Annotated in this window: 53 protein-coding genes and 1 tRNA gene (2 of these 54 only partly in view); 32 read left to right on the forward strand and 22 right to left on the reverse strand. The window is 69.5% G+C overall.

Annotated elements, in window-relative coordinates:
* From AB0M73_RS15080 to AB0M73_RS15120, 9 genes are all read left to right on the forward strand, one after another.
* On the forward strand, window positions 1-341 hold the final stretch of the coding sequence (locus tag AB0M73_RS15080; protein WP_363891190.1) for a type 1 glutamine amidotransferase domain-containing protein. Its footprint begins 484 nt before the window's first position; 341 of the gene's 825 nt are visible here — the last part of the coding sequence; its start codon lies off the left edge, out of view; it ends in the stop codon at window positions 339-341.
* A 7-nt stretch (window positions 342-348) separates the two neighbouring features.
* Complete coding sequence (locus tag AB0M73_RS15085) at window positions 349-1,953, forward strand: thiamine pyrophosphate-binding protein (protein WP_363891191.1); 1,605 nt, start codon at window positions 349-351, stop codon at window positions 1,951-1,953.
* Window positions 1,954-1,964: 11 nt separating this feature from the next.
* A complete protein-coding gene (locus tag AB0M73_RS15090) occupies window positions 1,965-2,630 on the forward strand; it encodes a DJ-1/PfpI family protein (protein ID WP_363891192.1) in 666 nt (221 codons plus the stop codon).
* Window positions 2,620-4,437 carry an AGE family epimerase/isomerase gene (locus AB0M73_RS15095; RefSeq protein ID WP_363891193.1) on the forward strand — a complete coding sequence of 606 codons (1,818 nt, stop codon included), beginning with the start codon at window positions 2,620-2,622 and terminating at the stop codon, window positions 4,435-4,437. The genes AB0M73_RS15090 and AB0M73_RS15095 overlap by 11 nt, the downstream gene beginning before the upstream one ends.
* 23 nt (window positions 4,438-4,460) lie before the next feature.
* Window positions 4,461-4,796, forward strand: a complete 336-nt coding sequence (locus AB0M73_RS15100; RefSeq protein ID WP_363891194.1) for an STAS domain-containing protein — start codon at window positions 4,461-4,463, stop codon at window positions 4,794-4,796.
* 73 nt (window positions 4,797-4,869) lie between these two features.
* Entirely contained in the window at window positions 4,870-6,972 is a 2,103-nt protein-coding gene (glgX, locus tag AB0M73_RS15105; protein WP_363891195.1) for a glycogen debranching protein GlgX, read from the forward strand.
* Between the two features lie 6 nt (window positions 6,973-6,978).
* Window positions 6,979-7,299, forward strand: coding sequence for an STAS domain-containing protein (locus tag AB0M73_RS15110; protein WP_043718231.1), 321 nt, complete (start codon window positions 6,979-6,981; stop codon window positions 7,297-7,299).
* Window positions 7,299-7,784 (forward strand): ATP-binding protein, encoded by a 486-nt coding sequence (locus tag AB0M73_RS15115; protein WP_363891196.1) that lies wholly within the window; start codon window positions 7,299-7,301, stop codon window positions 7,782-7,784. Before AB0M73_RS15110 ends, AB0M73_RS15115 begins: the two co-directional genes overlap by 1 nt.
* Window positions 7,750-8,985, forward strand: a complete 1,236-nt coding sequence (locus tag AB0M73_RS15120; protein WP_363891197.1) for a SpoIIE family protein phosphatase — start codon at window positions 7,750-7,752, stop codon at window positions 8,983-8,985. Before AB0M73_RS15115 ends, AB0M73_RS15120 begins: the two co-directional genes overlap by 35 nt.
* Before the next feature lie 60 nt (window positions 8,986-9,045).
* Here the strand turns inward: AB0M73_RS15120 and AB0M73_RS15125 are convergent, their stop codons facing one another.
* The 3 genes from AB0M73_RS15125 to AB0M73_RS15135 form a co-directional block, all read right to left on the reverse strand.
* On the reverse strand, window positions 9,046-10,773 hold the full coding sequence (locus AB0M73_RS15125) for a beta-ketoacyl synthase N-terminal-like domain-containing protein (RefSeq protein ID WP_363891198.1): 1,728 nt from the start codon (window positions 10,771-10,773) through the stop codon (window positions 9,046-9,048).
* Between the two features lie 9 nt (window positions 10,774-10,782).
* Entirely contained in the window at window positions 10,783-12,204 is a 1,422-nt protein-coding gene (locus AB0M73_RS15130) for an AAA family ATPase (protein ID WP_363891199.1), read from the reverse strand.
* 178 nt (window positions 12,205-12,382) lie between these two features.
* Window positions 12,383-13,252: a helix-turn-helix transcriptional regulator gene (locus tag AB0M73_RS15135; RefSeq protein ID WP_363891200.1), complete on the reverse strand. Its 870-nt coding sequence runs from the start codon at window positions 13,250-13,252 to the stop codon at window positions 12,383-12,385.
* A 371-nt stretch (window positions 13,253-13,623) separates the two neighbouring features.
* Between AB0M73_RS15135 and AB0M73_RS15140 the strand changes: the two genes are divergently transcribed.
* The 4 genes from AB0M73_RS15140 (at window position 13,624) to AB0M73_RS15155 (ending at window position 18,727) form a co-directional block, all read left to right on the forward strand.
* Window positions 13,624-14,619, forward strand: coding sequence for a hypothetical protein (locus tag AB0M73_RS15140; RefSeq protein ID WP_363891201.1), 996 nt, complete (start codon window positions 13,624-13,626; stop codon window positions 14,617-14,619).
* Window positions 14,620-14,649: 30 nt separating this feature from the next.
* A complete protein-coding gene (locus AB0M73_RS15145; RefSeq protein WP_363891202.1) occupies window positions 14,650-15,846 on the forward strand; it encodes an IS701 family transposase in 1,197 nt (398 codons plus the stop codon).
* A 14-nt stretch (window positions 15,847-15,860) separates the two neighbouring features.
* Window positions 15,861-17,192, forward strand: coding sequence for a phosphotransferase (locus tag AB0M73_RS15150; RefSeq protein WP_363891203.1), 1,332 nt, complete (start codon window positions 15,861-15,863; stop codon window positions 17,190-17,192).
* Between the two features lie 89 nt (window positions 17,193-17,281).
* Complete coding sequence (locus AB0M73_RS15155) at window positions 17,282-18,727, forward strand: ATP-binding protein (protein WP_363891204.1); 1,446 nt, start codon at window positions 17,282-17,284, stop codon at window positions 18,725-18,727.
* 132 nt (window positions 18,728-18,859) lie between these two features.
* Here AB0M73_RS15155 and AB0M73_RS15160 read toward each other — a convergent pair.
* Both AB0M73_RS15160 and orn read right to left on the reverse strand, forming a co-directional pair.
* A tRNA-His gene (locus AB0M73_RS15160) sits at window positions 18,860-18,932 on the reverse strand.
* A 71-nt stretch (window positions 18,933-19,003) separates the two neighbouring features.
* Window positions 19,004-19,615 carry an oligoribonuclease gene (gene orn / locus AB0M73_RS15165; protein ID WP_363891205.1) on the reverse strand — a complete coding sequence of 204 codons (612 nt, stop codon included), beginning with the start codon at window positions 19,613-19,615 and terminating at the stop codon, window positions 19,004-19,006.
* A gap of 109 nt (window positions 19,616-19,724) precedes the next feature.
* Between orn and AB0M73_RS15170 the strand changes: the two genes are divergently transcribed.
* Window positions 19,725-21,254, forward strand: coding sequence for a helicase HerA-like domain-containing protein (locus AB0M73_RS15170; RefSeq protein WP_363891206.1), 1,530 nt, complete (start codon window positions 19,725-19,727; stop codon window positions 21,252-21,254).
* A gap of 646 nt (window positions 21,255-21,900) precedes the next feature.
* Here the strand turns inward: AB0M73_RS15170 and AB0M73_RS15175 are convergent.
* Entirely contained in the window at window positions 21,901-22,095 is a 195-nt protein-coding gene (locus AB0M73_RS15175; protein ID WP_363891207.1) for a hypothetical protein, read from the reverse strand.
* Window positions 22,096-22,121: 26 nt separating this feature from the next.
* The gene (locus AB0M73_RS15180; RefSeq protein WP_363891208.1) at window positions 22,122-22,910 is read right to left on the reverse strand and encodes an SDR family NAD(P)-dependent oxidoreductase; all 789 of its coding nucleotides are present in this window, start codon (window positions 22,908-22,910) and stop codon (window positions 22,122-22,124) included.
* Between the two features lie 60 nt (window positions 22,911-22,970).
* On the opposite strand from AB0M73_RS15180, the gene AB0M73_RS15185 reads away from it, so the two are divergent.
* Entirely contained in the window at window positions 22,971-23,177 is a 207-nt protein-coding gene (locus AB0M73_RS15185) for a hypothetical protein (protein WP_363891209.1), read from the forward strand.
* On the opposite strand, the gene AB0M73_RS15190 is transcribed toward AB0M73_RS15185, so the two are convergent.
* The 5 genes from AB0M73_RS15190 to AB0M73_RS15210 form a co-directional block, all read right to left on the reverse strand.
* Window positions 23,150-23,647, reverse strand: coding sequence for a GNAT family N-acetyltransferase (locus AB0M73_RS15190; protein ID WP_363891210.1), 498 nt, complete (start codon window positions 23,645-23,647; stop codon window positions 23,150-23,152). The two genes, AB0M73_RS15185 and AB0M73_RS15190, sit on opposite strands and share 28 nt — an antisense overlap.
* On the reverse strand, window positions 23,644-23,841 hold the full coding sequence (locus AB0M73_RS15195; protein WP_043718205.1) for a hypothetical protein: 198 nt from the start codon (window positions 23,839-23,841) through the stop codon (window positions 23,644-23,646). Before AB0M73_RS15195 ends, AB0M73_RS15190 begins: the two co-directional genes overlap by 4 nt.
* Before the next feature lie 481 nt (window positions 23,842-24,322).
* The gene (locus tag AB0M73_RS15200) at window positions 24,323-26,143 is read right to left on the reverse strand and encodes an MDR family MFS transporter (protein ID WP_363891211.1); all 1,821 of its coding nucleotides are present in this window, start codon (window positions 26,141-26,143) and stop codon (window positions 24,323-24,325) included.
* A 112-nt stretch (window positions 26,144-26,255) separates the two neighbouring features.
* A complete protein-coding gene (locus AB0M73_RS15205) occupies window positions 26,256-26,681 on the reverse strand; it encodes an SsgA family sporulation/cell division regulator (RefSeq protein ID WP_363891212.1) in 426 nt (141 codons plus the stop codon).
* A gap of 405 nt (window positions 26,682-27,086) precedes the next feature.
* Window positions 27,087-27,155: a hypothetical protein gene (locus AB0M73_RS15210; protein WP_363891281.1), complete on the reverse strand. Its 69-nt coding sequence runs from the start codon at window positions 27,153-27,155 to the stop codon at window positions 27,087-27,089.
* 510 nt (window positions 27,156-27,665) lie between these two features.
* Between AB0M73_RS15210 and AB0M73_RS15215 the strand changes: the two genes are divergently transcribed.
* Entirely contained in the window at window positions 27,666-29,252 is a 1,587-nt protein-coding gene (locus tag AB0M73_RS15215) for a tetratricopeptide repeat protein (RefSeq protein ID WP_363891213.1), read from the forward strand.
* Window positions 29,253-29,390: 138 nt separating this feature from the next.
* Window positions 29,391-30,347 (forward strand): helix-turn-helix transcriptional regulator, encoded by a 957-nt coding sequence (locus tag AB0M73_RS15220; RefSeq protein WP_363891214.1) that lies wholly within the window; start codon window positions 29,391-29,393, stop codon window positions 30,345-30,347.
* 24 nt (window positions 30,348-30,371) lie between these two features.
* On the opposite strand, the gene AB0M73_RS15225 is transcribed toward AB0M73_RS15220, so the two are convergent.
* Window positions 30,372-30,902: a 2'-5' RNA ligase family protein gene (locus tag AB0M73_RS15225; protein ID WP_363891215.1), complete on the reverse strand. Its 531-nt coding sequence runs from the start codon at window positions 30,900-30,902 to the stop codon at window positions 30,372-30,374.
* Window positions 30,903-30,920: 18 nt separating this feature from the next.
* Between AB0M73_RS15225 and AB0M73_RS15230 the strand changes: the two genes are divergently transcribed.
* Window positions 30,921-32,246, forward strand: a complete 1,326-nt coding sequence (locus AB0M73_RS15230) for a tetratricopeptide repeat protein (protein WP_363891216.1) — start codon at window positions 30,921-30,923, stop codon at window positions 32,244-32,246.
* On the opposite strand, the gene AB0M73_RS15235 is transcribed toward AB0M73_RS15230, so the two are convergent.
* Window positions 32,218-32,562: a cupin domain-containing protein gene (locus tag AB0M73_RS15235; protein ID WP_363891217.1), complete on the reverse strand. Its 345-nt coding sequence runs from the start codon at window positions 32,560-32,562 to the stop codon at window positions 32,218-32,220. The genes AB0M73_RS15230 and AB0M73_RS15235 overlap by 29 nt on opposite strands.
* Before the next feature lie 412 nt (window positions 32,563-32,974).
* On the reverse strand, window positions 32,975-34,078 hold the full coding sequence (locus tag AB0M73_RS15240; protein ID WP_363891218.1) for a 3-deoxy-7-phosphoheptulonate synthase: 1,104 nt from the start codon (window positions 34,076-34,078) through the stop codon (window positions 32,975-32,977).
* A 266-nt stretch (window positions 34,079-34,344) separates the two neighbouring features.
* On the opposite strand from AB0M73_RS15240, the gene AB0M73_RS15245 reads away from it, so the two are divergent.
* From AB0M73_RS15245 to ssuE, 8 genes are all read left to right on the forward strand, one after another.
* Window positions 34,345-35,691, forward strand: a complete 1,347-nt coding sequence (locus AB0M73_RS15245) for a glutamine synthetase family protein (protein WP_363891219.1) — start codon at window positions 34,345-34,347, stop codon at window positions 35,689-35,691.
* Window positions 35,672-36,382, forward strand: a complete 711-nt coding sequence (locus AB0M73_RS15250) for a gamma-glutamyl-gamma-aminobutyrate hydrolase family protein (protein ID WP_363891220.1) — start codon at window positions 35,672-35,674, stop codon at window positions 36,380-36,382. Before AB0M73_RS15245 ends, AB0M73_RS15250 begins: the two co-directional genes overlap by 20 nt.
* Window positions 36,379-37,743, forward strand: coding sequence for an aldehyde dehydrogenase family protein (locus AB0M73_RS15255; RefSeq protein ID WP_363891221.1), 1,365 nt, complete (start codon window positions 36,379-36,381; stop codon window positions 37,741-37,743). The genes AB0M73_RS15250 and AB0M73_RS15255 overlap by 4 nt, the downstream gene beginning before the upstream one ends.
* Before the next feature lie 3 nt (window positions 37,744-37,746).
* Window positions 37,747-38,514 carry a 3-oxoacyl-ACP reductase gene (locus tag AB0M73_RS15260; protein ID WP_363891222.1) on the forward strand — a complete coding sequence of 256 codons (768 nt, stop codon included), beginning with the start codon at window positions 37,747-37,749 and terminating at the stop codon, window positions 38,512-38,514.
* A gap of 16 nt (window positions 38,515-38,530) precedes the next feature.
* A complete protein-coding gene (locus tag AB0M73_RS15265; RefSeq protein WP_363891223.1) occupies window positions 38,531-39,232 on the forward strand; it encodes an FCD domain-containing protein in 702 nt (233 codons plus the stop codon).
* 471 nt (window positions 39,233-39,703) lie between these two features.
* On the forward strand, window positions 39,704-40,714 hold the full coding sequence (locus AB0M73_RS15270) for a carbohydrate-binding protein (protein ID WP_363891224.1): 1,011 nt from the start codon (window positions 39,704-39,706) through the stop codon (window positions 40,712-40,714).
* Between the two features lie 45 nt (window positions 40,715-40,759).
* Window positions 40,760-41,626, forward strand: coding sequence for an oxygenase MpaB family protein (locus AB0M73_RS15275; protein ID WP_363891225.1), 867 nt, complete (start codon window positions 40,760-40,762; stop codon window positions 41,624-41,626).
* 758 nt (window positions 41,627-42,384) lie between these two features.
* Complete coding sequence (gene ssuE, locus AB0M73_RS15280; protein ID WP_363891226.1) at window positions 42,385-42,939, forward strand: NADPH-dependent FMN reductase; 555 nt, start codon at window positions 42,385-42,387, stop codon at window positions 42,937-42,939.
* Here ssuE and AB0M73_RS15285 read toward each other — a convergent pair.
* A complete protein-coding gene (locus AB0M73_RS15285) occupies window positions 42,936-44,327 on the reverse strand; it encodes a PLP-dependent aminotransferase family protein (RefSeq protein WP_363891227.1) in 1,392 nt (463 codons plus the stop codon). The two genes, ssuE and AB0M73_RS15285, sit on opposite strands and share 4 nt — an antisense overlap.
* A 47-nt stretch (window positions 44,328-44,374) precedes the next feature.
* Here AB0M73_RS15285 and AB0M73_RS15290 point away from each other — a divergent pair, with 47 nt between their 5' ends.
* Both AB0M73_RS15290 and AB0M73_RS15295 read left to right on the forward strand, forming a co-directional pair.
* A complete protein-coding gene (locus AB0M73_RS15290) occupies window positions 44,375-44,851 on the forward strand; it encodes a carboxymuconolactone decarboxylase family protein (protein WP_363891228.1) in 477 nt (158 codons plus the stop codon).
* Window positions 44,848-45,606, forward strand: a complete 759-nt coding sequence (locus AB0M73_RS15295) for an isocitrate lyase/phosphoenolpyruvate mutase family protein (protein ID WP_363891229.1) — start codon at window positions 44,848-44,850, stop codon at window positions 45,604-45,606. The genes AB0M73_RS15290 and AB0M73_RS15295 overlap by 4 nt, the downstream gene beginning before the upstream one ends.
* Here AB0M73_RS15295 and AB0M73_RS15300 read toward each other — a convergent pair.
* Entirely contained in the window at window positions 45,603-47,633 is a 2,031-nt protein-coding gene (locus AB0M73_RS15300) for a PIG-L family deacetylase (protein ID WP_363891230.1), read from the reverse strand. The genes AB0M73_RS15295 and AB0M73_RS15300 overlap by 4 nt on opposite strands.
* Before the next feature lie 180 nt (window positions 47,634-47,813).
* Between AB0M73_RS15300 and AB0M73_RS15305 the strand changes: the two genes are divergently transcribed.
* Complete coding sequence (locus AB0M73_RS15305) at window positions 47,814-50,789, forward strand: glycine--tRNA ligase (protein WP_363891282.1); 2,976 nt, start codon at window positions 47,814-47,816, stop codon at window positions 50,787-50,789.
* A 54-nt stretch (window positions 50,790-50,843) separates the two neighbouring features.
* Here the strand turns inward: AB0M73_RS15305 and AB0M73_RS15310 are convergent, their stop codons facing one another.
* Complete coding sequence (locus AB0M73_RS15310) at window positions 50,844-51,440, reverse strand: TetR/AcrR family transcriptional regulator (protein WP_363891231.1); 597 nt, start codon at window positions 51,438-51,440, stop codon at window positions 50,844-50,846.
* Window positions 51,441-51,516: 76 nt separating this feature from the next.
* Here AB0M73_RS15310 and AB0M73_RS15315 point away from each other — a divergent pair, with 76 nt between their 5' ends.
* Window positions 51,517-52,695 carry a cytochrome P450 gene (locus AB0M73_RS15315; RefSeq protein WP_363891232.1) on the forward strand — a complete coding sequence of 393 codons (1,179 nt, stop codon included), beginning with the start codon at window positions 51,517-51,519 and terminating at the stop codon, window positions 52,693-52,695.
* A 308-nt stretch (window positions 52,696-53,003) separates the two neighbouring features.
* Here the strand turns inward: AB0M73_RS15315 and AB0M73_RS15320 are convergent, their stop codons facing one another.
* The 3 genes from AB0M73_RS15320 to AB0M73_RS15330 all read right to left on the reverse strand — a co-directional run bounded on the left by AB0M73_RS15320 (window position 53,004) and on the right by AB0M73_RS15330 (window position 54,673).
* The gene (locus tag AB0M73_RS15320; protein ID WP_043718169.1) at window positions 53,004-53,363 is read right to left on the reverse strand and encodes a GntR family transcriptional regulator; all 360 of its coding nucleotides are present in this window, start codon (window positions 53,361-53,363) and stop codon (window positions 53,004-53,006) included.
* Complete coding sequence (locus AB0M73_RS15325) at window positions 53,360-54,070, reverse strand: hypothetical protein (RefSeq protein ID WP_363891233.1); 711 nt, start codon at window positions 54,068-54,070, stop codon at window positions 53,360-53,362. The genes AB0M73_RS15320 and AB0M73_RS15325 overlap by 4 nt, the downstream gene beginning before the upstream one ends.
* 132 nt (window positions 54,071-54,202) lie before the next feature.
* Window positions 54,203-54,673 carry an Lrp/AsnC family transcriptional regulator gene (locus AB0M73_RS15330; RefSeq protein ID WP_232240837.1) on the reverse strand — a complete coding sequence of 157 codons (471 nt, stop codon included), beginning with the start codon at window positions 54,671-54,673 and terminating at the stop codon, window positions 54,203-54,205.
* Window positions 54,674-54,766: 93 nt separating this feature from the next.
* Here AB0M73_RS15330 and AB0M73_RS15335 point away from each other — a divergent pair, with 93 nt between their 5' ends.
* Both AB0M73_RS15335 and AB0M73_RS15340 read left to right on the forward strand, forming a co-directional pair.
* Window positions 54,767-55,579 (forward strand): hypothetical protein, encoded by an 813-nt coding sequence (locus tag AB0M73_RS15335; protein ID WP_363891234.1) that lies wholly within the window; start codon window positions 54,767-54,769, stop codon window positions 55,577-55,579.
* Entirely contained in the window at window positions 55,576-56,802 is a 1,227-nt protein-coding gene (locus AB0M73_RS15340; RefSeq protein ID WP_363891235.1) for an MFS transporter, read from the forward strand. The genes AB0M73_RS15335 and AB0M73_RS15340 overlap by 4 nt, the downstream gene beginning before the upstream one ends.
* On the opposite strand, the gene AB0M73_RS15345 is transcribed toward AB0M73_RS15340, so the two are convergent.
* Window positions 56,792-57,265 carry the 3' end of an EAL domain-containing protein gene (locus tag AB0M73_RS15345; protein WP_363891236.1) on the reverse strand. The gene runs 1,635 nt beyond the window's last position, so the window shows 474 of its 2,109 coding nt (coding positions 1,636-2,109); the start codon falls outside the window, past its right edge; it ends in the stop codon at window positions 56,792-56,794. The two genes, AB0M73_RS15340 and AB0M73_RS15345, sit on opposite strands and share 11 nt — an antisense overlap.

Raw genomic sequence — 57,265 nt, forward strand, 5'->3', positions numbered from 1 at the left:
GCTACGGCGTGGCCTGCCTGGCGTTCGCCCGCGACTGGGAGGACCGGACCAGCATCATCGACGGCAAGCACGTCACCGGGCACTGCAAGGAGTACGACTACAAGGACGGCACCGGCTTCGTCGGCGTGGAGTTCAACATGGGCCCGCCGCCGTACCCGCTGGAGTACATCCTGCGCGACGCCACCGGCCCGACCGGCCGCTACCACGGCAACGTCGGGCACGAGACCTCGGTGCTGGTGGACTTCCCGTTCATCACGGCGCGATCGACCCCGGACTCCTTCCTGGCCGGCCAGAAGCTGGTCGAGGTGCTGGAGTCGGGGCTTCGCCGGTACGGCTGGTGACGCGGCGATGACTCCACGGCCCGGCAAGGCCGCCGTCTTCGAGCAGTTCCTCGCGGACGGCATCAGCACCATGTTCGGCAATCCCGGCACGGTCGAGCAGGGCTTTCTCGACGCGCTGGAGTCGGTGCCGGACTTCGACTACGTGCTGGCGCTGCAGGAGACCGTCGCGATCGGCATCGCGGACGGCTTCGCCCGCGCCGGCGCCCGCCCCGCCCTGGTGCAGCTGCACTCGGGTGTGGGGCTGGGCAACGGGATCGGCATGCTCTACCAGGCCAAGCGGGGGCACTCGCCGCTCGTCGTGGTGGCCGGCGAGTCCGGTGTCCGCTACGACGCGATGGACGCCCAGATGGCCGCCGACCTGGTCGCGATGGCCCGGCCGGTGACCAAGTACGCGACGCGGGTGATCGACCCCTCGTCGGTGCTGCGGGTGCTGCGCCGGGCCGTGAAGATGGCGATGACGCCGCCGCGCGGGCCGGTTTTCGTGGCGCTGCCGATGGATGTCCTCGACGAGCTCACGGCCGAGGCGGCGGTGCCGACCGTCATTCCCAACCGGGTGGTCGCGCCGGAGGCGCGGGACATCGCCGAGGCGGTGGAACTCCTTGCCGCCGCGCGCAATCCCCTCGTGCTCATGGGCGACGGGGTGTCGGTCTCCGGCGCGCAGGAGGAGCTCACGGCGGTGGCGGAGCTGTTGGACGCCCCGGTCTACGGCGTGGACAACTCCGAGCTGAACATGGATCCCCGGCACCCGCTGTACCGCGGCAACACCGGTCACATGTTCGGCGGCGACAGCGCGCGTCGACTGTCCGATGTGGACGCGGTGCTGATCGTCGGCACGTACGTGTTCCCGGAGGTCTTCCCGGCACTGGACAACCCGTTCCCGGAGCACGCCAAGATCGTGCACATCGATCTGGACGACTACGAGATCGCCAAGAACCACCCGGTGGACATCGCGCTGGTGGCCGACCCCAAGCCGACGCTGTCGTACCTGGCCACCGGCCTGCGCAACAAGGGCCGGGCGCGTGGCGAGTTCGAGCTGTTGCCGCTGCCCGAGGTGTCGGCGGACAGCCCGCTGATGGCGGTGTTCGCGGCGGAGATCGCCGCGCACACCGGCGATGACCTGATCGTCTTCGACGAGGCCCTGACGGCGTCCCCCCACCTGACCGCGCACCTGCCGAGGCGCCTCCCCGGCACCTACTTCGCCACCCGCGGCGGCTCCCTGGGCATCGGCATTCCCGGCGCCATCGGGGCGAAGCTGGCCCGCCCGGACGCGCCGGTGATCGGCTTCACCGGCGACGGCGGCAGCATGTACACGATCCAGGCCCTGTGGACCGCCGCACGGCACAACGTGGCGGCCAAGTTCGTGATCTGTGACAACCACCGGTACCAGCTGCTGGACGACAACATCGACCGCTACTTCGCGGAGCGGGACATCGGCCAGCACGTGCACCCCCGCGGCTTCGACCTCGGCCACCCCGAGATCGGCTTCGTCGGACTGGCGGAGAGCCTGGGTGTGCCGGCGATGCGGGTGGACAAGCCGGAGCAGGCGCCGGCCGCGGTCGAGCGGATGCTCGCCCACGACGGCCCGTTCCTCATCGACCTCGTGACGGGATAGGAGGCGGACAAGTGACGATCTCGGTACCCGTCGCCGACACCGGGCGGCTGGTCGGCCGGAATGTCGCCATCCTGATGGAGAGCGACTACGTGGAGCCGGAAATCGCGTACTACGAACGGCGGTTCGCGGAGGAGGGCGCACGGGTCGACCTGCTGACCCGGCTGTGGGGGCAGGAGTCGATCACCTTCTACGGCCACGAGTACCAGGTGCCGATGGCCGTCAACGGCGATCTTGAAGCCGTCGACGACGACCGGCTGGCCGGCTACGACGCCCTGATCGTGCCGGGCGGCATGGTGTCCGACCGGTTGCGCTACACCGAGGACGTCAAGGAGCTGGCCCCCGCGGTGCAGCTGCTGCGCCGGGCCTTCGCGGTCCCGAGCATCCTCAAGGGCGTGATCTGCCACGGCATGTGGCTGGTGTCGCCGATCCCGGAGGTGGTCAGGGACCGCCGGGTCACCTGCCACAACAACCTGATCGGCGACGTCCGCAACATGGGCGCCCGCTACACCGACCAGGACGTCGTCGTGGACGACGACCTGATCACCGGCCGCAGCGCCGGCCACTGCCACCTGTTCGCCCGCACGCTCATCGACCTCGTGGTGGCGCGGACCGACCACCGCCGGACGTGGGACCGCCCGTCCTTCCCGGCCCGGCAAGGAGTTCGCCATGTCCGCTGAGCTGGATTTCACCTTCTCCGACACGGTCGCCGGCTACGTCACGGCCTACCACCAGGACCGGCAGCTGCTGGACTTCAGGACCAGCGACGGGCGGGAACTGCGGGCGGACGTCGGCTCCCTGACCAACGCCGAGTTCCTGCGCAACCTGGGCGGCCCCGCGATCGACGCCACGGCCCACGTGCCGGATCTCCTGGTGCCGGGCCGGCATGTGCACCTGTACGGCGTGTTCTACCCGGGCGGGCGGTTCGAGGCCAAGCACATCACGTTCCTCGGCCGCCGCCCCGGCGAGTACAACTTCGAGGAGCAGGGCTGGTGGGCCGAGCAGTTGGAGGAGCTGGCCCAGTTCTACCGGCGCGCCCAGTTCGGCAAGAAGGACCCCGTCGACTACGCCGACTACCGCACCATGCTGCGGCTGGGCGGTGACAAGAGCGACCACCACGTGCAGGAGACCGACACCATCTCGCGGCTGATCTACGGCATGGCGTCGGCCTACATGCTCACGGGCAACGAGGACTTCCTCGGTGTGGCCGAGAAGGGCACCGAGTACCTGCGGGCGCACATGAGGTTCGTGGACCGGGACGAGGATGTCGTCTACTGGTACCACGGCATCGACGTGCGCGACGGCGTGGAGACGAAGCTGTTCACGTCCGAGTTCGGCGACGACTACGACGCCCTGCCGGCGTACGAGCAGATCTATGCGCTGGTCGGCCCGACCCAGACCTACCGGGTCACCGGCGACCCGCGCATCGCCGAGGACATCGACGGCACGCTGCGGCTGTTCCAGAAGTTCTTCCACGACCCCGAGCGCGGCGGCTACTTCTCCCACGTGGACCCGATCCTGCTCAGCCCGCACCACCAGTCGCTGCGTCACAACAGGTCCCGCAAGAACTGGAACTCGGTCGGCGACCACGCCCCGGCGTACCTGATCAACCTGTTCCTGGCCACCGGGGACAAGCGGCACGCCGACATGCTCGAAGAGACCTTCGACCTGATCACCGAGCACTTCCCCGATCCGGACAGCCCCTTCGTGCAGGAGCGGTTCCACGCCGACTGGTCGCCGGACCGGGAGTGGGGCTGGCAGCAGAACCGCGCCGTGGTCGGGCACAACCTCAAGATCGCCTGGAACCTGATGCGGATGAACGCCATCCGCCCCAAGGAGTCCTACCGCCGGCTGGCCGAGCAGATCGGCCGGAGCATGCCGGCCGTCGGCAGCGACACCCGCCGCGGCGGCTGGTACGACGTGGTCGAGCGGAACATCCTTGAGGGCGAGGGGATCCCACGCTTCACCTGGCACGACCGCAAGGCCTGGTGGCAGCAGGAGCAGGCGATCCTGGCCTACCTCGTCCTGGCCGGCAACACCGGCGACAAGGAGTTCCTGCGCCACGCCCGGGAAGCGTCGTCCTTCTACAACAACTACTTCCTCGACCACGACGAGGGCGGCGTGTACTTCAACGTGCTGGCCAACGGGACGCCGTACCTGCTGGGCACCGAGCGGCTCAAGGGGAGCCACTCGATGAGCATGTACCACGCCTCGGAGCTGTGCTTCCTGGCCACGGTCTACGGCCGGCTGCTGCTGCACGACCAGCCGCTGACGCTGTGGTTCCGGCCGCGGCCGGACGGCTTCTCCGACCGGGTCCTGCGGGTGGCCCCGGACGCCCTGCCGCCGGGCCGGGTGCGGCTGGAGTGGGTCGAGGTGGACGGCCGCCCGTACGGCGACTTCGACCCGGTGGCGATGACCGTGTCGCTGCCCGACAGCACCGAGGAAGTTGTTGTGAGGGCTCATTTATCTCCATTGGAGAACCAATAGCGGCTGCGGCTGGAGTGGTGGACATGGAACTGGAGAAGCAGATGCGTGGCCCGGTCACCGTGATCGCGCTGAACGGGGAGCTGGACAGCACGACCGCGCCGAAGGTCCAGCAGGGCCTCGACGAGCTGGTGCCGGTGCACGGCATGGTGCTGCTCGACCTGAGCCGCACCACGTACATGTCCAGCGCCGGCCTGCGGGTGCTGTTGCTGGTGTACCGGCTGTGCCAGCAGATGGGCACGAGGGTGATGGTGTCCGGCCTGTCCGAGGAGGTGCGGGCCGTGATGGCCGCGACCGGGTTCCTGGCCTTCTTCTCCGTGGCCGGTTCCGTCGACGAAGGTGTGGAGGTCCTGGCGGCGTGAGCGAGCTTGCGAGCGAACCATTCAGCGCAGCGCGTCCGCGAACGCGGACACCGAGCGCTAGCGAGGTGCCGCAGTGAGCCGGTCCCCGGAGCGCCTGGACGCGTTCCCGACCCATCGCATCGCCGGCTTCGGGGTGCGCGCCGGACGGCCCCTGCCGTTCGGCGCGTCCCGCGTGCCCGGCGGCGTGAACTTCTCCGTGTACTCCGCGGGCGCCACCGGCATGACGCTGGTGCTGTACCGGCGGGACGAGGTAGAACCCTGGGCGGAGCTGGACTTCCCGCCGGAGTTCGTGGTCGGCGCGGTGTACTCGATGACGGTGTTCGGCATCGACGCCGAGACCGTCGAGTACGGCTACCGCGCCGACGGCCCGTTCGAGCCGGAGCGGGGGCATCGCTTCGACCGCGGCCAGGTGCTGCTGGACCCGTATGCGACGCTGGTGCACGGCAGGGATTCCTGGGGCGGGCAACGACGGCCGCTGCGTTCCGGTGTGGCGCTGGACGACTTCGACTGGGAAGAGGACCGCCAACTGCGGATCCCCAGCGAGGACCTCGTGATCTACGAGGCCCACGTGCGGGGCTTCACCCGGCACAGCTCGTCCGGTGTGGACCAGCCCGGCACCTTCGCCGGCCTGGTGGAGAAGATCCCGTACCTGAAGTCGTTGGGGGTCAACGCGGTCGAGCTGATGCCGGTCTTCGAGTTCGACGAGCTGGACAACGAGCGCCGCGATCCGAGGTCCGGGGCGCCGCTGCACAACTACTGGGGCTACAGCACGATCGGCTTCTTCGCGCCCAAGGCCGGCCTGGCCGCCACCGGGCGGCTGGGCATGCAGGCCGACGAGTTCAAGAACATGGTCAAGCAACTGCACCGGGCCGGCATCGAGGTCATCCTGGACGTGGTGTTCAACCACACCGCGGAGGGCAACGAGCTCGGACCCACGCTGTCCTTCCGCGGGCTGGACAACAGCGTCTACTACATGCTCACGCCGGACGGTTACTACTACAACTTCAGCGGCACCGGCAACACCCTGAACTGCAACCACCCCATCGTGCGCGGCTTTGTGCTGGACTGCCTGCGGCACTGGGCCTCGCAGTTCCATGTGGACGGTTTCCGCTTCGACCTCGCGGCGATCCTGGTGCGAGCGCCCAACGGTGCGCCCATCCCCAATCCGCCGCTGCTGGAGAGCCTGGCCGCCGACCCGGTCCTGCGTGACTGCAAGCTGATCGCCGAGGCCTGGGACGCCGGCGGGCTCTACCAGGTCGGGACCTTCCCGAACTACCACCGGTTCTCGGAGTGGAACGGCAAGTTCCGGGACACCGTGCGCAGGTTCGTCAAGGGCGACGCCGGGCTGGCCGGCGAGCTGGCCACCCGGCTGCTCGGCTCGCCCGACCTCTATCGCGACCGCGCGCCCACGGCGTCGGTCAACTTCATCACCGCGCACGACGGCTTCACCCTGCGCGATCTCGTTTCGTACAACGAAAAACACAACGATGCAAACGGCGAGGGCGGCCGCGACGGCGACAACGACAACAACTCCTGGAACTGCGGGGCCGAGGGTGACACCGAGGACAAACGGGTACTCGCCCTGCGGGACCGGCAGATCCGCAACCTGTTGCTGCTCCTGCTGACCAGTCACGGAATCCCGATGCTGGTGGCCGGCGACGAGTTCGGCCGCACCCAGCACGGCAACAACAACGCCTACTGCCAGGACAACGAACTGTCCTGGGTGGACTGGAGCCTGGCCGAGACCAACGCCGGGTTGCTGCGCTTCACCAAGGCGGCCATCGCCTTCCGTCGCGCTCACCCGGCGCTGCGCCGGCCGTGGCACCTGCGCGGCCACCAGGGCGACGGCCTGTTCCCCGAGATCAGTTGGCACGGGGAGCGGGCCTGGACGCCGGACTGGTCGCCGGGCCAGCGCCTGTTGGCGGCCTTGCTCTACTGCCACAACGAAATCGGGCACGACTGCGTGTACCTCGCGGCCAACGCGCACTGGGACAGCCGGGAGTTGGAGCTGCCGGCGCTGCCCGACGGCATGCGGTGGCACCTGTTCGCCGACACCGCCCGCGCGTGTGGGCAGGACGTACACCAGCCGGGCGAGGAACCGCCGCTGGCGGACGACCACGTCCGGGTCGAGCCCCGCTCGACGGTCGTGCTGGTGGCCAGAAACACAGAGGAGTGAGCGGTTATGAGCTTCACCACGAAGGTGCACACCGACGACGGCGTGGTCACGATCCGGCTCACCGGCGAGCTGGACTCGCGGTCGGCCCCGTCGCTCAACGAGATCATCGTCGAGGCCACCGAGAGCACGGTGCGGCGGCTGGTGCTGCTGGCCGAGGACCTGACCTACATGTCGTCGGCCGGCCTGCGCTGCCTGGTGTTCGCGCACCAGAAGCTGGGCCGTGGCGTGGACATCGTGCTGGTCGGGGCCACACCGGAGGTGGCCGAGACGATCAGGCTGACCGGCTTCGACCGCAGCCTGGTCATGCAGGGCGCCACGGAGCGGTGATGGCGGGCCACCACCGGCTGACGCTGCGCGGTGGCGAGGCGGGCGCGGGGCGGCGGCTGGCCGACCTCGTCGCCGCCCTCGCCGGAACCGGGGGTCTCGACGCCCGCCGCTCGTACTGGCTGCGGCTGGCCGTCGACGAGATCACCACCAACATTGGCCAACACGGTTACCGGGGCCAGGGTGGACTGGTCGAGATCGAGGGCGCGGTCGAGTCCGACCGGGTCTGGGTGCGCATCACCGACGAGGCGCCGCCGTTCGACCCCCATTCCCACGACCCGGGGCCACGCCTGGCCGACGGCGTGGCGCACGACGGCGAGGGCGGCCTCGGGCTGTACCTCGCCCTGAACGGTCTGGACCGACTCGATCACACCTATGTGGACGGCCGCAACGTCAACACCTTGGTGATGGAGCGGCACGCGGGGGAGGTCCAGGACACGGACGGAGGAACGCATGGCGGCGACGATCGCGCTGGTGGTGGCGGATGAGCACGCGACGACGCGTGACCTGGACCAGGCCCTGAGAGCGGCCGATTTCGAGGTGCGCCACGCGGTTGCGGGTCAGGAGCACACGGTGGCGGCCTCGACGGAGCCGCCGGACATCGTGCTGGTCTCGGCCTCGCTGGGGCTGCACAAGCTGGCCACGCTCGGGCAGCGGTTCGCCGCCGACGGGCTGTCCCCGACGATCGTGGTGTTCCCCCAGGACGACTTCACCGCGCTGGAGGAGTGCGTCGGGGCCGGCTTCGACTGGGTGATGCCGCCGTTCTTGCCGACGTTGCTGCGCAGTCGGCTGTCAACCTGTTGGGAGCGCTCACAACTGGCGATTGCCGTCGAGGACATGGCGGCAGTGGCCAATCTCCGCGAGTACGAGCGGGATATGAGTATCGCTCGGGAGATCCAGGCCGGCTTCCTGCCCGAGCAGCTGCCGTCCGCGCACGGCTGGGACTTCGCGGTCCGCTTCCGGCCGGCCAAGGAGGTCGCCGGCGACTTCTACGACGGGTTCGAGCTGGTCAACGGCCGACGGCTGGGCTTTCTCGTGGCCGACGTGTGCGACAAGGGCGTGGGGGCGGCGCTGTTCATGGCGCTGATCCGCACGCTGCTCCGGCACACCGCCGAGCACACGGGCAGCTGGTGGCAGGACGACGTCGTGCACGATGTGTTGGTGGACAGCGAGGTCGAGGCCGGCGGCGCCCTGCCGGCGCTGGTGTCCGTCGGCGCCGGGCCGCTGGTGCAGTCGGTGGTCGGCACCAATCGCTACATGGCCCGCAACCACCTCAGGCAGGGCTACTTCGCCACGCTGTTCTTCGGCGTGCTGGACCCGATCTCCGGGGCTCTGCTGTACATCAACGGTGGACACAACCCGCCGGTGCTGGTCCGCGCCGACGGCGAGATCACCACGCTGCGGCCGACCGGGCCGGCCGTCGGCATACTGGCCGACAGCACGTACACACTGGGGCACACGACTCTCGGCCCGGGCGACTCCCTCTTTGTCTACACCGACGGTGTGGTCGACGCCCGCAACGCCGACGGCGGCCTGTTCGGCTACGAGCGCATGCTCGACGCCGTGCGAACGCCGTGCGAGACACCGGAACAGCTGCTCAACATCATGGAGACGCAGCTGGGCCTGCACGTCGGCCAGGCCGATCAGTTCGACGACATCACCATGCTCGCCGTCCGCCGGTCCGACTGACTCTCGCGAACACGAGAAAGGGGCCGCTCCCACCGGGAGCGGCCCCTTCGTCGTTCGCGTCTACGCGGCCGGCACCGAGTCCAGCCAGTGCCGACGGCGCTGCCACGGATAGCTCGGCAGCTCATGGAACTGGCCGCCGGCGTACAGCGCCTCCCAGCCGGCGTCCTCGCCGCGCAGGAACGCGTCGCGGGTCGGGCTGAGCAGCGGGTGACAGCCGCCGAGGGCCTCGCCCGCCGTCACGGACCGCAGGTTGGCCGCGAGCTCCGCCGCGGACGAACCCGCCACCACCGCGCGCACGCCGTGGTGGCTGCGCCGGCTGCTGGCCGAGAAACACACGTCGTACAGCTCAACGGGATCGACGACCCGCTCCACAACGTCGGCGTACGCCAGGCTGAGCTCACGCAGTGCGTCCGGACAACGCGCCGAGATGGGCAACAAGAAGCCTGGCACCGCACGGTCGCGCCGCTGCGCGGTCGGCACGGCCGGCGCCTCTTCGAGCACGACGTGCGCGTTCACGCCGCTGAGCCCGAAGCTGCTGACCCCCGCCATGCGCGGCCGCCCGCGGTCGGCCCACGGCGTCGCCGCGGTGGCGAGGCCGAGGACGTCGGTGAAGTCGGCCAGCACGGGATTGGGGCGGGTCACGTGCAGCGTCGGCGGGATGCGGCGGTGCTTCAACGCCAACGCCGTCTTGATCAGCCCGACCAGACCGGCGGCCACCTCCGTGTGGCCGATGTTGGTCTTGGCCGACCCGACCAGACACGGATCCCCACCGCGCCGCTGACCCAGAACTTCGGCCAGCGCGGTCAGTTCGGCCGCGTCACCGGCCGGCGTGCCGGGACCGTGCGCCTCCACGTAGTCGATTTCGGCAGCATCGACGCCGGCGTCCCGGTGCGCGGCCAGAAGCATGGCCCGCTGCCCCTCCACGGACGGCGCGACCATCGGCCCACCGCTGGACCCGTTCGACGTCACGGAAGTTCCGCGCACGAGGGCGTGGATCCGGTCCCCGTCGGCCAGCGCGTCGGACATGCGCTTGAGCACCACCACGGCCGCGCCTTCGCTGCGCACGTAGCCGTTGGCGTCCGCGTCGCCGAACCGGCAGCGGCCGTCCGGCGACAACACGCCCGCCTGAGACAGGCCCAGGTAGAGATTGGGCGACAGCAACAGGTTCACGCCGCCGACGATCGCCTTGTCCGACTCGTCGAACCACAGGCTGCGGCAGGCTTCCTGCACGGCGATGAGCGAAGCCGCACACGTGGCGTCCACGCCGACGGCCGGCCCGCGCAGGTCGAACGCGTGCGAGATCCAGCCCGCCGCCAGGCCCCACGAGCCGGCGCCGGTGGCCGCGCGCAGGTCGATCATGCCCGCGCCGACCAGCATGTCCCAGTACTCGGTGGACAAAACGCTGGTGTAGACGCCGGTTCGGCTGCCGGCCAGCTGCGTCGTGGTCAGGCCGGCGTCCTCCACCGCCTCCCAGGCCACCTCCAGCAGCAGCCGGTGCCCGGGGTCCAGCCGCATGGCGTCCCGCTCGGCCATGCCGAAGAAGTCCGCGTCGAAATCCTCGATGCCGTCCAGGAATCCGCCGCGCCTGGTGACGATGCGACCGGCCGTGCGGGGAACCGGGTCGTGCAGGGCGTCGATGTCGAACCGGGTGGCCGGCACCTCCGAAGTGGTGTCCAGGCCGCTGTCGAGAACCTGCCAGAAGTCGGCGATCCCGGAGGCTCCCGGTAATCGGCAGGCCATCCCGACCACGGCGATCGGGTCACGGTCCTGCCGGTGTGTCGAAGTCATTCCTCCCCCTCAGTTCTGGGTGCTCGGTGTCACGGTGGCGGCGCGCGCAGGGGGCGCGTGCCCGCCGTGCCGCCCGGCCAGGGTGCCGAGCGCGACGGCCACTGCCCAGCCCGAGTTGCGGGCGGCCGCGTGGAACTCGCGGGCCAACGTGGTCGCCTCGCCGATGCGACCACCGAGCAGCAGTGCGTCGATCAGGCAGCCGGTCAGATAGCCCGGCAGCCAGGGAAACTCGTTCTCGAGCAGATCCACGCAGATCAGCGCGCGCCGCAGTTGCGGGACGCTGTCCACATAACGGCCGACGGCCACGGCATTGGTCGCCCGCGCGGCGTGCGCGAACAGCCGGACCTCGGGGTCGATCGAATGCGCCAGCGCCGCCAGCGTGGCGGACGCCTCGGCCCGCTCGCCGGTCAGCGCCTGGAACCACGCCAGGTGCGCGCGGGACCGCTCGTCCTGGCTGCGGCAACGCAGCGCGAACACCGCCTCGTGGCTCATACCCAGTCCGAACGCCAGCACCATCGCCTCGACGAGCTGACGCCGACAGTCCACCGGGCCGCTGGCCGATTGCAGCAGGCGCCAGCTATCGTCGGGACGGCCGCGCAGCAGCAGCACGATGGCCCACTTGCACAGGACCTCGTCGCGCAGCCCGACCCACGTGGCCAGCCGGCACAGCATGTCGACCCGACTCAGCGCCACGGCCCGCCAGGCTTCCTCCAGAGCCTGGAGCAGGCGTTCGGTGAGCTCGTCGTCGGCCCTGGTCGCCGACGGCGTCGGGAACTCGGCCAGCTGCCAGCCGTCCGAGTGCTGTACGAGAACGTCGAACAGCCCGCGCGACACGAGTTCGCTGAGCAGTCCGGCGTTGCCACGAGTCGCGGCGTGCAGCGCGCCGGCGGTGGCGGTGCCGACGCGGACCTCACCCCCGACGAGTTCGCCCACGAGCGCGGCGACCTCGTGCGGAGTCAGTGCCCCCAGCCGCACGGTCGTCGTGTCGTGCCGGTAGCGGACGAAGTCCACGGCCGCCGGCGATCCGCTCACGCCGTGCGGCTCGGTCACCACCAAGGTGGTTCTGCTGTCCCGATTGAGCTCGCTCAGCACGAACATCGAGGCGTGGTCGATCAGATGGGCGTCGTCCACGGTGATGATCAGCCGGCGGCCGGCGGCCAGGTCCGCGATGGCCCGCACCGCGTCCGTTTCGGTCCGCACGTCCCCGGCAAGCACGGCCCGCAGCGTGGAAAGCGGCTGCCGGGACGCGCACGGTGTCACCCGGAGAACCAGTGTGTCGCTCAGGTCCATACCGCGCAGCGCCGCCGCGAGCAGGCTGCTGCGACCGGCCCCGTGTTCCCCGGTGATCACCAGCGAGGCCGGGGCCGGCGCCGTCAACGCGGCGCGAATGGTCCTCAGCTGGTCGGCTCTGCCGATGAATCCCCGAACCATGGGTGCATGTCTCCCTCCCCCACGAAACGTCCGCGGAGCCGGCGTGATCGCCGTCGACTCGTAGCGGAGGTGCGACCGCAAACGGCTTCGCTAATGCGCGGAGGGCATGCGGTAACAGATCCTTGTCGCCGCTGACGTTGGTTCGAGTATCAACTAGTTCAAATCGCCGGGTCAACAGCTACGTAACGATGTCCCCTGTAGACCAAAGGGGTCTGCTGGGTCCGCTGGCGGGCGGAGGGGCGCCGTGCACTTCATTTGCCGGCACGTGGACGATGATCGCGTCGAAGCTGTTGTCGGCCATATAGAGAACGACCAGGTGCCACTCCCTGATGCCGTGCACCGGATGGCGCAGCAAACGAGTCCTTGTCCGCTGCCCGACCACGTCGTGGCCGTTCCACCAGCGATTGAAATCCGGGCTCGCCTCACGAAGATCAGCGATGATTGCGTGCAGGGTCTTGTCCTGCGGACGCTGGGCCCAGACACCGCGGAACCGGGCGACGTAGTCCCGCGCCTCGTCCTCCCACTCGACCAGGCGGTCCCGGGCCGTCGGTTCGGTGAACGTCCACCACATGATGTTGCGCCGTTCCGGCGGCATCGCCGCGAAGTCGCCGTACCAGCTGACCGCGGCCGCGTTCCAGGCCAGCACGTCGCCGTTCTGGTTGGCGTGGTAGATCGGGCAGTCGTCCGAACTCAGCGCCGTGACCACCTCGGAGATGAACTGGCCCGGCTGCGGGTCCTGGCTCCGATTGGCCGGCGGGGCCTGGCCGTGGGCCAGCATGTGCATGTAGCGGCGCTCGTCCTCGGACAGGCCCAGCACCCGGGCCAGGCTGTCCAGCACTTCCGTGGACGGCCGAATGTTGCGCCCTTGTTCCAAATAGGTGTACCAAGTGGGACTGACCCCGGCGAGCACCGCCACTTCTTCGCGGCGCAGGCCGTTGGTGCGTCTTCTGGAGCCGGCGGGCAGCCCGACCGACTCCGGTGGGATCCGCTCTCTTCGCGTGCGCAGGAATGCGGCCAGCTCGTTCCTTTTGTCTCGGCCGTCCGGCACGCGATCCTCCTTTCGCTACTCGTCGTTCAGCGTAGAACACACACCGTGAGCCCGACCGGCTGGACGTTCGGGCAGCTCCGCTGCCCGCTCATGAGATGTTCAGCTGTTTGGCAGCGTGACCGTTCCCCGACAACCGACACACCTCTCCCAAGGTTTGTAGTTCCCAAGACCTTAGCCCAGAAACGGGCCAATAGGACCGGCCGACCGCCTGTGATCGCGCCCATCCGTCACCTGATCAGGTGTTTCGGACCCGTGACCGTGTGATCGGGGATCGGTACTGGTATTCGCAGTGCCACCACAAGCTGACTCTGCCGCCCCGCCGCGTCCCGATCGATGCTTGAGCAACGTCGAGGTAGGGGGAGGGGCTTGAAGTGGTGGTCGACCTGATCGCCGTGCTGACCGGGATCGCACTGGGCGGCGCCGCGGTGCTGAGCGTGCTGCGCACCGTCGTCAACCCGCGGAACCGGTCCTCGTTGGCGGCCCGGTTGACCGCGCGTCTCACCTACCGGCTGCTCCTGGCCAGCACCTCGGCGCTGCCGCAGCGGCGCCGCGAACGCGCGCTCGACCTGAGCGCGCCGCTGAGCCTGACGGCGCTGCTCGCCATCTGGCTCGGCGCCACGGCCGGGGCGAGCTGGCTGGTCGCCTACGGCCTGCCCGCTGGGGTGGGGCAGGCCGTGCACATCGCCGGCTGGGCGTTGGCGGGGCTGCAGGCCCTGCTGTTCTCGGTCTACCTGAGCAAGCTGATCGAGAGCTACCAGCGCCGGGAGGCCATCACCACTCGGCTGCAGGCCAGGGCCACCAGCCCGCTGGACGCCGAAGTGGTGCTGGCCGACCGGTTGCGCGGCGGCTCGCGGTCCGACCTCGGCACGGCCTTCGAGCACTGGGCCGACTGGATGGCCGACGTCCGGTCCAGCCACGCCGGCTATCCGGCGCTGCTGTACCAGCGTCCGGCCGGCCAGATGTGCTGGGTGGAGGCGGCCGTCATCGTGCTCGACGCGGCCGCGCTGACCGAGGCGGTCGCGCCGACATGGGCCCCGCCGAGCGTGCGCGTCCTGCTCGCCGCCGGCAGCGACTGCATCCAGAGGTTGGCCTGGCAGCTGAACATTCAGCTCGAGGTGCCGACCGTGAGTATGCACGGGCGCGAGGAGCGGGCCTTCTCCGACTCCGTGCGCTACGCGGCGGCCGCCGGCCTGCCGATGGAGCGGGACAGCGAGAAGTCGTGGCTGGCATTTCAGGACAGCCGCACCCGGTACGCGCCGCACGCCGACGCGATCTGCCTGCACCTCAGATATCTGAAGGGGGCATGGGGGCCGGAAACGGATAGCGGCGCCATGGGGGAGGCCGTCGCACCGCGCTCGATCCAGTGAGAGTTCGCCATTCGTCACGGTGGGGGAGAAATGCACACGATCACGAAGACGACGAATCCGGAAGCCGGCCGGGCCGGTGGCGGGCTGTCCTGGTTCTGCCAGGGGCTGTTCGCCTCGCTGCCCCGGTCCGATCAGCGCCGGTGGGCCGAGGTCTATGTGCGTGGCCTCATCGAGGTTCCCGGCCGCAAGTCCATCCGCCGCATTTCCGACCACGTCCTGGGCTGGCGGGCCGACCAGTGCCTGCAGCAGTTCGTCAACCAGAGCCCGTGGCAGTGGGAACCGGTGCGCCGCAGCCTGGCCACCCAGTTCGCCGCGACCGCGCCGGCCCGGGCGTGGGTGTTGGAGGAGGCCGTCTTCCCCAAGAACGGGGACAGCTCGGTCGGTGTGGCCAAGCAGTACGTGCCGGCCGCGCGGCGCACCATCAACTGCCAGCTGGGCGTCGCGGTGTTCATGGCCAACGAGTCCGCGAGCTGCCCGGTCAACTGGCGGCTGCTGCTGCCGCGCAACTGGTCGGACGACGAAGTCCGCCGCTCGCGAACCCATGTGCCGGAGGAGGAACGGCACCGTCCTATGTGGTCGTGCGCGCTGGACGCCATCGACGAGATGGTCACGCAGTGGGGCCTCGCCCCCGCGCCGATCGTGGTCGACGCCAGCAGCCACGCCGACATCGGCGAGCTGATCGACGGCCTTGAGCAGCGTGGACTCCGTTATCTGGTGCGGATTCCCGCCGACACCGCGGTGCCGCCGGTCAACGGCCGCCGGTTCACCGCGGGCGAGCTGGCCATGCTGGCCGCCCGCCGCGGCCAGCTGACGATGAGCTGGCGCGACCCGGCCACCCAGCGCGTCGGCTCCTCCCGGTGGATCCTCGGCGTCATTCCCAACGCGGAGAACGTGGTCCAGATGGCCCCGCACGCCGCGTACCGGCGGATGCGCCGGATCGCCGCCGAATGGCTGCCCGGCAGCATCGCGCCGACCTCGGTGTGGCTGACCAACATGCACAACGCGCGGCTGCCCGAGCTGGTCGCCCTGACCCGGCTGCGGCGGCGCACCGGCGAGGACATGGCCCGCCTCAACGACGGCTTCGGCCTGCGCCACTTCGAGGGCCGCAGCTTCCGCGGCTGGCACCACCACGTGACGCTCGCCTCCGCGGCGCACGCCTTTTCCACGCTGGCCGCCGTCGACGAGGAGTACGCCGACGAGTTGGCCACCCTGCGGCCGTACGCCTGAGGTCTGGAGGTCTCGTGCACTGGGATCCTGAGTCGGGCCGGATGAGCCCGCTGGAACACGCCCTGGTCTCGTGGCTGCCCCGCCGGCGCTGGTTCGCCGGCGGGAGACGGGACCCGCACCGGGTCGAGATCCTCTCCGCCGCCGAGCTGACCACCGACTGCGCCGCGGCCGGCGCGCTCGTTGTCGTCGAGGTGTCCTATTCGGACGGTGACACCGAGCTCTACCATGTGCCGCTGGGGCAGCGGACCGTGCTGCCGTCGGACATCGGGTCGGCGGCGGTCATGACGGCCGCCGACGGCGTGGTCTACGACGCCACCGTGGACTCCGGGCTGATGGGCTCGCTGCTGGCGATGATCGGCGCCGCCGAGACCTCCGGCAGCATCGGCTTCTGCCCGGAGCCCGGCTCGTGGATCACCGGCTGCGACCCGATTCCCGGTCGGCCGCTCGCGGTCGAGCAGTCCAACACCTCGGTCGTGTTCGGGGATCGGGCCATTCTCAAGCTGTTCCGGCATCTGGCTTCCGGCGTCAACCCGGAGCTGGAGCTGCACCGGGCCCTGAGCGGCGTGCGGGTGCCGCGGCTGCTCGGCTCGATCGAGGGCACCCTGCGCGGCGCGCCCGTGACCTTGGGCGTGCTGCACGAGTTCGCCGCCGGCTCTCGGGACGGTTGGCTGCTGGCCACCGACGCCTTGCACAACCTGGTGTCCGGTGTCGACGACGGCTCGGCGTTTGTGGCCGACGTCGAACTGCTCGGGGTTGCGGTGGCCGATGTGCACGTGGCGCTGGCCGATCGGCTCGGTGTGTCCACAATGGACGGCGAGACCCTGGCCGATGTCTTGTGCGCCCGCTTGGATCGGGCTCTGGCGGCGGCCCCCGCGCTGGGCCGGCACGCCGACCGCATCCGGGCCGTCTACCGGGCTCCCGCCGCGGCCGGCGAAAAGGTGCTGACCCAGCGCGTGCACGGGGATCTCCATCTCGGGCAGGTGTTGTGGGCCGGCGACGGCTGGCTCCTGACAGACTTCGAAGGCGAGCCCGCCGCCGAGGACCGCTCCGCCCCGCACTCGCCACTGCGCGACGTCGCCGGCATGCTGCGCTCCTTCGACTACGCCGCCGGCCAGGTCGGCGACGCGTGGTCACGGTGCCAGTCCGAGCGGTGGCTCTCCCAGGTGCGGTCGGCCTTCATCGCCGGCTACAGCCTGGAGTCCGGCGTCGACCTGGCCCGCGCCCGCTCGGTGCTGACCGCTTACGAACTGGACAAGGCGGTGTACGAGGTCGCGTACGAGACGAGGAATCGCCCTGCCTGGGCCGACATCCCGCTCCGCGCCGTCTCCGCCATCCTGGGCGGGTGACCGCCCCCTGTGCTGACGCCCCGCCCCCTTTCCGGGGCGTCAGCACAGCCTTTGTCCTTGCCCTTTGCCCTTGCCCGGAGGGATCTCGCATGAACGTCGACACCTTGCGGGGCATAGCCCTTTTCGCGGCCCTGGACAGCTCCCAGCTGGCGTGGATCGCCGAGGCCGGCGCCGAACTCTCGCTGGCCGACGGCGAGGTGCTCTTCCACGATGGGCAGCCGGCCGACGCGTTTTTCGTTCTGGTGGACGGGGAACTGGCCTTCAGCGCGCGGGACGCCGGTGGCCGGGACCAGCTCCTGACCCGGCACGTGCGCCATTCCGTTGCCGGGCACGATGTCGGCCGCGCCGAGACCGACCACGACGGCAAACCCCGTGCCGCGCATGAGTTCACCGGCGAGCTGCCGCTGCTGGCCGACGCCGACTACATGGCCACCGCCACCGCCGTCGGCCCCACGCGGGTGCTGCGCTACCTGAAGCCCCAGTTCTTCGAGATGCTCGTGCGCTGCCCACAGGTCTGCACCGTGCTGCTGCCCGTGCTGGCCTGGCGCATCCACGCCTCCGAGGTCGCCGTCCGGCGGCGGGCCACCCTGGAGGCCCTCGGCACCCTGGCCGCCGGGCTCGCCCATGAGCTGAACAACCCGGCCGCCGCCGTCACCCGCTCCGCGTCAGAGCTGGCGAACCTGTTGCCCCAGCTGCTCAAGGACTGTTCGTGCCTGGGCCGTCGCGCCGACCCGGGGGAGTTGGCCGCCGTCAACGCCACCATCGACGGGATCCGCTCGCGGGCCCCCGTTCGTGCCGTGGATCCGCTCGATGCCATGGATGCCATGGACGAGGTCACCGACTGGCTTGAGGACCGCGGCATCGACTCCACCTGTCTCGCCGACGATCTCGTCGACTGCGGGCTGCGAGTCCCCGATCTCAACGCCCTCGCCGGGCAGCTCCGGGATGACGTCGTCGGTCCGGCGATCGAGGTCGTCGCCGGTTCCCTGCGCGGGCACGCCACCGTCGCGGAAGTGATCGGCGCCGCCTCCCGCATCTCCGTGCTTGTGGCGTCCACCAAGGCGTACAGCGACATGGACCGCGCCCCCGAACGGGACGAGGTCGACGTGGTGGAGGGCATCGAGGCCACCCTGACCATGCTCGTGGCCAAGCTGACCGGGGTCCGGGTGGTGCGGGACTTCCGTGACGGGCTGCCCAAGATCTGCGGGCGTCCCAGCGAGCTCAACCAGGTGTGGACCAACCTCGTCGACAACGCCGTGGACGCCATGCCCGGCGGCGGCACCCTGACCATCACCGCCGACGGCGTTGGCGACGACCTGCTGGTCGAGTTCCGCGACACCGGCTGCGGCGTGCCCCCCGATGCCCTGCCCCGGCTGTTCCAGCCCTTCTTCACCACCAAGGACGTCGGCCGCGGCACCGGTCTCGGCCTCTACCTCTCGCACGAGATCGTCACCCGCCGCCACGGCGGCGCCATCTCGGTCTCATCGGTCCCCGGCGACACCCGCTTCTGCGTCCGTCTGCCAGTGCGGTCCTGAGTGAATCGAGCGACGCAACTCACACGAGGGGGTCCGGGGCGCAGCCCCGGCGTGGGGGTGTGGGGGCCGTGCCCCCACAAGGCGTACCAAGGGAAATGGCCCGGCGATAGCATCGCCGGGCCATTTCACGCGGGTGAGTGACGGGATTCGAACCCGCGACACCTGGGATCACAACCCAGTGCTCTACCGACTGAGCTACACCCACCATGGATCACTGTCGTTTCCGACCTTGACCGCGGTAAGCCTAGCGCATGCCGTCTTCAGCTCAAAAACGGGTTACCCCTGTCCGGCCGCCCTGAGCACCTCGGCCGCCGCGGCCTGCGCTTGTTCGCTGGTCGGACCCGGCTGCGGCACGAACGCCGTCGCCCGGTAGTAGGCCAGCTCGCGGATCGACTCGTGGATGTCGGCCAGCGCGCGGTGGGCCAGGCCCTTGGCCGGCTGCGCGTAGTAGATGCGCGGGTACCAGCGCCGGCACAGCTCCTTGATGCTGGAGACGTCGACCATGCGGTAGTGCAGGTGGCTGTCCAGCGCCGGCATGTCACGGGCGATGAAGCCTCGGTCGGTGGCGATGCTGTTGCCGGCCAGCGGTGTGGTGCGAGGGTCGGGCGCCCATTGCCGGATGTAGTCCAGCACCAGTTGCTCGGCCTCTTCGAGCGTGGTCGTCGACCGGCGCACCTCGTCGGTCAGCCCGCTGTGGGCGTGCATGTCACGCACCACGTCGGGCATCGCGTCCAGCGCTTCGTCGCCGGCGTGGATCACCACGTCGACACCGTCTCCGAGCACGTTCAGCTCCGCGTCGGTGACCAGGGCCGCGATCTCAATCAGGGCGTCTTTGCCCAGGTCGAGCCCGGTCATCTCGCAGTCGATCCACACCAGACGATCAGTCACCCGCAGGAGCCTATCCCGCCACGGTGCGTGTTCGCCTGAACGCGCGGTTTCGGACTGTTCGGCCTAGTGTCGTCGGTGCCGTTCGGGGTATCGGTTCCGGGAGGTCCGCGTGGACGCGTTCGAGGAGATCGCCGCCGGTTACGCCACCGAGGGCGGTGCGCTGGAGCTCGGGTCTGCCGTCGTCGACGGCGTCGTCAACGCCTCGGTCCGGGTCCGCCTGCCGCTGGCCACCCTGAACCGCCACGGCCTCATCGCCGGCGCCACCGGCACCGGCAAGACCAAGACCCTCCAGCTCATGGCCGAGCAGCTCTCCGCCGCCGGCGTGCCCGTCGTCATGGCCGACGTCAAGGGCGACCTCTCCGGCCTGTCCCAGCCCGGCACCGGCGGCGACAAGGTCGCCAAGCGGGCCGCCGAGACCGGCGACGACTGGGCCGCCGCCGGCTTCCCCGTGCAGTTCCTGTCCCTCGGCGACGGCGGCGGCTCCGTTCCCGTGCGGGCGACCATCACCAGCTTCGGGCCCACCTTGCTGTCCAAGGTGTTGGGCCTCAACGACACCCAGGAGTCCACCCTCGGGCTCATCTTCCACTGGGCCGACTCCCGTGGCCTGCCCCTGTTGGACACCAAGGACCTTCGCTCCGTCATCCAGCACCTGACCGGCGACGAGGGCAAGGAGGACCTCAAGGGCCTCGGCGGCGTCTCTCCCGCCACCGCCGGTGTGATCCTCCGGGCCCTGCTCAACCTTGAGGCCAACGGCGGCGACACCTTCTTCGGCGAGCCCGAACTCGACCCCGCCGACCTCATGCGCGTCGACGGCGGCCGCGGCGTCGTCACCCTCCTGGAGCTCGCCGAGCTCCAGGGCAACCCCGCCCTCTTCTCCACGTTCCTGATGTGGCTGCTGGCCCAGCTGTTCCACCAGCTGCCCGAGGAAGGCGACCTGGACAAGCCCAAGCTGATCTTCTTCTTCGACGAGGCGCACCTGCTGTTCGCCGACGCCTCCAAGGCCTTCCTGGAGCAGATCGTCCAGACCGTCAAGCTCATCCGCTCCAAGGGTGTCGGGGTCTTCTTCTGCACCCAGCTCCCCACCGACGTGCCCAATGCCGTGCTCTCCCAGCTCGGGGCCCGGGTCCAGCATGCCCTTCGCGCCTTCACCCCCGACGACCAGAAGGCCTTGGCCCAGACCGTCAAGACCTACCCCACCACTCCCCACTACGACCTCGGCAAGGCCCTCACCACCCTTGGCATCGGCGAGGCCGTCGTCACCGTGCTTTCGGAGCAGGGCGCCCCCACCCCCGTCGCTTGGACCCGCCTTCGGCCGCCCCGTTCCCTCATGGCCTCCATCGGCGCCGACGCCGTCAAGCAGGCCGCCGCCTCGTCACCCCTGTACGCCAAGTACGGCCAGGCCGTCGACCGCGAGTCCGCGTACGAGATGCTCTTGGCCAAGGTCGCCCCGCCGTCCTCCTCCGACCCCGCCGGTCCTCCAGACCCTTCAGACCCCGCGCCCCGCAAGGACTCCGCCGACCCCGGCCTCATCGGCCAGGTCCTCGGCAACCCGGCCGTGAAGTCCTTCCTCCGCTCCGCCGGCTCCGCCCTGGGCCGCGAGATCACCCGAGGAATCTTCGGAACCTCCCGCCGCCGCTGACTCCTGCGCGCCGGGGCCCCTCGGTACGTGAGTGGCTCCCTTCGCTTCCTCACCCACCTGACGTATCCGCCCGCCGACGTTCCGCGCTGTTCCTCGCCGACCTTGTTGGGGGCCTCAGTGCACCCGTCGGTCTTTCCCTTCTGCTCACTGGGGTCTCGGCCCGCCGGTGCTGTTCCCGTCCGCCCGCTGGTGTTACCGGCCTGTCCGCCGTGCTCCGGGCCCACTCGCCGGTGTTGCCGTTCGCCCGCTGGTGTTACCGGCCTGCCCGCCGTGCTCCCGGCCCACTCGCCGGTGTTGCCGGTCTGCTTGCTGGCGTGCGGGGGTCCGACCGCCTGTGTTCGCCGTCGACGCGCTGGGATTCCGTCTGCCTGGCTTCCCGATCGACCCGCTCGAGAGCTCCAGGTACGTCGCCGGCACCACAGGCCCGTCTGCTGGAGTTCTCGGTTCGCCCACCGACGCTCCGGTTCGCCCGCCGACCTGGCTGTCGGCGTTCCCGGTTCACCCGCCGGTGTTCCCCTCCCGCCTCGGCCCAGCGCCCACCACCAGCACCGCTTCCCCGCGTCCCATAGGCCGAGCGCGTGAAATCGTGGGCCTTTTCGGGTGTCTAGTCGACATAATCCCGAAACACGTTCGTCCCCTTGCCGATTTAGCGTCCATGGTGGACGTCGACCCGGGAGGTGGGTGGGATGACCGGTCCCTGTGTCGTCTGCGGTACGGAGAGGCCTAGTTCTCCGTCGGACTTCTTCTGCTCCGACCAATGCCAGCGCGACTGGCACGCCGGACGGGTGGAGCCGTTGGTCAGCGGCGGCAGCGCGTGGCTGCCGCCGAACGTGAACCGCACCGGCGAATCGTGGCGCGCGGCCTGAGTCAGACCGACCGCGTGCGGTAGGCGAGGTTGAGCACCCGCTCGACCAGCTTCGGCGCGACCGCGTAACCGGCGGCGGCGAGCAGGCCGAACGGCAGATCCACGGACTTGGGCCGCTTGACCAGCGCACGCACCACCAGCCGGGCGGCCCGCTCCGGGGTGGCGGCCGGCATCCGGTCGTAGACCCGGCTCGGGCCGATCATCGGCGTGCGCACGAGCGGCATGTGCACGGTGGTGAACGTGATCCGGTCACGCAGAGTCTCGGCCGCCGCGACCTGGCTGAACTCGTCCAATGCCGCCTTGGAGGCCAGGTACGCGGCGAACCTCGGCGTGCGCGTCTGCACGCCCATGGACGAGATGTTGACCACGTGCCCGCCGCCGTGCTCCCGGAAGTGCGGAAGCAGCCCGAGCACCAGACGGACCGGCGCGAAGTAGTTGATCGCCATCGTCCGCTCGAAGTCGTGATGACGGTCGCGCGAGCTGTTCAGCGATCGCCGGATCGACCGGCCGGCGTTGTTGACCAGCATGTCCACCCGAGTCTGCTCGGTCAGCACCTGCCTGAGCATCGCCTCGACGGAGTCGGCATCCGTAAGGTTACATGTGTAAGCATACGCTTCGCCGCCGCGGCCCGCGATTCCGTCGCGGACCTGCGCGAGTTCGTCGGCCCGACGGGCGACCAGTAGCGGGATCGCGCCGAGTCCGGCGATCGCGAACGCCGTGGCCCGGCCGATGCCGGAGGACGCGCCGGTGATGAGGATGCGCTTGCCGGCCAGCGGCGACGATCGGGTCATGCGGCGATGATGCCACTACCTACTCATGAGTAGGAAGTGGTCGTGGCAGCATGGCTGACCATGGCGAGGTGGGGAGAGTTCCGGGCCAGGCCGTTCCACTTGGGCTTCGGCGCGTTGGCGATCGCGTGCGCGATCTTCAGCGCCACGCTCGTGGACGACGCGGTGCTGCGCGCCGGCTGGATCGCGATCGGCTGCGCCGGCCTCGTGTGGCTCGGCTTCGTGTCGTGGGCGCTGATCCGTCAGCGCAAGCGGAGTTCCAACACCTGACCCGGCCACGAGTCGACTGTGAAGGTGGCCGTCGGTGTGAATCCCGCTGAGACGTAGAAGGCGACCAATGCTCGGTCGTCGCCGGCGTAGCAGTCCACGCGGACCCGCCCCACGCCTTCCTCGATCGCGCGGGCTTCCGCGTGTTTCAGCAGCATCCGCCCCGCCCCGCGCGCTTCTGGAAACCGTGCGCCGACCAGGCTCGACACGTACAGCTCCGGCATGTCGGTCGGCGGGATGTGCTCCTGCGGCTCCCCGAGCGCCATGAAGCCCGCCGCGCGGCCGTCCACCTCGGCGATCCACGCCTCGCCGGCCAACTGCCGCCGCATGGTCTCCATCAGCTTCGAGTCGGTCGAGAACGGCTCCGTGCCCCACTGTCCGGTGCGGCCCTGCTCCGCCAGCCAGCGCACGGCGTCGTCAAACAGGGCGCCGACCGTCTCCAGGTCGGCGTCCGTGCCTTGACGGAGTCTCATGCCGGCTCCGAGGCCGTCACCACCGCATCCCTCAGTGCCGCCCGCAGTCGTCCGACCTCCAGCGGCGCCAGCACGGCGGTCTCTCCCGGCGGCGCGACCAGCACCACATGGCCCTGGCTGACGAACACCGTGAGATCGCGGCGTCGGCCCGCCACATCCCGGCAGGTCACCAACCATTCCTTGCGGTCAACCACGTCTTCCGCCTCCCAGCCCTTCGGTGCATGAACATCGCGGCGCTCGCAGCGGTGTGACGCACCCCGGCCGACGACGTGACGCGGGTTTCGCGGCCAGATCGCGTCTTTCCCCGTGGTTGATCACGCCGTGCTGCCGCTTAGCCTCGCACGTCCGAGCCGTCGATTGTCACCTGGGAGGGTGATCAGGCACCCTCGCCCGCCCCCATGACCACCGCTTTTAGGCAGAAGGGCCGAAGCGTCGCCCGCCCGTTCGGGTGATCCCGCCTACTCTCGCCCACCCGTCGTCACGCCCGCCGGACCTGATCCACATCAACCCGAGCCAACCGGGCCGCCCCCATCGCCGCTCCGACTTCCACGATGTCGTCGACCTTCACAACGTCGTCCGACTTCCGTGTCGCAGGCTTCCGCTTCCATCACGCCGCCGGCCTTCACCGCACTCCGGCCTTCAGGACGTCGTCGACTTCCACGCTGTTGCCGACCCTCACCGCATCGGCGACTTCTGCGACGCCGCAGGCCTCACGACGTCGCCCGCTCCCACCACTTCGCCGGCCCCCACAACTTCGCCCGACTTCTCCACGTCGTCGAACTTGTCCATGTCGTCGAACTTCTGGATGTCGTCCGACTTGCCCGCGCCGCCGAACTTCTCTCCGTCGTCGAACATCTGCCCGTCGTCGAACTTCTCTCCGTCGTCGAACATCTGCCCGTCGTCGAACTTCTCGAGTCCGACGAACTTCTGCATGTCGTGGATCTTCTCCGGTTCGCCGGACTTGTCCGCGTTGTCGAACTTCTCCACTTCGCCGAGCTTCTCCGCACCGCCGAACTTCTTGATGTCGTCGAAGTTCGCCGTCGCGCCGCCCGTCGCCGCCGCGGCAACGTCCGCCGCTTCGACGGCCGCCACCCGCTCCGGTCGGGTCATGGTCGCCGCCGCGTCGCCGTCCTTGATCAGCAGTGCGGCCACCCCGGATGCGATCATCAGCCCGGCCGCCACCGCGAACGCCACGTGATAGCCGAGCAGGTGGCCTGTCCCACCCGAAGCCCTGCCGCTACTGAACGCGGCAAGCACGCTGCCCAGCACCGCCACGCCGATCGCCGACCCAGCCTGCCGGCCGGAGTTGTACAGCGTGGACGCCCGGCCCGTCTTCGCTGGCGGCACCTGTGCGAACGCGGCGGTCTGCGCCGGGTTGAAGTTGTTGGACATGCCCAGCCCCAGATAGAACATGATCAACATGACCACCCACTGCGGCGTGGCCGCCCCGACCAGCGTCATCAGCATCATCCCGACCGCCGCGTTCACCACACCCAGCACGATGTGCAGCCGGGGGCCCAGCGTCGAGTACACCCGACTGGCGATCTGCGTGCCGACAAGTACGCCGACGGCCTCCGGGAACGTCGTCAGCCCGGTCTGCCACGCCGAGACGCCGAGTCCGGACTGATAGAGCAGCGGGAACACGAACAGCGTGCCGAGAAAACCGGCCGTCGACATCAGCTGGACGATATTGATGCTCCGGAACAGTCGGTCGCCGAACAGTCGCAGGTCCAACATCGGTTCCGGCACCCGCAGTTCGACAATCACGGTCGCGGCCAGCAGCGCGGCACCGAGCACGCCCGTGATCAGAATCTGCGGCGAGCCCCAGCCCAGCGTGGCGCCCTCCGTGAGTGCGTACATCAGCAGCGCGAAGCCGACGCCGGACAGCACAAAACCGGCGACGTCGAACCGTCCGGCGCCCGGCTCGCGGTGCTCACGCAGCAGGAACAGCCCAAACAGGAAGGCCAGCACGCCGACCGGCAGGTTGACGTAGAACACCCAGCGCCACGACAGCGTGTCCACGAGCAGGCCACCCAACACGGGTCCCATCGCCGGCGCGACCGCCGTCGGCACAATCAGCACGCGGTTCACCCGCATGCGCTCGGCCAGCGGGAACTCCCGGTACAGCATGGCCAGGCCGATCGGCGCGAGCATGCCGCCGCCGAGGCCCTGGAGCAGCCGGAACGCGACCAGTTCGGGGAGCGACTGGGCCACGCCACACAGCGCCGACGCCAGCGTGAAGACGGCCAGCGCGATCAGGAAGACGCGCTTGGTGCCGAACCGGTCGCCCAGCCAGCCCGACGCCGGGATCACCAGGGCGAGGCTGAGCAGGTAGCCGACGACAACCGCGCCCGCGTCGGCGGCGGTCACGTGGAACTGGGCGGCGATCGTCGGCAGCGCGACGTTGACGATGGTCGTGTCGAGGATGTTGAGGAAGAGCGCCGCGACGAAGACGACGCTGACGACAACCTTCGGGCTCAGCTGGCGTAACCCCACCGCTCGACTCCCTCACGAAATGTTTGCATGCGACAACGAAACATTCCAACAGGGGTGGCTCGGGGGTTGTTCCTTCGCCGAGGGTGATCCGCGCTGCGGGGTGGGCCGAGCCTCAGCTCAGGTCGTAGGGCATCAGGGTGGTGAGCGCGTCGTCGACGCTGACCCAGCTGCCCTCGGTGCCGGGCAGCACGAGGTCGTAGGTGCGGTCGAGGAAGTCGGCCAGCTCCTGCGCGGACGCCTCGAACATGGCCAGACCGGCGGGCGAGCTGACGACCAGCACCACGAGCTCGATGTCGTCGACCGCCGGGCGGATGCGGACGTCGCCGGAGCCGGCCTCCGCGATCAGGCCGTCGGCGAGCAGGTCGCGGGCGAAGCACCACTCCACCCAGCCGGACGGGCCGGAGCGGAACGCCGCTGTCACTGCGTACGGGTCGCGGGTGTCGTAGCGGAGTTCGACCTCGACGGGGACCGACGGTGCATCGGGCACCAACAGGTCCAGCACCGCCATCGAGCGGAGCGTCATGTGGTCGTTACGCATCGTGTTCACCCCTCGGCTTCCCGACACTCGTCCTGAGTCAACAGTGGCGGAGTCCTCTGGAGAACTTGTCCACGTTCACTCAATGTCGCCCCCAGGCGGAGTTGCCCGCTCAATCTGTCACTCATCCGGGTGGCGGTCCAGCGGTTTCGTCATTCACCGTACGAAAGTGTGGGGATATGACCTGAAAAGGGGAACGGTCTTGCCCCTGTTGTGACCACTTTCAGACGTGATGATCGCTACACCCGCGGGCCGTCCGGGCCGCCGCCGCCCTCGTCGGGCACCGCCAACCGCAGCAGCACGCGCCGCAGCGCCGCTCTTCCTCCGTGCTCAACACTATGAGCACGGCCCGTTCGACCAGTTCCAGTTCGAGCCGGACCGCCGCCTGGACCTGGCGACCCTTCTCTGTCAGCTCGGGATACGCACGCGACGGTCGCTCGGATCAGGTCTCCGGACGATCCGTTCCTGCTGCTCCATCCGGTCCAGGGCGCAAGCCGTGGTCGTTTCGTCGAGTCCGAGCCGATTGTCCGGCCCGGCGGCGTCTGCTGACGATTCTCCACGGCATCGTCAGCGCCAGTTGCCCTCGGACGCCGGCGGCGTCCATCGCCGCGCCCATCCGCTGTGTGGCTCGTGAGGCAGCCAGTTCATGTCGCCCCGCTCGCCGCGGACCTTCACGCGGTGGCCCGGCTGCCCGGTCTCCCTATGTAGCTCCGCCCTTTCGCATCCTCGCTGACCTGGTCAAAGCCTGTTCCGTACCCGAACGTCGCCGGGCGTCGATGTCGCGCAGTCACGTGGCCCAGCCTCGTGAGATGACCTCAACTAATTGGGCCGTCCAGCGGTGTTCACTTCCGCGACACGCCGGTATAGGACGGTCCCCTTGTTCCGTGCCGGCCACTGCCAGACTTGCCCGAGTTGCCTGGTCCGGCTGGTGGGAGGACACAAGCGATGGTCGAACCGCTCGGAGACGTACTCGATCGAGCAGCCAAGTTGAGTGCCTCCGGCCGGCGACGCAAAGCCGTTGCCCTGCTGCGCGGTATCGCCAGCTCCCATCCCGACAACGCCGAGGTCTGGTGCCGACTCGCCGCCGCACTGCTTGACCGCGGCGACGCCACCGCCGCCCTGGCCGCCGTGCGCCGCGCGATACCGCTCGGTGGGGACAGGGCGTGGGCCCACCGTCTCGCCAGCAAGGCCTTGAGTCGTCTTGGCCGCCATGAGGAGGCCGTCTCCGCCGCTCGTCAGGCTGTGCGCTCGGCGCCCTCCGACTGGCGGTGCCGCATCGCCCTCGCCGAGGCCTTCGGCGCCGCCGGCAGTTGGCCCGACGCTGTCGACGCCGCCGCCCAGGCCGTCCGCTACCAGCCCGATCATGTCCGGCCGTATCTCGTACTCGGCGACGCCGCCCGCCGCACCGGCGATCTCGCCACCGCCGAGCGCGCCTACCGCACCGCCATGCGTCGCAAACCGGGCGATCCTCGCGTTCGCGCCGAACTGGCCCGTCTCCGTCAGGCCACCTCTGGCTCCGGCGGACTGCAGAACTTCGCCGAAAACGAGAAGTTCGTCGACAATCAGAAGTTCGTCGAAGACGAGAAGTTCGCCGCACTTCGCGATGTCGACCCACCCTCGGTTTCCGGTGGGCTTCCCTTCGCCAGCCGCTCGGCACGTCCGTGGACGAACTCCTCGGTTTCATCCGACGAGTGGCAACCTCGCCGCACCACCCACCGCTCTGCCGTCGACCACCGCGTCCTCGGCCACCAGACCGCCGATCATCGGGCTGCCGACCAGCGCACCTTCGGCCATCAGGCCGTCGACCACCCCGCCGGCTATCGGTCTGCGATCAACCGCCTCTTCGGCAGCCGTCTTGCTGGAGCCCGTCCTGCGGCCAACGACGTCGACGGCCCGTCCGCGTCGGGCGACCGCCTCTCCGATGGCCGGCTCGCTCGCGGCCGAACTTCTGCTTTTCGTCGAACTTCGGCATTCGGTCGACCTTCCGGTGACGACCGCACGTCAGACGGCGGACGAACTTCGCCCAGCCGTCGGTCCGCAGTCGACGGCAGCCTGTCCGTCGACCACTCTCGCGGCGACCGATCCCCGGGAGTCGATCGTCCGGCAGCCGATCGGTCTCCAAGTCGAGATCGATTCGCCGGGACCGGCCGCTCCCACGGTGTCGGTGGGTCGTCGGGAGCCGGTCGGTCGCCGTTGGCGGAGAAGCTGGCTTGGCGTGCCGTCCGTCAGCTGTCCATCGCCGTGGTGATCGCCGGCATGTTCCTGATGGTCGCCGGCCTGCCGAAGCCCACCCCGGTGCTCGCCTGGCTCGGCTTCGCCATCCCGTGCGTCGTCGTGGTCCTGGCCTTCGTCGAGCTGTTCCGGGTTCCGTCCGGCTACCGGTTCGCGGTCTTGACCCTGCCGCTGCGCCGGCCGGTTGTTGGGCTCGCCTGCGTGCTGCTCGCGTTGTCCAACGCCCTCGTGCTGCTCTGGGCCATGCTCGACCGAGCCAACGCCGGCACCATGGAGCCGCTCATCTTCGCCCTGGTCTGCGCCGTCTGCGCCGGCGCCGTGTCCCTGGTCAGCGAGGCCTAGGCGCAGCGACCTCGAGGTGATGACCCGTTCGCCACCGCCCGGTCCGCGCCGGACAAGCGTCGGACAAGCGGCACGTCAGCCGCGACCGGCAGCATTCGGTGTGACTCAGCAGTGGTCATCCGCGCCGGAGGTGTGCTCGTGAGCGGCTTGGGGCTCGACTCCGTCGCCGAGACCGTCTACCTGACGGCACTCACCCGCGTCCGCTGGCGCCTCGCCGATCTGAACCGTCACGTCGAACTCGGTTACCCCCATGCCGACGGCCACCCGCAACCCGCCGGCCGCGTAGCCGCCTCGATCGACCGGCTGCGAGCTGATGGGCTGATGGTCGCCTCCGCAGAAGAGAGCGGCGCTGTCCGTGCCGTCGACCCGGCCCTCGCACTGCCCGCGCTGGCGGCGAGTCGGGTGTGGGGTCTCAGCGCCGGCGACTCGCGACCGCAGGCCTTGTCCATCGCCCAGCTCATCGCCCGTCACGAGCCGCCCGGACCCGATCACCTCCATGGCCTGGACGAGATGAACTCGTTCGCCGAACACCTCGTCGCCAACGCCCGCCGGGAAGTCGTGATCCTCAGCGGGCAGCACCGAACCGGCTCGTTCGAGTTCGCCACCCCGGTCGCCGAGGCCGTGCTCCGTCGCGGTGCTCAACTCCGGCTGGTCTGGCGCAGCGAGCTGATCCGCACGCCGGCCGTCGCCGCCCACGCCACCTGGTTGCGCACCCGGGGCGCCGCACCCCGGATCGTCCCGATCCTGCCGACCACAATGCTGCTCGTCGACCGTTCGGTCGCCATGGTCATCACCGGCGACCGTGCCGTCGTCAACCGGGCCACCTCGTCTGTCACACCGCTCTGCGTGCTCGCCGACCAGCTCTGGGCCAACAGCGGCCCCGGTCCTCGCCGCCCTCACCTGCCCGACGAGACGCCCCGTCATCACAAGGTCCTCCGCCTGCTCGCCGACGGCCTCACCGACGACGCCATCGCCCGACAGGTCGGCGTCAGCGTCCGAACGGTCCGCAACGACATGGCCGCCGCCATGCTCAGCCTCGACGCCCGCAGCCGTTTCCAAGCCGGCGTCCGCGCCGCCCAACTCGGCCTGCTCTGAAGCCTCACCCCGAGCAGTCAGCGATCAGTCGCTCTCCGGCCGCAGTGCCGTGCCGAACGGGAACGTCGCCCGACGCAGCCACCGTTCGCCGTCGGAGTGGACCAGCCACGCCTCGGTCAGACGGTCGCGGAGGGGAAGTTCGACGGAAAGCTCGTTTTCGACGAAGTTCTGGATTTCGTCGGAGACGTCCATCGTGACAGTGAGGTGGGGCTGGATGTCGTCGCCGAATTCGCCGCCGTAGGGCGGGTGGTCCGGCCAGCGCGCGGCCACTCGGCGGGTGAGGTCGCGGAACGGTTCCTCCGGTTCGGGCCGCAGATACAGGACCGTCGGGAAGTGGCGGAACTCAGCCAGCCGGACGTCGATCGGCGGTGTGTCGGCGAACATCGCGGCCAGGGCTCGCTCGTCCTCATCGGTCAACCGGTCCATCGGCACCCACGGGAACAGCACGGTCACATGGGCCTCGACGGCGCGTGGCGGGACGCCCGGTCGATCCAGGAGCGGCTCCGCCGCCAGCACGGGGATGATCACGCCGGTGACGCCGAACGGCAAGGTCATGGCCGTATTGTCGGAGGAATGCGCCAGGATCAGCACGGAATTTCGGTGCACGCGGCAACTGCGGCCGCGGTCGAGCAGCTGGACGGAGCCGTCGACTCGCTGCTGCACTTCCGCCTCGACGTCGGCGAACGATCTGAGCGTGTGGTCACCGAGGACCCGTTGCAGCCCACGGCCAACGCCATGCGGGTGTACCTGGCCGTGCTGAGCACCGACCCGCAGTACGTGCCGCCGATCGCGGCGAAGTTCGCCGAGTTCCGGCAGCGCGTCGGCGACCTCACCGACGGCGAACGCCTCCACGTCGAAGCCGCGGCCCGGCTTCTCGACGGAGACCTGCACGCCGCCGGCGCACTGCTCGCCGACCTGGCGGCCGAACAGCCCCGCGACGCCCTGGCTCTGGCCGTCGGCCACCAGATCGACTTCCTCACCGGCAACGCCACGTCGCTCCGTGATCGCATCGGCGGCGCGTTGCCCGCCTGGAGCACGGCGGATCCGCACTACGCCAACCTGCTCGGCATGTACGCCTTCGGCCTGGAGGAATGCGGCCACTGGGAGCTGGCGGAACAGACGGGCCTGCGGTCGATGGAGCTCGACGCCGCCGACGTCTGGAGCGTGCACGCCGTCGGTCACACCCACGAGATGCGAGCCACCTACAACGACGGCATCGCCATGCTCGACCGCCGCCGTCCCGACTGGGATCAGGGCAACCTGCTTCGCGTGCACATCTGGTGGCACTACTGCCTGTTCCTGCTGGAAGCCGGCCGCTACCGCGAGGCACTCGACCTGTACGACGAGCGGCTCGCGCCGACCGAGGAGTCGACCATCACCGAAGCCGTCAACGCCGCGAGCCTGATGTGGCGGCTGCACCTGCTCGGCGAGGCGGTCGGCGACCGTTGGGCCAAACTCGCCGCGACGTGGCCGCCGCGCATGGCGGTCCCGTTCAACGCATTCAACGACATGCACGCCGTCATGTCCTACGTCGGAGCCGGCGAGGACAACCTGGCCGCCGACCTCGTAGCCGACCGCCGCCGCTACGTCGCCGAAGCCGGGCCCGCGACCAACGTCGCCACGACCGCGCGCGTCGGCCTGCCCATATGTGAAGCGTTACTCGCATTCGGTCGCGGCCGCTACGCCGAGGCGGTCGACCTGCTCTGGCCCATCCGCCGGCATGTCCACGAGTTCGGCGGCAGCCATGCTCAGCGCGACGTCATGCAGCGCACGCTGGTCGAGGCCGCCATTCGTGCGGGCCGCACCGCACAGGCCCGGACGCTGGTCGGGGAGCGGATCAGCGTGCGACCCGACTCTCCGTACAACCAGCTCAAGCTGCGTCAGCTGGACGGCTCCTGATCTCCAACATCGTGCAGCCGTCCACGGTTCGATAGGGACCGTGCGGCATCCCCGGCCGGCGCGAGGCGAAGTGGCCGGCACGAAACGTCCGGTTCAGCGTGATGTCGTGGAGGGATCCTTCGAGCAGTAGAACTTCCTCGAAGTAGTCGTGCCGGATCACGCCCGACGTCTCCGTACCCGGCGCCCATCTCGCGATCCGCGTGCCCACCTCGCCGTCGGCCTCCCGGCTGAGGACCCGCTCGCTGACCCCCGGCGCATTCGGGTCCGGCCGCCACGGCACGGCCTCGACGTCGAAGAACTCCAGTTCGTCCTTCATCCCGAGCTCCGAAATCGATCGCCCTCACCGGTCTGGCGAGATCACGCTGCCGCCCGTCAGCTGAGGTTCCATCAGCTTTGAGGCCGGCCGCGAACTCGACATCGCCGGCTCGACCGCCGCCCCCTCAAGACTCGTCAACTAGGTCAACTCGTGTCCACTGTGGTCAAGTGTTGATTAGCCCATCCACTGTTGACAACACTCGTCAACACATCAACATTCGCTGACGAACCCGCCGTCAGAGGACGGTTCACTCTCGACAACCACGAGGTCGTCGAACATCAGCGATGAGACGACCGGCCGCCCCCGTCGCCGAAGACGAGCATTCCGGCGGCGGACCCGTCGACCGGCGTGATCGAGCACTGCGACGGTGAAGCGCTCGATCGCCGGAGTTGAGATGTTCGGCGGCGAAGCGCTAGGCCGTCACAACCGAGGAAGCTGACGACATGGTCGCGGCCGACCGCGAAGCCCGGCGCCGACTGACGGCGTCGGCGAGGGAGCGGAGCACGGACTCCGACACGTCCCAGCCCATGCAGGCGTCGGTGACGCTCTGTCCGTAGGCCAGTTCCTCGGCGTGGCCCAACACCAGTTCCTGTCGCCCGGCCTCGAGGAAGCTCTCCAGCATGATGCCGACCACCTCGGTCTCGCCGCCGGCGATCCGGTCGGCGATGTCCCCGGAGACCAGGGGCTGGCGCAGGTGGTCCTTGCCGCTGTTGCCGTGGCTGGCGTCGATGATCACCCGCGAAGGCAGGCCGGACTTCGTCAGGCGGCCGACGGTGTGCTCGACGCTGGCGCGGTCGTAGTTCGGACCCGCGCTGCTGCCACGCAGGATGACGTGGCAGTCGGGGTTGCCGGCAGTCGAGAAGATCGCCGCCAGGCCGTCGTCCGTGATGCCGGGGAACACGTGGCTGGAGGCGGCGGCCTTGACGGCGTCGACGGCGGCCTGGACGTCGCCCTCGGTGGAGTTCTTGATCCCGATCGGCATGGACAGACCGCTGCACAGCTGCCGGTGCACCTGGCTCTGCGCGGTGCGGGCGCCGATGGATCCCCAGGTCACGGTGTCGGCGATGTACTGCGGAGTGATCGGGTCAAGGAACTCGCAGCCGACCGGCAGCCCCAGGTCGAGGATGTCGAGCAGCAGCTTCCGGGCTACGCGCAGCCCGTGGTTGACGTCGAAGGAGCCGTCCATCCGCGGGTCGTTGATCAGGCCCTTCCATCCGAGCGTGGTGCGCGGCTTCTCGAAGTACACCCGCATCACGACGCACAGCTCGTCGGACAGCTCGGCGGTCAGTGCGGCCAGCCTCCGCGCGTAGTCGAGGCCGGCCACGGGATCGTGCACGGAGCACGGTCCGACGACGACAAGTAGCCGGTCGTCGATGCCGTTGAGCACGTTGGTGACGGCGGTGCGGCTCTGCACGACGACGGCCTCGGCGGCGTCGGTGAGCGGGGCCTCGTCGCGCAGCAGCGCGGGCGAGACCATCGGCCGCGAGCTGACGATGCGCTGGTTGTGCGTGGACATCGGGTTCCTCTCCAGCAGGCCGCCGGAGGTCCCGCCGGCCTGCCCTGTGTCTGGGGCAAAACAAAAGGCAGAGGCGAATCGCCTCTGCCTTGCCGGCTCTGGGTGCTTCGTGGTCAGCGCACGTGGTCGCCGCCGGGCCCACCCAGGGCCGGCTCGCTAAACCACGGATAGCTACGAAGCACGGAATCAGCCTAGCGCATGTTGACCGCGCCGATGCAATGGGTCAGGATCAGTCCATTGGAGCCGGGCAAGGAAGGGCGGTCCCCGTGATCACCGTCGACGCACTGCGCGAGTTGGTGGAGACCGGGGAGGTCGACACCGTCCTGGTGGCCATCGTGGACATGCAGGGCCGCCTTCAGGGCAAACGCTGCTCGGCCCGCTACTTCCTGGACGTGGTGCTCGACCACGCCACCGAAGGCTGCAACTACCTGCTCGCGGTCGACGTCGAGATGAACACCGTCGGCGGCTACCGGATGTCCTCGTGGGAGCGCGGCTACGGCGACTTCGTGATGCGTCCGGACCTGAGCACGTTACGGCTCACGCCATGGCTGCCGGGCACGGCGATGGTGATGTGCGACGTGGAGTGGGAAGACCGCAGCCCGGTCACGGTCTCGCCGCGCCAGGTGCTGCGCCGCCAGCTCGACCGGCTCGCCGAGCGCGGCCTCGCCGCGTTTGTCGGCACGGAGCTGGAATTCATCGTCTTCGACGACAGCTACGAGCAGGCGCACGACCTCGGCTACCGGGATCTCCGGCCGGCCAATCAGTACAATGTGGACTACTCGTTGCTCGGGACCTCCCGTATCGAGCCGCTTCTGCGCCGCATCCGCAACGAGATGAGCGGCGCCGGCCTGATGGTCGAGTCGGCCAAGGGGGAGTGCAACTTCGGTCAGCACGAGATCGTCTTCCGGTACGACGAGGCGCTGCCGACCTGCGACAACCATGCGATCTACAAGACCGGCGCCAAGGAGATCTCCGCCCAGGAGGGCCGCAGCCTCACGTTCATGGCCAAGTACAACGAGCGTGAGGGCAATTCCTGCCACATCCACATCAGCCTGCGTGGCACGGACGGCGATCTCACGTTCGCCGGTGACGGACTGCACGGCATGTCCACGACCGCGCAGCAGTTCATCGCCGGCCAGCTGGCCTGCCTGCGCGAGCTGACGCTGCTGTACGCGCCGAACATCAACTCCTACAAGCGGTTCCAGCCCGGAAGCTTCGCGCCGACGGCCATCGCATGGGGCAGCGACAACCGGACCTGTGCGTTGCGCCTGGTCGGTCACGGGGCGGGTCTGCGCATCGAAAACCGCGTGCCGGGCGGCGACGTGAACCCGTATCTCGCGGTCGCCGCGCTGATCGCGGCCGGTCTCCATGGCATCGACAGCGGGCTGACGCTGGAGCCCGAGCTGTCCGGCAATGCCTACGCCTCGGACAAGCCGACGGTGCCGTCATCGCTGCGTGAGGCCAAGGATCTGTTCGCGGCCAGCACGATCGCCCGCGACGCGTTCGGCGAGGACGTCGTCGACCACTACTGCAACGCGGCCCGTGTGGAGCTGGCCGCGTTCGACTCCGCCGTCACCGACTGGGAGCGTTTTCGTGGCTTCGAAAGGCTTTGACCGCCGACCGGTCATCGGCATCACAACCTATATCGAACGAGCTCGTTACGGCGCATGGGATGTGGACGCGGCGCTGTTGCCGCGTACCTATGTCGACACGGTCGCGGCGGCCGGCGGCAACCCGGTCCTGTTGCCGCCGCTGGGGTTTGCCGACGTGTCCTTTCTGGATGGTTTGGTGATCGCCGGCGGCGCGGATGTGGACCCGGCCCGCTACGGCGAAGCGGCGCATCCGGAAACCCTTGGTGTGCGCCCGGATCGGGACGAGACGGAGTTCGCTCTGGTCGAGGGCGCCCTTGCCGCCGGCTTGCCGCTGATCGGCGTGTGCCGAGGCATGCAGGTGCTCAACGTCGTGCTCGGCGGCACGCTCACCCAGCACGTGCCCGATGTCACCGGCACGTCGACGCACCGTCCGGTGGTCGGCCAGTTCGGACGCACCGACGTGGAAATGGCGCCGGGCAGCGCGGTCGCCGACATCCTCGGCGGCGCGGCCAGCGTCTCGTGCTCGCATCACCAGGCTGTGGACCGCCTAGGCGACGGGCTGACGATCACCGCCCGATCGGCCGACGGCATCGTCGAGGCGGTCGAGCTGGCAGGCGCCGATTTCGCGCTCGGCGTGCAGTGGCATCCCGAACAGGACGCGGAAGTGCGGCTGTTCAAGGCTTTGGTGGCGAGAACGGGGAACGGGAAGTGACCACCTTCGATGTGATCAATCCGGCGACCGAGGAGCTGGTCGGCGCCGTCGAGCTGGCCACGCTCGACCAGACGGACGCGGCGATCGCCCGCGCCCAGGCCGCGTTGCCGGCGTGGAAGGCCGTCGCGCCCGGCGACCGAGCTCGGCTGCTGCGTCGGTTCGCCGCGGCGATCGACGCCGATCTGGAGAACCTGGCGCAGATCGAGGTCGCCAACTCCGGCCACACCATCGGCAACGCGCGGTGGGAAGCCGGCAACGCGCGCGATGTCGTCGAGTACTACGCGGGCGCGCCGGAACGCCTGTTCGGCCGACAGATCCCGGTTGCCGGCGGTATCGACGTCACGTTCGCCGAGCCGCTCGGTGTGATCGGCGTGATCGTGCCCTGGAACTTCCCGATGCCGATCGCCGCCTGGGGTTTCGCCCCAGCGCTGGCCGCCGGCAACACTGTCGTCCTCAAGCCGGCTGAACTGACACCGTTCACCGCGGTCAGGCTGGCCGAGCTCGCACGCGAAGCCGGCATCCCGGAAGATGTCTTCCAGGTGCTGCCCGGCAAGGGATCCGTTGTCGGGCAGCGATTCGTGACGCACCCGGCCGTGCGCAAGGTGGTCTTCACCGGGTCTACCGTCGTCGGCAAGCAGATCATGGCCGGCTGCGCCGAGCAGGTGAAGCGGGTGACACTGGAACTCGGCGGTAAGAGTGCGAACATCGTGTTCGCCGACGCCGATATCGAACGAGCCGCGGCGACGGCGCCCTACGGCGTCTTCGACAACGCCGGCCAGGACTGCTGCGCTCGCTCGCGAATTCTGGTGCAGCGCAGCGTATACGACCGTTTCATGGCGTTGCTGGAGCCGGCGGTGCGGGGCGTCAAGGTCGGTGACCCGCGTAGTGCCGAGTCCGAGATGGGTCCGCTCATCTCGTCGACGCATCGGGACAAGGTCGCCTCGTACGTTCCCGAGGACGCCCCGGTCGCCTTCCGCGGAAGCGCTCCGGACGGCGCGGGATTCTGGTTTCCGCCAACGGTTCTCACGCCTGCGTCCGAAAAGGACCGCTCGGTCGTCGAGGAGATCTTCGGCCCCGTCGTCGTGGTGCTGCCGTTCGACGACGAGGCCGACGCACTGCGGATGGCCAACGACACCGAGTACGGCCTGTCCGGCTCCATCTGGACCCGCGACATCGGCCGCGCGCTGCGGGTCGCCCGCGGGGTGGAGGCCGGCAACCTGTCGGTCAACTCGCACTCATCGGTCCGCTACTGGACGCCGTTCGGCGGCTACAAGCAGTCCGGCCTCGGCCGGGAGCTCGGCCCGGACGCGGTCGCCGCGTTCACCGAGACCAAGAACGTGTTCATCGCTACTGAGGAGTGAGAAGTGGCAGAACGTCTCGCCGGCCGCGTGGCGGTGATCACCGGTGGTGGCAGCGGAATCGGGCTCGCCTCGGCGCGCCGGTTGGCGTCGGAGGGCGCCAAGGTCGTCATCGCCGACGTGGACGAGAACTCCGGCGCCAAGGCGGCCGAAGAGGTCGGCGGCCTGTTCGTCCAGGTCGACGTCACCGACGCCGGCCAGGTCGAGGCGCTGTTCCAGCAGGCCGTGGACACTTACGGCTCGCTCGACATCGCCTTCAACAACGCCGGCATCTCGCCGCCCGACGACGACTCCATCCTGACCACGGAGTTCGAGGCGTGGCAACGGGTGCAGAACGTCAACCTGAACTCGGTGTACCTGTGCTGCAAGTACGCGCTGCCGCACATGTTGGCCCAGGGCAAGGGATCTATCATCAACACCGCGTCGTTCGTCGCGGTGATGGGCGCGGCCACCTCGCAGATCTCCTACACCGCCTCGAAGGGCGGCGTGTTGGCGATGACGCGTGAGCTGGGCGTCCAGTTCGCGCGGCAGGGCGTCCGCGTGAACGCGCTGTGCCCGGGGCCGGTGAACACGCCGCTGCTCAAGGAGCTGTTCGCCAAGGACCCGGTGCGCGCCGCCCGGCGTCTCGTGCACATCCCGATGGGCCGGTTCGCCGAGCCGGAGGAGATCGCCGCCGCGGTCGCCTTCCTGGCCAGCGACGATTCGTCGTTCATGACGGGATCCCAGTTCCTGGTGGACGGCGGCATCTCCGGCGCCTACGTGACGCCGGAATAGTCGGCGGACCACACCGATGGACTCGGTCGGCGACGCGTTGTTCCGTCCGGTCAGGACGGGCAACGCGTTCGAGGAGACGGTGGAACGGCTGCTCCAGGCGATCAAGCTGGGCGTCGTTCCGCCGGGCGAGCGGCTGCCGGCCGAACGTGACCTGGCGACCCGGCTCAACGTGAGCCGGGTGACGTTGCGCGAGGCGCTGCATGCCTTGCAGGAATCGGGTTTTGTGGAGTCCCGCCGTGGCCGGTACGGCGGGACCTTCGTCCGCACGGCGTCTCCGCATGCGATGCCGACCTCGGTGTCCCGTGTGGACGACATCGAGGACGCCCTGACCCTGCGGTCCGTGTTGGAGACCGGCGCGGCGGAGTTCGCCGCCGCCCGAGAGTTGTCCGACGAGGACCGATCGCACCTACGAGCTCGACTGGACGAATGCGATCATGCCGCGCTCGATGAGTATCGGCGTAAGGATTCCCGGCTGCACCTGGCGATCGCCGAGCTCAGCGGATCACCGTCGCTGACGGCCGCGGTCGCCGACGTCCGGATGCGCCTGAACGAGCTGCTCGACGGAATCCCGTTGCTGCCCAAGAACATTGAGCACTCCAACCGCCAGCATGCGATTCTCGTCGACGCCATTCTCTCCGGCGACTCATCGGCCGCTCGCAGGGCCATGGCCGAGCACCTCGACGGCACCGCATCGCTGCTCAGGGGCTTTCTCGGCTGACCTTCCGTCACCCGATGTCGTTCACATCCTTGACTTGTGCAGATGGGAGCGCTCTCATAGAGATGTCACCGCGCGGGCCCCCTGCCTCGGCCGGCCGGTGATCCCTGCCGTGACAAGGAGGTCACCGACAGTCATGCGTTCACGCCGACGATTGCTCGCCGCCGCAAGCGCCCTCGCCGTGTTGATACCCGGCGTGGTGGCGGTCGCACTGTCCACTGAGTCCGCCTCGGCGGCGCCCGCGCCGCCCGCCGGTTTCACCACCGTCTGGAGCGACGACTTCACCGGCTCCGCCGGTTCCCCGGTCAACGGCTCGAACTGGCTCTACGACCTCGGCCACGGTTACCCCGGCGGAGCGGGCAACTGGGGCACCGGCGAGGTCGAGTCGATGACCAACAGCACGGCCAACGTCTACCTCGACGGCAGCGGCCACCTCGCGATCAAGCCCATCAAGGATGGTTCGGGCAACTGGACGTGGGCCGCGTCGAGACGCAGCGCACCGACTTCCAGCCGCCGGCCGGCGGCGTGCTGCGCATCGAGGCGTCCGTTCAGCAGCCGAACGTCAACACCGCCAACGGTCTCGGCTACTGGCCGGCGTTCTGGGCCCTGGGCGCACCGGCTCGGCCGGCCGCGGCGACGAACTGGCCCAGCATCGGCGAGCTGGACATCATGGAGGACATCAACGGCCGGAGCTCGGAATTCGCGACCCTGCACTGTGGCACCGGTTCCGGCGGGCCGTGCAACGAGACCACCGGTCTCGGATCCGGCGAACGGGCCTGCGGCGGCTGCCAGACCGGCTTCCACACCTACGCCGTCGAGCTCGACTACGGCGCCAACCCGCAGCAGCTGCGCTACTACCTGGACGGCACCAACTTCTTCACCGTCAACGCCAACCAGGTCGACACGACCACCTGGAACAACGCCACCCAGCACGGCTTCTTCGTGATCCTCAACGTGGCGATCGGCGGCGCCTTCCCGGCCGCGTTCGGCGGCGGCCCCACCGCCGCAACGGTTTCCGGGCAGCCGATGCTCGTCGACTACGTCTCCGTGTCCACAAAGGGCGGTGGCGGTGGAAGCACCACGACGTCCAATACCGGCGGCTCTGTCGGCAACGCCTACACGGCCATCCCCGCGGCGAAGTACAGCGCGGCCAGCAGCGGCATCAACGTCGGCCAGCTCGCCAACGGCGCCTGGGCGAAGTACTCCGGCATCGATTTCGGCTCCAGCCCGGCGACCCAGTTCGTCGCCTCGGCGGCATCGGGTGCGGCCAGCGGCGTCAGCGGGCTCGTCGAAGTGCGGCTGGACAGCGTCACGAACGCCCCGATCGGCAGCTTCGCCATCGGCAACACCGGAGGCTGGACCAGCTGGCGGTCCATCCCGGCGAACATCGCCGGCACCACCGGCGTGCACGACGTGTACCTGACGTTCAGCAGCGGCCAACCCGCGCCGTTCGTCGCCATGAACACGTTCACGTTCGGTCACTGAGCTGGGGGTTCGGGTCGGCCCCTTCGACGGCGTAACTTCGCACAGGTGAGCGCTGTGCCGTCGAACGGGGCCGACCCGGGCTTGGTCGGTCCGAACTCGGTCACCTGGCAACTGCATGCCGACCCCGCGATGTGGCTGGCCGGCATCGCCAGCCTGTACCTCCAGTCGTTGCACCCCCTCGCGGCCGCGGGCGTGGTGCAGAACTCGAACTTTCGCGAGGATCCGCTCGGCCGGCTCATGCGCACCGCCAAGTTCGTCTCGATGAGCACATACGCGCCGCTCGACGAGGTGCACGCCGGCGCCGCCAAGGTCAGGGCCGTGCACCGCAGCCTGCGTGGCAAGGACCCTGACACCGGCCGGACGTTCCGCATCGACCGCCCCGACCTGCTGCTGTGGGTGCACTGCGCCGAGGTCGCGATGTTCCTGTCGATCGTGCGCCGCGCCGGTTTTCGGCTGACCAGGGAGCAGGCCGACCGGTATTTCGACGAGCAGCGCCGTTCCGCCGCTCTAGTGGGCCTCGACCCGGATGAAGTGCCCGGCTCTACCGCGCAGATGTCCACTTACCTGCGTGACATGCGTGGTGAACTACGTCGGAGCGAGGACTCGGAGGTCGTCTACGAGTTCCTGCACAAACCGCCGCTGCCCGGGGTGCTCGGCCTGGGCCTGCCGATCTACGAGCCGACGGTCGCCCATCTCGCCTTCTCGCTGCTGCCGCGCTGGGCGATCCGGCTGCACGGGCACAGTGCCTATCCGCCGACTGCGAGCACCGCGATGCTCCGCGCCGTCCGGTCGGCCGCGTTCTTGGTCCCCGCGCCCATCCGCTGGCGGTCTCCCCATGGCTACGTGCCACAGGCGATGCGGCGTCTCGGGCCATCGGTCCGTCCGTCGACGAGGTTGCTGCCGATCGACTGACAGCCGGTTTTCACCCCGTGGGACGACCTTGTCGGTGCGCGGGACCTGACCTAGCGTCGGAGGCGTGGCACAGTCAGACGACCTCCGCACGAGGGCGCACGTTGACAACTGTCACGTCTGCAGCGCGCTGTGTCCCGGCTGACCTCTACGCCCCGCACCTGCCCATACCTGCCCGGCATTGTCGACGCACTTGTGCTTTTCGTCGGTCCACCAGCAGTTCGTCGACCAGCCGGAGGTCCGTCGGCCAACCCGACGTTCGTCGGGCGGACCGCGGTTGGCCGACGGACCGGAAACCCGTAGAAGAGCAGAAGTTCGTCGAAGAGCAGTAGCTCGTCGACGAACCAGCAGTTCGTCGACGAATCGGAAGTTCATCGATGAGTCAGAAGTTCGTCGACCGATCGGACGTTCGGCGACCAGCCGGAAGTTCGGTGATCGGTCGGGTGTTCCTCGTCCAACCGGACGTTCGTCGGGCAGGCGGATGCTCGTCGGTCGGCGGGATGTTGGTCGGCTGGCGGGACGTTGGTCGGCCGAGCGGTAGTTCGTTCGCCGAGCGGCGCTTCGTCGGCGAAGGGGAACTTCGCCGGCCGAGCGGGTGGTGGTCGCTGGTTGACCGGAAGTTCGTCGGTGGAAGGGAACATCGACGGTCTACCGGCCGGCCGTCGGCGAAGGGGAAGTTCGCCGGTCGAGGAGCAGTTCGTCGGAGGAGTGGTCGGCCGCCGACGCAGTCGTTTTCACCCGCCAACAGCCCAGGAGTCGTCATGCCCGCTGTTGTTGTCATCTCCGGCAGTCCGTCGCGGAACTCCAAGACCGCCCGAGTCGCCGAGTACGTCGCGGACCGGCTCGCCGGGGCGGGGCTGGTCACCGAACACCTGAGGCTGCGTGACCTGCCACCGGGTCCGCTGCTGGCGGCCGACACGTCGGACCCGGACATCGCGCGTGCCGCGGAATGCCTGGCCGACGCCGACGGAGTCGTGCTGGCCACACCTACATATAAGGCTGCGTACTCCGGACTGCTGAAAGTGTTCCTCGACCTGCTGCCGCAGTTCGGCTTGTCGGGGAAGACGGTGTTGCCGCTGGCGACCGGCGGAAGCCTGGCCCACGTGCTGGCCCTCGACTACGGACTGCGCCCCGTCATCCAGTCCCTCGCCCCGCGGCACGTGATCCAGAGCTACTTCCTGCTGGAGCGTGACCTCCAGGTCGACACCGATGGCGGCCTGTCCATCAATGCCGACGTCGAGCATGTGTTCAGCGACATCGTCGAAGAGTTCCGGCATGCGCTGACCACGGCGTCGCCGTACCAGCGCACCGCTTAGACCAGTTTGCTCAGCGCGGTGACCAAGGCCTGCACGGCGGCGGGATAGGCATGGCCCGGGGGAGTGGCGTAGCCGATGACCAGCCCGGGCGGCGCCGAGCGACGGCGTGCGTAGGCGGACAGCAGATGGGCGCCGACGCCGTGGTCGGTGAGAACCGCCTGGACGTTGTTCTCCTCGACTCCATCGGGAAGCAGCAATGTGATGTGCAGGCCGGCGGCGATGCCGAACGGCCGGACCTGGGGCACGGTCGTGGCGAGTGCGCTGAGCAGGTAGTCGCGCCGCTTCCGGTAGTGCGTGCGCATTCGACGAAGGTGACGGTCGAGCCCTCCGCTGTCGACGAGGTGGGCGAGGGCCAACTGCTCGAAGGTCGGACACTGCCGTTCCGACAACAGACGGATCCGGACGATCGGCTCGATGAGGTGCTCGGGGACCGCGAGCCACGCCATCCGCATCGCCGGCGCCAGCGACTTGCTCGCCGTGCCGGCGTAGATGACGTGCTCGGGGGCCAGGCCCTGGATCGCTCCGATCGGCTGACGGTCATAGCGGAACTCGCCGTCATAGTCGTCTTCGATGACAACGGCGTTGTTGTCCCGCGCCCAGTCGACCAGCGCACCTCGCCGGGCCGGGTGCAGTCGTGTGCCCCACGGCAACTGATGTGAGGCGGTGACCAGAACACCGTCAGCCCTGGGAAGTTCGTCGACAACGAGACCGTCGTCGTCGAGCCGGACGGTCTCCGTCCGCAGTCCGGCGTGTTCGATCGCCTCGGCGTGGAACGGCAGGCCGAAGTCCTCGACGGCCATCGTCCGACCGCCGCGTTCGCGCAGTGCGGCGGAGATGAGCCGCAGGCCGTTTGTGAACCCAGTACACACGACAATTGCCTGTGAACTGATGCGCACACCACGGACGCGGCCCAGGTAGTCGGCCAGCGCGCGACGCAGCTCGGGGTGTCCACGGGGATCGCCGTAGCGCAGGTCATCGTCGGCGGCGACCGTGACGGCGTGCCGCAACGCCGACGCCCACGTCGACCGCGGGAACTGGCTGACATCCGGGTTGCCCGGCGCCAAGTCGTACCGAACCGAGAAGTTCGACGTACTTCTCGATTGCGTGCGAGTTCGAGCGCCCGGCACGGCCGCGACCTCGGTGTGCGTCCGAGACCGGCTCGTCAGGTATCCCTCGGCGAGCAGCTGCTCGTAGGCCTGCACGACCGTCCCGCGGGAGAGCCCGAGGTCCGCCGCCAACGCGCGAGAAGACGGCAGCTGGGTGCCTGCCGCCAGCCGACCGGATCGGATAGCCTCGCGCAGCGACCGCTCCAGCGCCGCCCGGCGACCGACCCCCGGCTCCAGGTCGAGGTGCAGCTCGAAGCCGCCGCTGGTCCATGATTTCGGCATCAAGCTGGATCATACGAGTGGACCAGTTCCGGGCTAGCGTCGTGACCGTGAGTTCTGACGAGTACGTGACGCATCTGCCCCGGATCGACGTCGCCAAGGAGGCCTCGGCCGCCTATCGCGCGATGCTGCTGGTGAGCAAGGCCTCCCACGACGGCGTCGATCCCGTCCTGGCCGAGCTGATCAAGATCCGCGCCTCCCAGATCAACGGCTGCGGCTTCTGCATCGACATGCACGCCACCGACGCCCGCAAGCACGGCGAGAACGAGCGCCGCATCTACGCGCTGCCGGCGTGGCGGGAGCTGTCGTTCTACACGGCCCGTGAGCGGGCGGCGCTCGCGCTGACCGAGGAGGGCACGCTGCTGGCCGAGGGCGGGGTCAGCGACGAGACGTGGGCCGAGGCCGAGAAGCAGTTCAGCCAGGCCGAGCTGGCCCAGATCATCGCCATGATCGCCACCATCAACGCGTGGAACCGGATCAGCGTGATCAGCCGGAACCAGCCGCCGGCCCTCGGCGGCGCCGAGTGAGCAAGCTGGCCGCGCACGCCGAGACGTTGCGCGCACTGCACCAGCGGGGCAACCCGCTGGTGCTGCCCAACGTCTGGGACGCGGCGACCGCGGGCCTGGTCGCCGAGGCGGGCTTTCCCGTGGTCGCCACATCGAGCCACGCCGTGGCCGAGAGCCTCGGCTTCCCCGACGGCGAGAAGGCGCCGGCCGACGAGGTGTTCGCGGCCGTCGGCCGTGTCGCCAAGGCCGTCGACCTCCCGGTGACCGCCGACGTCGAGGCCGGTTATGGCCTCGACGCCGAGCAACTGGTGGCCGCGCTGCTCGAAGCCGGCGCGGTCGGCATCAATCTGGAGGACACCGACCACACCGCCGCCGACGGTCTCCGTCAACCCGCCTGGCAGGCCGAGCGCCTCGCGAACATCCGCAAGGCGGCCGACGCTGCCGGCGTGCCGGTGGTCATCAACGCCCGGGTGGACGTCTTCATCCGAACCGGTGACGCGGCCAAGCACGCTGACGTCTTCGCCGAGGCCGTCGAGCGAGCCAAGCGCTACCTCGACGCCGGCGCCGACTGCGTTTACCCGATCGTGCTGTCCGACCCGGAGCTCATCGCCGAGTTCGTCCGACAGGTCGACGCCCCGGTCAACATCATGTTCAAGCCGACGGGCCCGACGGTGAGCGAGCTGAGCGCCCTGGGGGTCGCCCGGATCAGCCTGGCCACCGGAGTGTGGCGGGCCAGCCTCCAGGCTGTCCGGGACGTGCTCGCCGGCCTGCGTTAACTCCCGACCAGCTGCCAGCCGCCGAACGGGGCGTCCCCGCCGGCGGCTGTCTGCTTGTCCACGGCCAGTTGACCGCCCGCACTCATGGCCAACAGCACCACAAAACCGGCGTGGTCGACGGCCGCCGTCGGCAGCCCGACGAACAGCCCGCCGAGATCCGACCAACCACCGAACCCGCCGTTGGCCGAGGTCTGCCGCGCAGAGCTCACGCCGCCGCCCCCGTTCCGGGTGAACACCATCACCCGCGCGTCCGCACCGGCCGGCGCCGTGACGAGTGCGGGCTGCCCGACGCCGGCTTGCCCGCCGAGCACTACCGGAGACGGCTTCCAATCGCCGTCCGGCGAGGCCTGCACAGACGCCTCGACCGACGCACTGCCGGCCTGCCGGTAGAAGACCTCCAGCCGGCCGTCCTGGTCGATCGCGGGCGTGGGCGCGCTGGCCGGAGGGCCGGACGGGAACGACGAGTCCGCCGTGAACGAGCTGTTCGGCGACGGCTGGAACCAGTGCAGAATGCCGGTCTTCGTGCTCGCGAATACCTCGATCCGGCCGCTGTCGGTCGTCACGGCGGCCGGGTCCTCCTGAATGTCGCTGCCGCCGAGATCCACCCAATCGCTGAAGACGCCGTCGGCCTGCTCGAACGAGGTGCTCACACCACCTCCACCATTGCGCACGAAAATCTCGATCCTGCCGTCCCCGTTCTTCGCGGCGACGGGCGCGCCGACCTGAAGTTGGGAGTCCGGGCTGCCGGCGTTCGGATTGCCCAGCGACGACCACCGCGTCGACCACGCGCCGTTGGGAGAAGTCTGTGCCAACTCCACAAGTTCGCCGGAGTCCGCTCGGCGGGCGAAAACGTCGAGTCGGCCGTCCTTCTCGTTCGCGACGGCGACGCCCGGCTCCAGCGATCCACCCGGGCTGCCCAGGTCGACCGGCCCGGTCCAGGCCCCCGTCGACGCCTGCGACCAGACAAGCAGGTTGCCGCCACGCACGGCGAATGCCTCCAGCCGTCCGTCCTGGTCGTGCCCGACCCAGTTGGTCCCGGTCGGCCAGCGGTAGTACATCCGCTGGCTCCAGTCCGTGTAGTCCTGGGAGTCGATCTCCCACGTCGCCGAGTCGAACGGCTTGTACGCCTGGAAGGTGGCGTTCTTGGCCGCACGAGCCCCGGGCGTGAGGTTCACCGGTGCGCCGCCGATGTTGTAGTCGCGGAACTCCTCCAGCGAGATCCGGTCGTACGTGGTCTGCCGGGTGTACCTGCCCAACGCCTCGGTCGCAAACCGAGCGGCCATCACGTGGTCGGTGTGGTCGTTGAAGATCCACGCGCCGATCCGTTCCCGGGCATCCGGAGTGGTGTCCTGCACCCGAACCGCGGTCGGCGCGAACAACTGGTAGAGGGCCACGAGCGCGTTGACCGTGTCGGCCCGGTTGTAGCTGTAGCTGCGCTGCACCACGCCGTCCGTCGGCACGAGCGTGTCGGTGCTGAAGTTCGGCACGTCGCCGAAATACAGGTGGTACAGCGAGCCTCCGATCTGGGCGTCGCCGTCCTCGGGCAGGTCGAGGAACACGAGCTTGACCGACGGCTTCGCGCGCAGCGTGTACAGCTCGCCGAAGTCGCCGCCGGTGACGTCCACCAGAGAGCCGTCCCAGACGTCGGCCACGTCGGCCATCTGCGCGTATGCGGCTCGGACGCCCTGCTGACGGCATTGCGCGTAACGCTCACGGCTGAGGTCGCCGAGGTGGTTGCCGCCGTCGTTGGGCGGCTTCGGGCAGTACGGGTCGTCGGGATCGTTGGCCGGGTCGCCGTCGAAGGCGTTCTCGCCGGCCGTCAGGAAGATCGTCGCGGTCGGCACGCCGGCTCGGATGCCGCCGGCCACGTCGGGATTCATGAACAAGATGTCGTCGTCCTCGTGCGCGACGACATTCACGAACGCGGTGGCCCGAATGACCGGAGCGGTCGCCCCGATCGCCGGCTGCGCGATCGTCACGAGCGGCGCGGCCAGGGCCAACGCCACCCCCAGTGCTCGCAACTTCACAGTGTTTTCACCCACGACCGGATGACGCTACGGATCCTGCGCCGGCCCGGCGACGGTTTTCCCCGAACACCCGGGACGGGGCCGCATGCCGTCACCGCCTAGGATCGAGGGTCTCTGGTGCGTGTTCGGCCAGCTCAAGTTGCCCGCGACCGATGGCAAGAGGGTTCACCCGTGTTGACGATGCAGGACGCGTTGCTCGCGTTGCAGAAGTACTGGACCGACCGGGGCTGCATGGTCGTGCAGCCGTTCAACACCGAGGTCGGGGCCGGTACCGCCAACCCTGCCACGGCGCTGCGGGTGCTCGGTCCCGAGCCGTGGCACGTCGGCTACGTCGAGCCCAGCGTGCGGCCCGACGACGCCCGCTACGGCGAGAACCCGAACCGGCTGCAGATGCACACCCAGTTCCAGGTGATCCTCAAGCCGGACCCGGGCAACCCGCAGGAGATGTACCTGGGCAGCCTCGAGGTGCTCGGCATCGACATCGACGCCCACGACATCCGGTTCGTCGAGGACAACTGGGCGTCGCCGGCGCTGGGCGCGTGGGGCCTGGGCTGGGAGGTCTGGCTGGACGGCCTGGAGATCACCCAGTTCACCTACTTCCAGCAGGCCGGCGGCCTGACGCTGGACCCGGTGTCGGTGGAGATCACCTACGGCATCGAGCGCATCCTGATGGCCCTGCAAGGCGTCGGCCACTTCAAGGACATCGCGTACGCGCCCGACATCTCCTACGGCGAGGTGTTCGGCCAGTCCGAGTACGAGATGAGCCGCTACTACCTGGACGACGCCGACATCGAGGTCAACCACCGGCTGTTCGACGAGTACGCCACCGAGGCCCGGCGCATGATCGCCGAGCGGCTGCCGGTGCCGGCGTACGTGTACGTGCTCAAGTGCAGCCACGCGTTCAACGTGTTGGACGCCCGCGGCGCGATCAGCACCACGGAGCGCGCCAAGGCCTTCGGCCAGATGCGCACCCTGACCAGGCAGGCCGCCCAGCTTTGGGCCGAGCGCCGCGAGGAGATGGGGCACCCGCTCGGCGTCGTCGAGCCGCCGGCCGCCGCGCAGCTGCCGGCCGAACTTCCGACCGTCGACGCGCCTTCGACGCTGCTGTTCGAGATCGGCGTCGAGGAGCTGCCGCACGTCGAGGTCGTGCGCAGCGCCGAAGCCGTCCGCGAGGCGCTGACCACCAAGCTCGCCGGCACTCGTCTCGGCCACGGTGACATCACCGTGCACGCGACGCCGCGACGCCTCGTGCTGCTGGTCGACGACGTGCAGCCGCGTGAGCCCGACGCCGAGCGCACCGTGCGTGGTCCCCGCGCGACGGCGGCGTTCGACGCCGACGGCAACCCGACCAAGGCCGCCCAGGGCTTCGCCCGCGGCCAGGGCATCGCGCCCGAGGAGCTGCTCCGCATCGACGTGGACGGCGTCGAGCACGTGGGCGTCGTGAAGACCGACATCGGCCGCGGCGCCGTCGAGGTGCTCAGCGAGCTGCTCGGCCAGATCGTCGCCGAACTGCGAGCCGACAAGAACATGCGGTGGCGTGACGCCGGCCTGTCGTTCACGCGGCCGGTGCGCTGGCTGGTCGCGCTGCTCGGCGAGACGGTCGTCCCGGTGGCCGTGTCCTCGCTGTCCAGCAGCCGCTTCACGCGCGTGCACCGGACCGCGCAGGAGCCCGAGGTCGAGGTCGCCTCGGCCGACGGTTACGTCGACTTCCTCGACGGCCACGACATCGTGCTCGACGGCGCGGTCCGCCGTGAGCAGATCATCGCCCGCGCCACGGAGCTGGCCGCCGAGGCCGGCGGCACCGTGGACTTCGAGGGCGAGGCCGCCCTGGTCGACGAGGTCACCAACCTCGTCGAGCAGCCCAACCCGATCCTCGGCTCGTTCGCCGCCGACTACCTCGAACTGCCGAACCAGATCCTGACCACGGTGATGCGCAAGCACCAGCGCTACCTGCCGGTCCGCGGCGCGGACGGCCGGCTGCTGCCGAACTTCGTCGCCGTGGCCAACGGCTCGTGTGACGTCGACCTGGTGCGCGCCGGCTACGAGTCGGTGCTGCGGGCCCGGTACGAGGACGCCGCGTTCTTCTGGCGGGCCGACCAGAAGCGCTCGCCCGAGCAGCACAAGACCGGGCTGGCCAAGCTGACGTTCGAGGAGCGGCTGGGCTCGGTCGCCGACCGTGCCCAGCGCATTGCCGGCGTGGCCGCCGACCTGGCCGACATCGTCGGCCTCGACGCCGCCGAGCGCACCACGCTGGACCGCGCCGGTGAGCTGGCCAAGTTCGACCTGGCGACGCAGATGGTGATCGAGCTGTCCAGCCTGGCCGGCACCATGGCCCGCGAGTACGCGCTGCGGGCCGGCGAGACCGCCGAGGTGGCGCAAGCGCTTGCGGAGATGGAGCAGCCGCGGACCGCCGGCGGCGCGCTGCCGGCCAGCGTGCCCGGTGCGCTGCTCGCCCTGGCCGACCGGCTCGACTCGCTGGCCGGCCTGTTCGCCATCGGCGCCACCCCGACCGGCAGCTCCGACCCGTTCGCGCTTCGCCGCGCCACCCTCGGCGTTGTCAGCATCCTGCGGGCGTTCCCGCAGCTCAGGGCCGTCACCCTGAAGCAGGGGCTGGCCGCCGCAGCTCGCCGTGTCGCCGCCCAGGGCGTCGAGGTACCGGAGAAGGCGCTCGCCGACGCGCACGAGTTCAGCGTCCGCCGCTACGAGCAGCAGCTGCTCGACGCCGGTCACGAGCACCGGCTCGTGCAGGCGGTGCTGCCGCTCGCCGACACCCCGGCCGACGCCGACGCCGCGCTGGCCGAGCTGGAGCGGCTCGGCGACGACGCCGACTTCGCGGCTCTCGCCGCCGCGCTCCAGCGGGTCCGGCGGATCGTGCCGGCCGGCACCGACGCCGGCTACGACTCGTCCCGGCTGGTCGAGCCGGCCGAGATCGCCCTGCACGAGACCGTCGACAAGGTCGCCGCGCAGTTCGGCTCGGACACCACCGGCCTCGCCGAGTTCGTCGGCATCGCCTCGCCGCTGACCGGCCCCGTCAACGCGTTCTTCGACGACGTGCTCGTGATGGCCGAGGACCCGGAGCTTCGCAGGGCCCGTCTCGGCCTGCTGGCGACGATCAACTCCCTCGCCGACGGCGTCCTCGACTGGCGCGCCCTCTGACCACCCGGTCGTGACGACGGCTCCGCCTCCTTCGGGAGGCGGGGCCGTTTTCGTTCAGCCTTCGCTCGACCCGTCTCCGTCGAGGTTGCCGCCGGCCGCCTCGATCACACCGTTGAGGGCATGCCGCACGCGGTCCGAAATGGACTCCGGATCCGGTTGGCCGGCGTCCAGCCAGGCCATGATCGTCTCCGACAACACGAGGGGGATGCAGTTCGCGGCCCAGGTCGCCCACACCGGGTCGTCGATCCGGCCGGCGATCTGCTCGTGGGTGGCGCTGGCCATGCCGCGGCGCAGCTCTTCCACCTCGGCGCGGAACTCCGGCTCGCGAGCGGCGTGCCGGAACAGCAGGCGGAAGCCGTCCGGCTCGGCCGCGGCGGCGGCGATGAACGCGTGCAACGTGCTTATGTCGATCTTCTCGGCCTGCGCGGCCACCGCGATCAGGTCGCCGATCCGTTCCAGGGCCTGCCGATAGAGGTCCCGCTTCGAGTCGAAGTGCCGGTAGACGATCATGCGGCTGATACCGGCCTCGTGGGCGACGTCGTCCAGGCTCGTCGCGGCGAATCCGGCCCGCGCGAACGCCGTCGTCGCCGCCGCCAGGATCTGCTCCCGCCGCTGCGCTCGTGGCAGTCGTTCGCTGCGCTGTCCCGTCACGTGCACTGTCCTACCAGGTCGCCGATGTTGACAGGCGTGTGTATATTTCAAAGTATACGTAGCCTGGGGAGGGACGATGACCGCACTGCCGCAGCTGCCGTTCGTCGACGGCGGCCTGCTCGAACCGTCACCGCAACTGCTGAAGCTTCAGGCCGAGGGGCCCATCACCCGCATTCGCACGCAGATCGGCGACGAGGCGTGGCTGGTCACCCGCTACGACGAGGTTCGCGAGCTGTTCGCCGACCCGCGTCTGGGCCGCTCGCACCCGAATCCGGAGGAAGCTGCCCGTACGACCAACTCCGTCCTGGTCGGCGGCGCCGTCGAGGACGACAACGAGGACGAGAACCACGCCATGATGCGGGCGATGCTCATGCCCGCCTTCTCGCCGCGGCGGATGCGGGCGATGCGCCCCCACGTCCAGGGGATCGTCGACACCGTCATCGACGGCATGCTCGCCGACGGCGGTCCCGTCGATCTGCACGAGCGGTTGTCCATGCCGCTGCCCGTACTGGTCATCTGCGCCCTGCTCGGCGTGCCTTACGAGGACCGGGACGACTTCCGCGCCTGGTCCGATGCTGTCGGCGACATCGTCGACGGCGCTCGCTCCGCCGCCGGTTGGGAGAGCCTCAACGCGTACATGAAGGGGCTCATCCATCGGAAGCGGTCCGAGCCCGGCGACGACCTGATCAGCGACCTCGTCGCCGACTACGGCGACCGGGTCGGCGACGAGGAGCTGTCCGCCCTGTGCGCCGGCCTGCTGTTCGCCGGCCACGAGACCACCATGGTCCGCATCGACGTCGGCACCGTGCTGTTCTTGACCAATCCCGACCAGCGCGAGGCCTACGTCCAGGACGAGAAGCTGGCCGCCTCCGCCATCGAGGAGGTCCTGCGTCGCAGCATGACCGGCGGTGGCGGCCTGCTCCGCTACGCCCGAGAGGACATCGAAGTCGGCGGCACCACGATCAAGGCCGGCGACGCCGTCCTGCTCGGCGCCGGCGCCGCCAACCACGACGAACGGGTCTTCGCCGACGCCGTGCACTTCGACATCTCTCGCCCGTCCAACCAGCACCTCACCTTCGGCCACGGCGCCCGCTACTGCATCGGCGCCAACCTGGCCCGCCTCGAACTCCAGATCGTGTTCGACGCCCTGCTCCGCCGAATCCCCACCCTGCGCCTCGCCGTCCCGGTGGAGGAGATCAAGCTGCGCGTCAACCAGCTCGGCGGCGGTCTTGTCGCAGTGCCGGTCACTTGGTGACCGTCGAATGACGTTCCGGTGCCGGCCGCCATCTGGCGAGCCGCACCCGGCCGGGCGTTGCCCCGTAGTTCGCCGAACTTCTCGATTCCGCCGCAGTCGAGAAGTTCGGCGGCCTGGAGAACCTCGCCGAAGGTGAGACCTTCGCCGAAGTCGGGGAGTCCGGCGAGCTTGAGAACTCCGCCGAAGTTCGGGAGTTCGGCGAAATTGAGAACTTCGCCGGAGTTGGGGAGTTCCGCGAACTTGAGAAACTTCGGCGAAGTTGAGGAAAGCGGCGGCAGAGTGGGTCGGCGCGGGTGGAGGTCCCGGAATCAGGCGGGGTGGGTGAGGGCCGCGCGGACGATGTGGAGGAGATCGTCGGCGGAGAGGCCGAGGTCCGCGGTGGCGGCGGCGAACTGGCGGGCGGCCTGCTGGGCGCGCTGGAGGCTGTGCTCGCCGGCGGGGCTGACGAAGGTGCCGGCGCGTCCACGGGTCTGGACGAGGCCGGCCTCCTCGAGTTCGCGGTAGGCGCGGGCGACGGTGTTGACGGCGAGGCCGAGATCGGCGGCGAGCTGCCGGACGGTGGGCAGGCGGGTGCCGACGGCCAGGGTGCGCTCGGCGATCTGACGGGCGAACTGCGACTTGACCTGCTCGTACGGCGGAACGGGTGACGCGGTGTCGAGCTGGATCACCGGGCCACCGGGACCTTCGGCGTCAACGGCTCGTGGGCCATCGCGAAAACCGAGATCACAGCCGAAACGGCTGTGTACACAGTTAACAACCAGATCGACGACGAGGTCGACATCGTCACCAGCGCCAGCAGCACGGGGTAGGCGACGGCGGCGTGGCGGGCGTCGTGGACGCGGAGCAGGTCGTCGGCCTGGAGGGAACCGAGGTCGACGGCGATGGGGGCGCGGGTGAGGGCGCCGTGCAACGAGGCGTAGGTGACGGCGGCCAGCAGTGCGACGCCGACGAGGAAAACGACGGCGAGCTGAATATCGCCGCGGGTGAGAAGTGCGGCGAAACCGAGAAGTGCGGCGCCGGTGTAGGAGACGGCCAACAGGACGCGGGTGCGGCGGCCGACGACGGCGTTGAAGTCGACGGGCTCGAAACGGTCGACGTGCTCCCGCTGGGTGGCGGCGACGCGAGCGTCGCCGACGCGCTGGACAACGAGGGCGATACCGGCGGCGAGGGCGACGAGCGCGGTCAGCGCCATCGGCCAGATCAAGGCGGTCGAACCGAGCAGGAACTGCGTGATCCGAAGGGCGAGGATCACGGCGACCAGGCCGACACCGAGATGGACGGCCCGCCGGCGGACGAGAAGGCGACCGAGCAGCAGGCCGTGGGGCCCCAGGTCCACGCCGCGATAGCGCTGCGTCCACGAGTCGACGTATCCCACGGAGCTCCTCGGCATTGAGTGCGACCGGTTTGACATGTGACTGTCATCACCGTATCGGACCAGCGGCTCCGCGTCGCCCGTCGGACGTAGGTCAATACACCCGGCGTCAAGCCCCGAATACACCCGAACGCCTCAGGTGATCTCCAGCACACCGGCCGGGTCGAGCGGGATCTGCCGCAGCACGAGGCGACTCCGCAGCTCACGGACCCCGTGCTCGCGCTTGAGCCGCTCGATCAACTCCTCGAATTCGGCGGTGTCGACGCAGGCCATCCGCAGCTGGTAGTCGTACTCCCCGGTCACGTGCGCGGCCGAGAAGATCTGCGGAAACCGGCGCAGTCCCCGCTCGAACTCGGCGCCGGACACGCCGTCTCGCAGCCGCGCCTCGGTGACCAGCACCAACGGCCGGCCGAGGGCGGCGAAGTCGAGGTCCGCGCGGTAGCCGCGCAGGAGCCCCGACCGCTGGAGTCGACGCACCCGGTCGGCGACGGCGTTGGCGCTCAGACGGACGGCCCGACCCAGCTCCTGATACGTGACCCGGCCGTCGTGCAGGAGCACGGTGAGGATCTCCCGGTCGACGGCGTCCACTGCGACTTCCGAAGTCATAACGTCAATCTACCGAGGAGATCGCGGCCGATCACGGCCTAGTGCCGAGAATTCCGCGACAAATGCGGCGGGATTGCTGAGAGGGTCGAAGTCATGGGGCCCGACCTGCTCAAACTCCTCCTGACGCCCACCCTGATCATCGCCGCCACCCTCCTCCAACGCCGCTGGGCGACGCTGTTCGGCGGCCGCCTCGTCGGCCTCCCGCTGACCGCCGCGTCCTCGCTCGCGCTGCTGACCGTCCGCGAAGGCGAGACCTTCGCCGTCCAGACGGCGATCGCGACCCTGTCCGGCCAGTTGGCGATCGCCGCCTTCTGTCTCGGCTACGCCCGCACGGCGCTCGCCCACCGCTGGTCGATCGCGCTGCCGATCGCCATCTGCTGCTACGCGATCGCCGCGCTCACGCTGAGCCTGCACGACTTCTCCTTGCCGGTACTGGAATTTCTTGTGCCGACGGGTCTTGCGGCGACGCTGGCGGCCTGGCCGGCTCTGACGCCGCGCGAGGTTCTGTCCCTGCCGTGGGAACTTCCGGCCCGCATCGCCGTCGCCACGGTCATGACGACGTCGGTCCTCGCGACCGCCACGATGGTCGGGTCGAGAACGATCGGCCTCGTGGCCTCTTTCCCTTTGTTCGCAGCACTGTTCGCCGCGCACGGGCATCATGGGGCCGGCGGCCCGGTGGCGGTCATCTCGCTGCGCTCGGTCGTAGTCGGAGCTTTCACATCCTCGGTGTTCTTTCTCACGATCGCGAGCACCCTGTCGTTGTTGGGCGCCCTCGCCGCGTTCCCGCTTGCCGTGGCGGCAACGGTGTTCGCGCACATTGCGGTCAACCTATTCACCTATGGATCGAATCACGGCGATTCCTGTATTGGACGCATGAACGAGCGGCAACTAGCTTCCAGTGCATGACCGTGACCCATGCGCCCGAAGATCAAGCACATCGCCGTGGCAGCAAGGGATTCCGTCGCATCAATCTCGGCCTGTTCGCCGCCGGCCTGGCCACGTTCATGGTCCTCTACTGCGTGCAACCGCTGCTTCCCTTGTTCGCCAAGGACTTCCGGCTCACGCCCGCCGAGTCGAGCCTGGCGATCTCCATCGCCACCGGCATGTTGGCCCTGGCGATCGTGCCGCTGAGCATGCTTTCCGAGCGGTGGGGTCGAATGCCGGTCATGACGGCGTCGCTGTTCGCCACGGCGCTGCTCCAGATCGCCGTCGCCTTCAGCCCGAACTTCACGGTCATGTTGGCCTTGCGGGCGTTGCAGGGCCTGGCGGTCGCCGGCCTGCCTGCCGTCGCCATGGCCTATCTCGCCGAGGAAGTACACCGAGGATCACTCGGATTCGCCGTCGGCCTCTACATCGGCGGCAACAGCATCGGCGGCATGGCCGGCCGCGTGATCACGGGCCTGGTCACCGATCTCGGCGGCTGGCGCTGGGCGCTCGGCGCTGTCGGCGTGACCTCGCTGGCCTGCGCCCTGCTGTTCCGCGCGGTGATGCCGTCCTCGTCGAACTTCAACCAGAAGCCGATCGGGATGCGCTCGCTGGGCCGCTGCTTCCGGGACAGCGGTCTGGTGCGCCTCTACCTGATCGGCATGCTGCTGATGGGCAGCTTCGTCACGATCTACAACTACCTCGGCTTCCGCCTCACGGCCGCCCCTTTCGGCCTGTCGCAGGCGATCGTCGGCCTGATCTCCGTCGCCTACCTCGCCGGCACGGTCAGCTCCCCGGTCGCCGGTCGGCTGGTCGACCGCTACAGCCGGCGCCAAGTGCTGTGGGGAACGGCGCTGGTCAGCCTGGCCGGCCTCGGCCTGATGCTCTTCGACAACATCGTGCTCGTCGTCCTGGGACTGCTGCTGCTCACCGCCGGCTTCTTCGCGGGCCACACGGTGGCCAGCGGCTGGGTCAGCGCCCGCGCGGCCCATCCGGCGCAGGCGGCCGCCGCCTACCAGTTGTGCTACTACCTGGGCAGCAGCGTCGGCGGATCCGTTGGCGGGCTTGCCTTTTCGGGCGGCGGCTGGGCCGAGGTCACGGTGTTCACGGCCGCGTTGACGCTGGGCATGCTGGCGCTGGGACTGAGCCTGCGCAAGCTGGCGCCGGCCGCGCGGAACCTCGTCCGCACACCGGTCACCGTGTGATCAGCGGCCCGATGTCCTCGGGGCCGCCGGGCTCGCCGAGCGCGACGCCCTGACCGGCGTCCACGCCGATCTCCCGCAGCCACGCCACATCGTCCAGGGTGTCCACGTTCTCGGCGATCACCTGCATGCCCATCTGATGGGCCAGCGACACGGTGTTCCACGAGACCGTCGCCGGAATCGTCTCCCGCTCCCCGTTGGCCTGGGCAACCACCAGATCCCGGCTCTTGAGCGCGGTCAGAGGTCGGGCCGCCAGGTGCTCCGGCGGGTGCCCCGACAGCCCGGAGATGCTGAAGGTGATGCCGCGTTCGGCGAGCAGGATCATGTCCTCCTCCTGCTCGTCGCCTTCGCCGTCGAGGGCGTCGGGCTCGAGCTCCAGCCGCAGCAGATTGCCGTCGAGACCGCTGTCGGCCAACGCCCGCAGCACGTTCGGCAGGAAGTCGGGGTCGCGCGCCTGCCGCGGCGG

Origin of the sequence: Kutzneria sp. NPDC051319, assembly GCF_040682195.1 — a bacterium.
GTDB lineage: Bacteria > Actinomycetota > Actinomycetes > Mycobacteriales > Pseudonocardiaceae > Kutzneria.

Bases quoted from the DNA above. Each gene is read 5' to 3' on its own strand.
- AB0M73_RS15085 (WP_363891191.1), top strand. From the start codon at position 349: ATGACTCCACGGCCCGGCAAGGCCGCCGTCTTCGAGCAGTTCCTCGCG.
- AB0M73_RS15095 (WP_363891193.1), top strand. From the start codon at position 2,620: ATGTCCGCTGAGCTGGATTTCACCTTCTCCGACACGGTCGCCGGCTAC.
- AB0M73_RS15100 (WP_363891194.1), top strand. From the start codon at position 4,461: ATGGAACTGGAGAAGCAGATGCGTGGCCCGGTCACCGTGATCGCGCTG.
- AB0M73_RS15110 (WP_043718231.1), top strand. From the start codon at position 6,979: ATGAGCTTCACCACGAAGGTGCACACCGACGACGGCGTGGTCACGATC.
- AB0M73_RS15115 (WP_363891196.1), top strand. From the start codon at position 7,299: ATGGCGGGCCACCACCGGCTGACGCTGCGCGGTGGCGAGGCGGGCGCG.
- AB0M73_RS15120 (WP_363891197.1), top strand. From the start codon at position 7,750: ATGGCGGCGACGATCGCGCTGGTGGTGGCGGATGAGCACGCGACGACG.
- AB0M73_RS15125 (WP_363891198.1), bottom strand. From the start codon at position 10,773: ATGACTTCGACACACCGGCAGGACCGTGACCCGATCGCCGTGGTCGGG.
- AB0M73_RS15130 (WP_363891199.1), bottom strand. From the start codon at position 12,204: ATGGTTCGGGGATTCATCGGCAGAGCCGACCAGCTGAGGACCATTCGC.
- AB0M73_RS15145 (WP_363891202.1), top strand. From the start codon at position 14,650: ATGCACACGATCACGAAGACGACGAATCCGGAAGCCGGCCGGGCCGGT.
- AB0M73_RS15155 (WP_363891204.1), top strand. From the start codon at position 17,282: ATGAACGTCGACACCTTGCGGGGCATAGCCCTTTTCGCGGCCCTGGAC.
- AB0M73_RS15180 (WP_363891208.1), bottom strand. From the start codon at position 22,910: ATGACCCGATCGTCGCCGCTGGCCGGCAAGCGCATCCTCATCACCGGC.
- AB0M73_RS15185 (WP_363891209.1), top strand. From the start codon at position 22,971: ATGGCGAGGTGGGGAGAGTTCCGGGCCAGGCCGTTCCACTTGGGCTTC.
- AB0M73_RS15190 (WP_363891210.1), bottom strand. From the start codon at position 23,647: ATGAGACTCCGTCAAGGCACGGACGCCGACCTGGAGACGGTCGGCGCC.
- AB0M73_RS15205 (WP_363891212.1), bottom strand. From the start codon at position 26,681: ATGCGTAACGACCACATGACGCTCCGCTCGATGGCGGTGCTGGACCTG.
- AB0M73_RS15225 (WP_363891215.1), bottom strand. From the start codon at position 30,902: ATGACCTTGCCGTTCGGCGTCACCGGCGTGATCATCCCCGTGCTGGCG.
- AB0M73_RS15230 (WP_363891216.1), top strand. From the start codon at position 30,921: ATGCGCCAGGATCAGCACGGAATTTCGGTGCACGCGGCAACTGCGGCC.
- AB0M73_RS15235 (WP_363891217.1), bottom strand. From the start codon at position 32,562: ATGAAGGACGAACTGGAGTTCTTCGACGTCGAGGCCGTGCCGTGGCGG.
- AB0M73_RS15240 (WP_363891218.1), bottom strand. From the start codon at position 34,078: ATGTCCACGCACAACCAGCGCATCGTCAGCTCGCGGCCGATGGTCTCG.
- AB0M73_RS15265 (WP_363891223.1), top strand. From the start codon at position 38,531: ATGGACTCGGTCGGCGACGCGTTGTTCCGTCCGGTCAGGACGGGCAAC.
- ssuE (WP_363891226.1), top strand. From the start codon at position 42,385: ATGCCCGCTGTTGTTGTCATCTCCGGCAGTCCGTCGCGGAACTCCAAG.
- AB0M73_RS15285 (WP_363891227.1), bottom strand. From the start codon at position 44,327: ATGCCGAAATCATGGACCAGCGGCGGCTTCGAGCTGCACCTCGACCTG.
- AB0M73_RS15305 (WP_363891282.1), top strand. From the start codon at position 47,814: ATGCAGGACGCGTTGCTCGCGTTGCAGAAGTACTGGACCGACCGGGGC.
- AB0M73_RS15315 (WP_363891232.1), top strand. From the start codon at position 51,517: ATGACCGCACTGCCGCAGCTGCCGTTCGTCGACGGCGGCCTGCTCGAA.
- AB0M73_RS15330 (WP_232240837.1), bottom strand. From the start codon at position 54,673: ATGACTTCGGAAGTCGCAGTGGACGCCGTCGACCGGGAGATCCTCACC.
- AB0M73_RS15335 (WP_363891234.1), top strand. From the start codon at position 54,767: ATGGGGCCCGACCTGCTCAAACTCCTCCTGACGCCCACCCTGATCATC.
- AB0M73_RS15340 (WP_363891235.1), top strand. From the start codon at position 55,576: ATGACCGTGACCCATGCGCCCGAAGATCAAGCACATCGCCGTGGCAGC.